Below are 55,536 nucleotides of genomic sequence, written 5' to 3' on the forward strand. Positions count from 1 at the left end.
TCGACCCGCTCGGGCCGGAGTGCCCCTGCGGGCAGCGCGGCTGCCTGGAGCGGTTCGCGTCGGGCAAGGCGCTGGAGGCGGCGTGGCCGTCCCGGCACGGCAGGCCGGCGCCGGTGGAGCTGTTCGAGGCGGCCCGCGGGGGCGACCAGGAGGCGATGGTGGTCAAGGACCGGTTCGCCGATGCCACGGCCTCGGCGGTGCGGCTGCTCGTGCTGACCACCGACGTCCGGCACGTGGTGCTCGGCGGCGGTGTGGCGCAGCTCGGGGCCGAGCTGCTGGACGCGGTGCAGGACGCGCTCCGGGAGCAGGCGAAGGCTTCGCCGTTCCTCGGGTCGCTCAAGCTGGCGGAGCGGGTGCAGCTCGCGCCGACCCACGTGCCGGTCGCGGCGGTCGGCGCGGCGGTCCTGGGAAGGAGAAGCTGATGGAGGTCGTGATCGCGCCCGCGGGCGAGCTCGCGCGGCTGGCGGCGGACGCCGTCGAAGGCCTGCTACGGGCCGACCCCGAGGCGGTGCTGGGGCTCGCCACAGGTTCGTCGCCGCTCGCGGTGTACGACGAGCTCGTGCGCCGGCACAAGGAGGGGCTGTCGTTCGCGCGGGCGCGGGCGTTCATGCTCGACGAGTACGTCGGCCTGGGTGAGGACCACCCGGAGCGGTACCGCAACGTGATCGAGAAGGAGTTCGCCTCCCGCGTCGACCTGGCGCCGGGCGCCGTGCAGGGGCCGGACGGCCTCGCCGCGGACCTTCCGGCCGCCTGCGCGGCGTACGAGGCGAGCATCGCCGACGCCGGTGGCGTCGACCTGCAGATCCTCGGCATCGGGACGGACGGGCACATCGCGTTCAACGAGCCGGGGTCCTCGCTCGCGTCCCGCACGCGGATCAAGACCCTCACGAAGCAGACGCGCGAGGACAACGCGCGGTTCTTCGGCGGGTCGGTCGAGGACGTGCCGCGGCACTGCCTCACGCAGGGCCTGGCCACGATCATGTCGGCGCGCCACCTGGTGCTGCTGGCCTCGGGGCGGGCCAAGGCCGAGGCGGTGCACCAGCTGGTCGAGGGCCCGATCTCCGCGATGTGGCCCGCCACGATCATGCAGCTGCATCCGCATGCCACGGTCCTGGTCGACGACGCCGCGGCCTCCCGGCTCCAGCTCGCCGACTACTACCGCCAGACCTACGCCGACAAGCCCGGCTGGCAGGGCCTCTGACCGTCGGAGCGACCGTCAGAGGTAGTTGCCCGCCACCGGGGCGGGACGCCACCGGCCCGACGTCGCCACGTCGGTGACCCGGTCGGTCGTCAGCCCGTCCGGCCCGTGCTCCAGGATCGAGCGGCGGGCGACCTCGCGCAGGTCCGCACCCGTCGCGCCGTCCAGGTAGGAGGCCACCTGGGCGACGTCGACGGCGGCGTCCGGCGGCAGGAACAGCCGCAGGATCTCCGTGCGCCCCGCCTGGTCGGGCGGCGGCACCTCGATGATGGTGTCGAAGCGGCCGGGCCGCTTGACGGCCGGGTCGAGGGACTCGGGGTCGTTCGTGGTGGCGACGGTCAGCACGTCGTCCGAGCTGCGGGTGCCGTCGAGGGCGTCGAGGAACTCGGCGAACGAGGTCTCGCCGCGTGAGCCCTTCGACGCCACCGAGTCGATCTCCTCGAGCACGACGAGGCAGGGGCCGAGGCCGCGGATCTCCTCGTACAGCTCGGTCATCCAGGTGCGCAGCACCTCCGCCGTGACGAGCACGACCGTGAGCGGTCCCGCGAGCTCCGTGGCGATCACCCGGGTGAGCTTGGTCTTGCCGACCCCGGGCTTGCCGGCGAGCAGCAGGCCGCGCGACGTCGTGTGCCCCAGCGCGCGCAGGGCGTCGCGGCGCGTGGTCACGCTGGAGCAGAACAGGTCGACCTCGTGCCACAGCTCGGCGGGCAGCACGACGTCGCCGCGCACCTGCACGGTGTGCTTGACCGGCGTCAGCTCCACGGAGCCGCTCGGCGCCCGCGCCGACAGGACCCCGCCGCGGTACGGGTGGTCGGTCTCCAGCGTGCGGGTCAGGTCCGCGAGGACCTGCTCGGCGAGCGCGAGGCCGCCCGGCGGGGTGAAGGCGGTGATCGTGGGCGTCCCGTACCGGTAGGCCACCTCGACGGCCACCGGCGTCTCGTACGCCGTCCCGGCGGGGAAGAGGACCGTGGCCACGGCGGGCACGCTCACGGAGGTGCCGTTGCCGAGATCGAGCGCGGCGCGCTGCGGCGCTCCGCCCGGGCCGAACACGGCGACGTCGTCCGGGTGCCGCTCGACCCAGCGCTGGAGCGCGTAGGCGTGCAGCCGCTGCAGGGTGCGCGACATGTCGCGCGAGACGTTGACGAGCGCGCTCTCGTCGACGTCCCACTTGCGGGCGAGCCACTCGCTCGACGAGCGGGGGTCCTTGGGGCGCTCCGGGATGGGACGGCCGAGCATGGCGGCCACAGCGGCCACCGCACGGCGGGCGGCCTCGTCGTTGTCGCCGAAGTCGGGCCAGACGGGCTCGGGCAGGTCGCCCGACAGATCGCGGGCCAGGTCGTCGGCCAGGTCGTCGGCCAGACCGGTGGAGAGAGTCGTGGACAGGTTGTCGGCGAGATCGGCAGGGGAGGCGGCGCCGTCGTCGGGCAGAGTGAGGCTCCTCTCGGGATGGGGATGTGACATGCGTCAGTTATATCTGGGGTCACCGACGTTGCCGCAAGCCATTCCGCGCCCTGATCCCCGCGTGGAGTCGCTGTCAGTCGTCCCGCGTAGACTTCTCGCCATGACCGAACCACTCTCGAACCCGCAGGACGAGCCCAGTACGCAGGGCGGTACGAGCGTCCTCGAGCGCGAGGAGACCCGGGAGGAGACCGAACCGGGGGACCACGAACGCTTTGCGCACTATGTGCGCAAGGAGAAGATCATGAAGTCCGCCATGAGCGGCAAGCCCGTGATCGCGCTCTGCGGCAAGGTCTGGGTCCCGGGCCGGGACCCGAAGAAGTTCCCGGTGTGTCCCCGGTGCAAGGAGATCTACGACGGTCTCCGCGAACCTGAAGACGGCGGCGAGGGCGACTCCGCGAAGTGACGAGCCAGCCGCAGCAGCTGCCCCACACACCGTCGTCTGCGGCCGCTTCGTCGCTCAGCCCTGCCTTTCCACGCCGCGCCCCCTGGGGCACGGCGTCGAGCCTGCGCGCCTGGCAGGCGGAGGCCCTGGAGCTCTACCGCGAGAAGAACCCGCGGGACTTCCTGGCCGTCGCCACCCCGGGGGCGGGCAAGACGACGTTCGCGCTCCGCATCGCCACCGAGCTCCTCGAGCAGGGCATCGTCCGGCGGGTCACGGTCGTAGCCCCCACCGAGCACCTGAAGACCCAGTGGGCCGACGCCGCCGCACGCGTCGGCATCCGTATCGACCCGCACTTCAAGAACTCGCAGGGTCGGCACGGCACCCACTACGACGGTGTCGCGCTCACCTACGCGCAGGTGGCCGCCAAGCCTGCACTGCACCGCGCCCGCACGGAGGCCGCGCCCACGCTCGTGATCCTGGACGAGGTGCACCACGGCGGTGACGCGCTGAGCTGGGGCGACGCCGTCCGCGAGGCCTTCGAGGTCGCGGACCGCCGCCTGGCGCTCACCGGCACCCCGTTCCGCAGCGACACGTCGGCGATCCCGTTCGTGGAGTACGAGGCCGACCGCGAGGGCATCCGCCGCTCGAAGGCCGACTACACCTACGGCTACGGCGAGGCGCTGCGCGACCACGTGGTCCGCCCGGTCCTGTTCATGTCCTACGCCGGCGACATGCGCTGGCGGACCAAGATGGGCGACGAGGTCAGCGCGCGCCTCGGCGAGGCCATGACCAAGGACATGACCGGGCAGGCGTGGCGTACCGCGCTGGACCCGGAGGGGCAGTGGATCCCGTCGGTGCTCTCGGCCGCGGACAAGCGCCTCGCCGAGGTGCGCCGCACCGTCCCGGACGCGGGCGGCCTGGTCATCGCGACCGACCAGGACAACGCGCGCGCCTACACCAAGCACCTGCACGAGATCACGGGCAAGCGGCCCACCGTCGTCCTGTCCGACGACGAGGGTGCGTCCGGGCGCATCGAGGAGTTCGCGCAGAGCGAGGACCGCTGGATGGTGGCCGTGCGCATGGTGTCGGAGGGGGTCGACGTGCCGCGCCTCGCCGTCGGCGTGTACGCCACGAGCGCCTCCACGCCGCTGTACTTCGCACAGGCGATCGGCCGGTTCGTGCGGGCCCGCAAGCGGGGCGAGACGGCGTCGATCTTCCTGCCCAGCGTCGCGCCCCTGCTGAACCTGGCGAACTCGATGGAGCAGGAGCGGGACCACGCGCTCGACCGGCCCCGCACCGCGGAGGAGCAGGGCATCGAGTACGACCCGGAGGCCGCGCTCATCGCGGAGGCCAACCGGGAGGAGAAGGCGTCGAGCGAGCTGACCCAGGGCTCGTTCCAGGCGCTGGACGCCCAGGCCTCGTTCGACCGGGTCCTGTTCGACGGCGGCGAGTTCGGCACGAGCGCCGACCTCGGCTCCGCGGAGGAACAGGACTTCCTCGGGCTGCCCGGCCTGCTGGAGCCCGACCAGGTGGCGACTCTCCTCAGGCAGCGCCAGGCGGACCACCTCAAGGCGCGCGGGGGAGCGCCCACGTCCCGCGAGATGGAGAACGAACGCTCGGAGCAGGAGCACCGCCGCGCGGCCGAGCTGCGCAAGGAGCTGTCCAAGCTCGTGTCGGCGTGGGCCAAGCGCAGCGGCCAGCCGCACGGCATGGTCCACACCGAGCTGCGCCGCACGTGCGGCGGGCCCGAGGTGCCCCTCGCGACCGCCGACCAGCTCGCGGCACGCGTGGCCCAGGTCCGGCGCTGGTTCGTCGGGCAGAAATAGCCGGGACCCGGACGTATCAGGAGAGCACGACGATCCGCATGCTGAGACAAGAGGCCGCCATGACCCTGTTCACGCCACCCAGGTGGCCGCACTGGCCTACCGTGAGTGCATGACCGACGAGCTTCGGGGCATCGGCGCCTCGCTCACAGACTCGTGGCCTGCGTTCGACAACGGTGTCGACGAGCCGCAGCCCCTCCCCGCAGCGCCCCTGCCGTCGGTGCGCCCGTCGGTCGCGCTCCTGACCGACCGCTATGAGCTGACCATGCTCCAGGCGGCGCTCGCGGACGGTACGGCGCACCGGCACTGCGTGTTCGAGGTGTTCACCCGGCGCCTGCCACCGGGCCGCCGCTACGGCGTCCTCGCGGGTACCGGCCGCGTCCTGGAAGCGCTGCCACACTTCGTGTTCGAGGACGCAGAGCTGGCCTATCTCGAGCAGAACGGCATCGTGGACCGCCGGACTCTCGACTACCTCGCAAACTATCGGTTCTCGGGCACCATCCAGGGCTACGTCGAGGGCGAGGTGTTCTTCCCCGGCTCGCCCGTGCTGCAGGTCGAGGGCACGTTCGCCGAGGCGGTCCTGCTGGAGACCCTGATCCTGTCGATCCTGAACTACGACTCGGCGGTGGCCTCGGCGGCGTCGCGCATGACGAGCGCGGCGGGTGGGCGGCCCGTGCTGGAGATGGGCTCTCGGAGGGCGAGCGAGCAGGCCGCCGTCGCGGCGGCCCGGGCCTCCGTGATCGGTGGCTTCGCCGGCACGTCCAACCTCGAGGCGGGAATGCGGTACGGGCTGGACACCATCGGCACCGCTGCGCACTCCTTCACGCTCCTGCACGACACCGAGCGCGACGCCTTCGCCTCGCAGGTCGCCTCGCTGGGCTCCGGCACGACCCTGCTGGTCGACACGTACGACGTGAAGCAGGGCGTGGCGACCGCCGTCGAGGTGGCGGGGACCGGGCTGGGCGCCGTGCGGCTCGACTCGGGCGATCTCGGCGGTCTGGCGCAGGAGGTGCGCAAGCAGCTCGACGAGCTCGGTGCCCGGGACACGAAGATCGTGGTCACGTCCGACCTCGACGAGTACGCGATCGCGTCCCTGGCCGCCGCGCCGGTGGACGTCTACGGCGTCGGGACGTCGGTGGTGACCGGGTCGGGCGCGCCGACCTGCGGCATGGTCTACAAGCTGGTGGCGCGAGCCGACTCGTCGGGCGTGCTGCAGCCGGTGGCGAAGGCGTCGGCCAACAAGGCGTCAAGGGGCGGGCGCAAGGCCGCCGCACGCCGCTACGGCCGCGACGGGCACGCCGTCGAGGAGATCATGGTGACGGGTCCGGACGCGGCCGTGGCGGAGTGGACGCCGCAGAGCGACGACCTGCGCCCGCTGCTCGCCCCGATGGTCGTCGACGGCGCCGTCGACTCGCGCTGGGTGGGCCCCTACGGGGTGGCGAACGCGGCGATCAACCATGGCATGGTGCGCGCCGAGCTACCGCGTGGCGCACGCCGGCTGTCCGACGGCGACCCGGCGATCCCGACGGTGGACCTCCGCCTGGACGACCTCCTCGATTGACGCAGGTCACAGCCCGGCGACAACTTCGCGAAAATTGCGTACAGGGGTGTCCAGGGGAGGGACGAAACCGCCTAGAGTGAGACCTGTGACTTCTTCCCCACCGCCGCTGCTCAAGCCCATGGGGTCAGCCGGGACGGCCGTCGAGGAGGACACCGAGGTGGACATCGCCTCGGGGGTCGCCGACCCGTGGGTGACGATCGTCTGGAACGACCCGGTGAACCTGATGTCATACGTGTCGTACGTCTTCGAGAGCTACTTCGGGTACCCGCGCGTCAAGGCGGAACGGCTCATGACCCAGGTGCACAAGAACGGTCGCGCGGTCGTGTCCAGCGGCGGACGCGAACGCATGGAGGTGGACGTGCAGGCGATGCACGGGTTCGGTCTGTGGGCGACGCTGCAGCAGTCGGGCGCGCGAGGAGCCGCATGACGCCGTTCCGCGCCATGCGGCGGGGCTATGAGGCCAGGTTCGAGCCGGTGGAACGGGTCGTCCTGGCCCGGGTGGCGCGCGACGTCGCGGAGATGCTGCGCGACGAGGCCGGCCTCGACCTCTTCCCTGACGGGGGCGAGCTCGGGTTCTCGACGCACGCCGCTCCCGGCAAGGGGCAGGCGTGGGCCAACGGCCTGCTCGCGCCGGACGAGCTGACCGACGCCGATCTGGCGCGGCTCACGGGCGTCACCGGTGTGGGACGCATTCCGACGGACCCCGCGGCGCGGCGGCTCCTGCCGGACGCGAGCAAGGACGACGCGGAGATGGCCGACGAGTTCCGCCGGCTCACGCAGAACGACGTCGCACAGGCGAAGGTGGACCGGCTCGAGGCGTTCGCCACGCTGCTCGACCTGCCGACGGGCGAGGACGCCCCCTCGCCGCTGGGCCGGCACGGCGCTCCGCCGCCGGTGCGGGTCCCACGCGAGGACGCCGAGCAGTTCGCCGGGGCGCTCACCGACGTGCGGCTCGTGATTGCCGAGCGGCTCGGTCTGAAGTCGGACGACCAGGTCATGCAGCTCACCGACGAGATCATGTGGGACCGGCAGGCCGGCCGCGAGATCCCCGTGGCGACCGACGGGCGCGCCGCCCGGCGCTTCTGGTCCGGGGTGTTCGTCGCGGCGGGGTACGCGCAGGAGACCCTGATGGACGTGATGCTCGGGGAGCTGCGGGGACGGCGTCCGCCAGGGCCTGCCGCTGGGGCCGAGTGACTTCGGTCGAAGCGCTGACCTGCCCGAACGTGTCGTGCGTCACGCGTGGCACGGCTCACGAGCAAGGGTGACAGTACGTTGTCATCGTTAGGCTTCACCCCGTGAACGACGCGCCCATCGGGATCTTCGACTCCGGCCTCGGCGGCCTCACGGTCGCGCGGGCCATCCTGGACCAGCTGCCCAACGAGCAGGTCCGGTATCTCGGCGACACCGTGAACAGCCCGTACGGACCCAAGCCGATCGCCGCGGTGCGCGCCATGGCGCTGGACGCCATGGACCGGCTCGTGGCCGATGGCGTGAAGATGCTGGTCATCGCGTGCAACACGGCGTCGTCGGCGATGATGCGCGACGCCCGCGAGCGGTACACGCTGCGCCACGGCATCCCCGTCGTCGAGGTCATCCTGCCGGCGGCCCGCGCCGCGGTGACCGCCACGCGCTCGGGCCGGATCGGCGTCATCGGCACGCGCACCACCGTGCAGTCGCGCGCGTACGACGACGCCTTCCACGTCACCCCCGGCCTGACGATCACGAGCCAGGCCTGCCCGGAGTTCGTGCGCTTCGTCGAGGAGGGCAGGACCTCGGGCGAGGAGGTGCAGAAGTTCGCGCACGAGTACCTCGACCCGGTGAAGGCGGCCGGCGTCGACACGCTCGTGCTGGGCTGCACGCACTACCCGCTGCTCGCCGGCGCGATCTCCTACGTCATGGGCGAGGAGGTCACGCTGGTGTCCAGCGCCGACGAGACCGCGAAGGACGTGTACCGCACCCTGGTGGCCCACGACCTGGAGCGCGCGCCCGACGCGGGCAAGCCGGTGCACCGGTTCCTGACCACCGGCGACCCGGCGCCCTTCGGGCAGCTCGCCAGCCGGTTCCTCGGCCCCGAGGTCTCGCTCGTGGAGGCCGTCTGATGCGCCTGATCCCGATCGGTGTCTCCGGCTCGTTCCCGGGGCCCGCGACGCCCGCGTCGTCGTACGTGGTGCGGGTGCCGGCCGCGGAAGCGGCGGCAGCGGGCCACGAGGCACGCGACTGGAACGTCCTGCTCGACCTCGGCAACGGCGCGTTCGGCGCCCTGCAGCGGTACATGGACCCCATGGAGCTCGACGCCGTGTCGATCTCGCACCTGCACCCCGACCACTGCGCCGACCTCTCGGGGCTGTACGTGTACCTGCGGTACCACCCCGAGCGCGGCTCGCTGCGGACGGGTCCCCGGGACGCGCCGCTGCCCGTCTTCGGCCCGTCGACGGCGGAGCGGCACGTCGCGCTGTCCTACGGGCTGAGCGAGGGGGAGTCCATGGACGACGACTTCGCCTTCCGGTCGTGGGCGGAGCATCCGGCGGTCCAGGTGGGGCCCCTCACGATCGAGCCGCACCGGGTGTTCCATCCCGTCGAGACGTACGGAGTGCGGGTGACGGGACCGTCGGTGTCCGGCGGTACGACGACCCTTGCGTACACCGGCGACACCGACGCGTGCCCGTCTGTGGTGGAGCTGGCGCGCGACGTGGACCTGCTGCTCAGCGAGGCCGCCTTTCTCGAGGGCCGCGACGACGGCGTCGAGCCCGGCATCCACCTCACCGGCCGCCGCGCGGGTCAGGTCGCGACCGACGCGGGTGCCCGCCGTCTGCTGCTCACGCACCTGCCCGTCTGGAACGACCCCGCGGACTCCCTGGCGGAGGCGCGCGGCTCGTTCGCGGGCCCGGTCGACGTCGCGGAGCCGGGCACGATCTACGAGCTCTGACGTGTCGGGTAGCTAGGGTGGGCGCATGACCTCCAGCACCAACACGATCGTCCGCGCCGACGGGCGCGCCACCGACCAGCTCCGCCCCGTGAAGATCACCCGGGGATGGCTCGACGAGGCCGAGGGGTCGGTCCTCGTGGAGTTCGGGCGCACTCGCGTGCTGTGCGTCGCGTCGTTCACCGAGGGCGTGCCGCGCTGGCGCAAGGGATCCGGCGAGGGCTGGGTCACCGCCGAGTACGCGATGCTGCCGCGCGCTACCAACGAGCGCAGCCCGCGCGAGTCCGTCAAGGGCAAGATCGGTGGCCGCACGCATGAGATCTCGCGGCTCATCGGTCGTTCGCTGCGCGCCGTCGTCGACATGAGCGCGCTCGGTGAGAACTCCATCGTGCTGGACTGCGACGTGCTCCAGGCCGACGGCGGCACGCGCACCGCCGCGATCACCGGCGCCTACGTGGCCCTCGTCGACGCGATCGCGTGGGGCCGCCGGCACGGGCACATCAAGGGCGGCAAGCAGGTGCTCGCCGACTCCGTGGCCGCCGTGTCCGTCGGCATCATCGACGGCACGCCGATGCTCGACCTGCCCTATGTCGAGGACGTGCGCGCCGATACCGACATGAACGTGGTGGTCACCGGAGCAGGCAAGTTCATCGAGGTGCAGGGCACCGCAGAGCACGCGCCGTTCGACCGCGCCGAGCTCGACTCGCTGCTCGACCTCGCCGTCGGAGGCACGGCCGAGCTCGCCAAGGTCCAGCAGGAAGCCCTCGCGCGGGAGATCGGGTGACCGCCCGGATCGTCCTCGCGACGCACAACGCCAAGAAGGTCGGCGAGCTGCGGGCGATCCTTGCCGCGGCCGGTCTGGAGCTGCCCGACGGCGGCCTGGTCACCTCGGGCGATCTGGGCGCCCCCGAGCCGGTCGAGGACGGCGTGACGTTCGCCGAGAACGCGCTCATCAAGGCGCGCGCGGTCTGCGCGGCGACCGGGCTGCCTGCCGTCGCCGACGACTCCGGGCTGGCCGTCGACGTGCTGGGCGGCGCCCCCGGGATCTTCTCGGCCCGCTGGGCCGGCAAGCACGGTGACGACGTCGCCAACCTCGAGCTGCTGCTCGGACAGCTCGGGGACGTGCGCCCCGAGCACCGCCAGGCCGGTTTCGTGTGCGCCGCCGCGCTGGTCACGCCCGACGGGCGCGAGGAGGTGCGGCTCGGCGAGATGCGGGGCGTGCTGGAGACCGCGCCGCGGGGGGCCAACGGGTTCGGCTACGACCCGATCCTGGTCCCGGACGAGACTGCGCCGGGCGAGACTGTCCCGGGCGCGGAAGGAGCCGGGGGCGGTGCGACGGCCGACGGCGGCCGCCGTCGGACCGCCGCGGAGCTCGGCCCCGAGGAGAAGAACGCGATCTCGCACCGGGGCAAGGCGTTCCGGGCGCTGGCGCCGCTGATCCTCGAGGTGCTGGGCTCAGACTGACCGGACCTCGCTGAGTTCGGTCCGATGGGATGAGATCGGTCAGTCAACCGACCGATCTCATCCCATGCGACCGATCTCACTCAGCTCCGCCTGGTGCCAGGGCGTGGCGGCGGCCTAGCGCTGCCACCACGCCGCGCCAGCCGAGCATCGTCAGGGCCAGGAACAGTGCTGTCACCAGGGCGAACGTCCACGCCAGGCCCTGGCCCGACACGCCGCGCAGCAGCAGCCCGCCGAGCACGGTCACGAGCCAGATGACCACACCCGTCGGCCAGACCCGGGCCGGATCGCGCCAGGCCCGGGTCAGGACCCAGCCGATCGCGGCGGCCAGCGCGAACGGCCAGACCACGCGGCCGAGGGCGGTCAGCAACGACTCGTCGTGCGACGCGATGCCGGTGACCGCGAAGACCAGGACACAGGCGGCGTCGGCCACGACAGCGGGCCAGACCAGAACTCGGGTAGTACTCACCACCGCATCCTAGGCACCGCGCGGCAGGGCCGGGAGCAGCTCCAGGTAGTCCGCGAACGCCGTCCGTACGTCGTCCGGTGCCAGCCCGTACCGCTCAAGGGAGTACTGGTGCGGTGCCCGCTGCCTCGGCGCCTCGCGGGCGGCCGTCAGGTTCGCCTCGTCCTCGGCCCCCCACCGCGCGCCGAGCCGCCCGAACAGCTCCGGCAGCACCGTGCCCGGGTCGCCGGTGAGGCGTTCGTACGGCAGGTCGAGCACGACGTCGGCGCCCAGCTCGGCGCGCTGGGCCAGGGCCCGGGAAACCCCGTCGGACATGATCTCCAGCCACGTGCGGCCGGTCTCGGCCAGGTCGACGGCGTCCGGGTGCCGGTGCAGGCGCTCCGCGGCCTCGGCCAGCGAGCACAGTGACGCGAGCGCGACCTCCGGCGCCCGGTGGGTCCACACGAAGCGGGCGTCGGGGAACACATCGCGGATCGCGGACATGTGGAAGAGGTTCGCCGGGTGCTTCAGCACCCACCGACGGGCCGGGCGCTCGTACGAGAGCACCTGGAGCGCGTCCCGCAGGAACCGGTAGTCCGGCCGGTGGTCGAAGGTCCGCAGGCGTTCGACGTAGCCGGGCACGGGCACGGCGGAGGCGTGCAGCTCCGAGTGGGCCCTGATGAAGGTGTCCTCCTCCTCTGCCTCCGCGTAGAGCGGGTGGATCGTGTCCCACGTGGGACTGAGCCGCGACACCATGGCGTACTTCTTCCGGGTGCGCCGGATCAGCGCGGCCTCGGTGCCGCTGTCGACGGCCAGGCCCAGGTGGGTCATCTCCCAGAGCTTGGGCCCACGGTGGGCAGGCGACCGGGACAGGAGGTTGTAGGTGAGGGTGGTGCCCGTACGGGGCATGCCGACCACGAACACCGGCGCCTCCACCGGCTGGTCGGCGATCTCGGGATGGCGGGCGTGCAGGTCGCCCACCACCGCGCGGTTCCGGACGCGGGACTCCACCAGCGCCTGCCCCGCCATCCAGCCGAGCGGGCTCAGGCCGGGAAAGCCGGCGAAGGCGCGGAGGACCAGCCGGAGGTGGTCGAGGTCGGCCGCGTACTCGGCGCTCAGCGGTGTGCGGCCCCGGGTGGCGCGCGCGACCAGGCGGTCGAACACGGCGTCCGGGTCCTTGCGCGTGCGGGTGCCGGGGGTGAGGAACAGGTTGGTCAGGCGAAGGGCAGGCGTGGTCTGGGACACGTCTTCTCCAAGGTCGGGCGCGCGCCGGCAGGCAGGACGACTGCCTCATATCGTCCCGTACAGGATGTTTCGGGTAAAGGAAAACCAGGCTCGCGCCGAGTCCGCGCGGTCAGACGCCCAGCCGACGGCGCAGCTCGCTGGCCTGACGGCGGGACACCTCGACCCGGCTGCGCTGTCGGTCGTTCATGACCACCACGAGGGCACCCTTGAAGTCAGGGACCAGCTCGCGCACGTGGTTCAGGTTCACCAGGTACGACCGGTGGGACCGGAAGAAGTGCCCGTGCAGCCGCCGCTCCAGCTCGTTCAGGGAGAACGTGACCAGCAGGCGCTCGTCGGCCAGCTTGAGGTACGAGTAGCCGCGCGCGGCGCTCGCGTACACGATCGCCGACTGGTCCACGAGCACCGTGCGGCCGTCACGCTGCACGGGGACGCGGGCGAGGGGCTCCGGCTCGCCGCCGCGCCGTCCCGCCGAACCACCGTTCGACGAACCACCGTTCGGCGAGCCGGCCGGCCCCGCACCGGACGGGCCGCTCGACCCGGCCAGAGCCTCCTGCGCGTCGTCGGTGCCGGCATGCTCGAGCGCGCGCGCCACGGCACGGCACAGGCGGTCGGCGTCGAACGGCTTGACCAGGTAGTCCGCCGCGGCGAGGTCGAACGCCTCGACGGCGTGGTCCGGGTAGGCGGTGGTGAAGATGACCTGGGGCGGATGCGGCAGGTCGCGCAGCGCGGAGGCGACCTCGAGACCGCTGCCGCCAGGCATGCGGATGTCCAGCAGCACGAGGTCGTAGGGAAGGGACCGCAGGAGCAGGAGTGCTTCCTCACCGTTCGCGGCCTCACCGACCACCTGGACCTGCCCGAGCTCCTCCAGCAGATAGCGCAGCTCGGTACGGGCCGGGGCCTCATCGTCGACGATCAGGGCGCGGGGGCGCATGGCGTCAGCGTAGCGGGACCCGCACCTCCACCACCGTTCCCGCGCCCGCCGTCGACTGGATGTCCAGGGTGAACCGCTCGCCGAACAGCGCCGTGAGCCGCTCGGAGATGTTCTGCAGGCCCACGCCGCCGCGGGCGCCCTCCTCGCCCCGGGCGCCCGTCCCGGCCCGCGTCGCGCCGGCCCCGGCCCCGAGCCCGTCGAGCACGTCAGCGGTCATGCCGACGCCGTCGTCGGTCACCCGGATCGACGTCGTGCGGGTCAGGGGGTCCACCCGGGCCCTGAGCGTGACCGTGCCGCCCTCGACCTTGTCCGCCAGGCCGTGCTTCACGGCGTTCTCGACCAGCGGCTGGATGGTCAGCACCGGCACGTGCGCCGTGAGGACCTGCGGGTCGATGTCGTACCGCACGCGCAAGCGGTCCCCGAACCTGGCCTGCTCCAGCGACAGGTACGTGCGCACGAAGAAGTACTCCTGCGCGAACTCCGCGAGCTGGCCCTCCTGCCGCACGGCGTACCGGAAGAAGTCCGACAGGCGCAGGAGCAGCTGGCGCGCCTCGTCCGGATCCGTCCGTGACTTCGACGCGATCGTGTTCAGGATGTTGAACAGGAAGTGCGGGTTGATCTGGGCCCGCAGGGCGTCGAGCCGGGCGTCCGACGCCAGCTTGCGCTCGCGGTCCGCCTCGGCCAGCTCCAGGTGCAGCGACAGGATGCTCGCCATGTCCTCGACCTGGTCCCGTGGCGTGGGCCGGTCGTGCGTGCGGAACACGCCGATGGTGCCCACCACGCGAGCGCCCACGACGAGCGGGACGACGACGCCGCTGCGCAGCGGGCAGTCCGGGTCGTCGCACCCCATGCTCGATGCCCGGCGGGACACCACGGTGCGTCCCTTGGCGATGGCGCTCCGCACGGAGGTGGCGCGCACCAGGCCGCCCGCCTGGTGGTGGTCGGAGCCCGGCCCGACGAACGCCAGGTTCCGCTCCCGGTCGGTGATCACCACGGCGTCGCCACCCAGCAGTGGGCGCAGCAGCTCGGCCGTGCGGCGCGCGGCGTCGGCGGTCAGGCCGGAGCGGAGCGGCATGCGGCGCCCGCCCGCCACGATCCGACGTCGCGACCGCTCGACGCCGCGGCCCTCGCCGCCACGCTCGTCCGGCCCGGGCCCCGGCCCCGGCCGCGGGTCGGACCCACCCCGGGGCTGGGACCAGCGCCGCAGGGTCCGGGCCGCGCGCGGCCCGCGCAGCGCGGAGGGGTAGCCGAGCACGAGCAGCACGGATGCCACGGTCCCTGCCGCCACGGTGGTGCCCACGCCGAGCGGCGGCGACACGAACACCTGGGTCACCAGGTACACCACCGCCCAGGTGACGCCGATCGTGCCGGCCAAGATCGCGCTACCGGTCCGCATCACGGTCTCCTTGTCGTCGGGTCCCGCGACCGCGCCGGCGTCGCGTCGGCTCGGCGCTCGCGATGGTGAGCCGTGCCAGGCGCTCGGCATGCCGGTCCGCCGCGGTGCCGTGCAGCACCAGCCACTGCCGTTCGACGTCGGCCGGCGGGGTCGTCGCACGCGAGACGAGCCACGTGACCAGCGCGGCCAACGGCGCCGCCACGAGCGTCGGCGTCACCAGCGTCTCGCCGAGACCCGGCCCGACCGGCAGGGCACCCACCACGAACATGCTCACGGACACCAGGCCGCCGACGGACATGCCGGCGATCGCCCCGGCGGCTGTCGTTCCCCGCCACCAGATGGCCAGCACGAACACCGGGGTCAGTGCCGACCCGGCGATGGCGAACGCCCAGGTCACCATCGCCGCGACGATGGACGGGACGGCGGGGCTGGGGTCGTCGGGCTGCATGGCGATGGCGAGCGCGCCGGCCGCGAGCGCGGCGACCACGGTGCTCGCGCGGCCGGCCCACACCGCCTGGCTCTGGGTGGCACGCGGGTTGATGTGCCGCTCGTAGACGTCGTGCCCCCAGGACGCGGCGGCCGCGAGCAGGAGCCCCGCGATCGTGGACATCACGGCGACCAGGGCACCGGCCGCGACGACGGCGAGACCGGAGTCGCCGCCGTAGATGCGGCCCAGCACGGGCAGGGCGTGCTCCGGTACGCGCAGGACGCCGTCGACGGTGAGCTCCTCGAGCCAGGGGTGGTGCTCGACGGCCGCGGCGATCTGCTGCCGGGCGGCCGTGCCGAGCATGACGGCGAGGGCGTAGAACAGGCCGGCCAGGCCGAGCACCCACACCGTCGTCATCCGCGCGGCGGTGCCGGTGGGGCTGGTGAAGTAGCGGTTCATCACGTGCGGCAGGCCCGCCGTGCCCATGACGAGCGTGAGGATGAGGGCGAACTGCGCCAGCGGTCCGTACGCGGCGCCGGGCTGGCCGAAGGTCGCCGGTGCGCCCGGGTCGAGCTGGTTGCTCTCGGGCTGCAGGTGCCATCCCGCGTCGCCGTGCACGGGATTGGCCAGCGGTTCCGCGGACAGGTCCGCGACGGCCTCGGAGTAGTGGAACCCCGACCCGGCGACCGCGACAGCCAGCCAGACGAGGGCGCCGAGCAGCAGGAGGAACTGGATGGCCTGGGTCCACGTGGTGCCGCGCATGCCGCCGAACGCGACGAGCCCCGCCACTACCGCCGTCGAGAGCACCACGCCCGTCGCGTACGCGGAGAGGCCGGGCAGCCCGTGTCCCACCAGGAGCTGCCACGTGATGCCGCTACCTACTGCCTGCGGCACCAGGTAGACGAGGATGACCGTCTGGACGACGCCGACGGCGACCAGCCGCACACGCTCCGAGGCCAGGCGCCGCCCCAGGAAGTCGGGGATGGAGAACTCGCCGAACCGGCGCAGCGGTGCGGCGACGAACAGCAGCACCGGCACGAACCCGGCGGCGAACCCGACGGCGTACCAGACGCCGTCGAGACCCGAGACGTAGACCGCCGCGGCGACGCCGAGGAACGACGCGGCGGAGAAGTAGTCCCCGCAGATGGCCAGGGCGTTCGTGGCGACGCCGACCCGCTGCCCGGCGAGATAGAAGTCCACCGTGGAGACGCCGCGTGGTCGCACGACCAGCGTGACCAGGGCCACGGCGGCGATGAGGATCGCCAGCGTGCCGGCGCTCGTGATGGTCACTGGAGCTCGCCGTCGCTCGGGTAGGGGTCCCCCGCGTAGTCGGTGCCCTGGTCGTTGCGGCCACCGAGCATGCGGGCCTCGACCGCCGACGAGAGCGTGGCCGCCGCGAGCCCGATCACCAGGAAGAACCCGTACAGCCCGAACGCCGCCATGGCGAAGCCGGGGCTCATCCCGCCGGCCAGGCGCCCGCCCGACCACCAGCCGAGCGTGAGCGACAGGGCGGGAACCCCCATCACGGCGGCGAGGAACAGCACGAAGTGGGCGATCGCGACGCGCCGCAGCGTGCGGAACGCCGCATCGACCTCGGCCGGGGTGTCGTGCTCGTCGACGCCGTCGTCGTCGTGCTCCATGGGACGATCCATGGAACGAGGCTATGCGTCGGACGCGTGGCGCATCCGCCAGGCGGTGCGCACGAGGATCACGACGCCACCGGCGATCATGACCAGCCCCATGCCGGGCCACACCTTGCCCCAGGAGTCGGTGCTTGCGCTGACCTCGACCATCTGCACGATCTGCCACACGACGGCGAGCACGGCTGGTGCCGCGACGACCAGGCAGTGGCCGATCGCCACCCGCCGGAACGGCAGCACAGCGCCCGCGAACGCGAGGGGCGCCGCTGCCATCGTCGCCCAGCCGAGGTAGCTCGCGTGACCAGGGATGTGCCCCAGCGGCGTGCTGATCCAGGGCAGTACCGACCCGATCATGACGCACAGCCCTCCGATCACCATCGCCAGGCTGCCGGGATGGAACGCGCGGCGGCGCACGGCGGTACCGGAAGTGCTCGACGTCGAGGACATAGGGCGATCGTAGGGCTGCCCGGGTCATCTCGGGACCCCTGGCAGGGAGCACCCTGCCGAACGGCCGGTCGGGGTCCGCGAACGGTCAAGAACGCTCCCCGAGCGGTCGGGTGAAGTTGTCCGGCACCGTTCGCCGCCCGGAGCGACCGCTCGCGGGGTCACGGCCACCGTCCGGCGGGTCGGGCCTTGCGCCGCCGGGGGTGCCTGCCCTTGGCTCAGGCTCAGGGGCAGTTGTGATCCGCACCACAGTGCGTCCCGGCACGGGCACGCCGCAGATGCCGCGGGGCCGCACCACGACACGCAAAGGAGCGTCGAGACATGGCCGACACGAACGAGATACCTCCCGGTGGTGCGCCGCCGTCGGGCGGTGGGGGCGCCGCGCTGCCGGAGAACGGCTGGCGCAAGGAGTACTGGAAGAAGAACCTCCGCCTGATGGTGGTACTGCTCGTCGTCTGGTTCGTGGTCTCGTTCGGCGCGGGGATCCTGTTCGTCGACCAGCTCAACGAGATCGTGATCGGCGGCTTCCCACTGGGGTTCTGGTTCGCCCAGCAGGGCTCGATCTACACGTTCATCCTGCTGATCCTCATCTACGCCCTGCGCATGGACAAGCTTGACGACCAGTACGGCGTCAGCGAGCGCAACGACGACGGGAGCCGGTCATGAGTGACATCCAGACCTGGGCGCTCATCTTCGTCGCGGCGTCGTTCGCCCTGTACATCGGCATCGCCTGGCGCAGCCGGGTGAAGGAGACCAAGGGCTTCTTCGTCGCCGAGCAGAACATCCCCGCCGTCGCGAACGGCGCTGCCGTCGCGGCGGACTGGATGTCCGCGGCGTCGTTCATCTCGATGGCCGGCCTCATCGCCTTCCTCGGGTCGGACGGGTCCGTCTACCTCATGGGCTGGACGGGTGGCTTCGTGCTGCTCGCCCTGCTGCTCGCGCCGTACCTGCGCAAGTGGGGCAAGTTCACCGTCCCGGAGTTCGTCGGTGACCGGTTCTCCGAGACGGTGCGGTCGGTGGCCGCCGTCGTCGCCATCATCGTGTCGTTCACCTACGTGGTGGGGCAGATGGCGGGTGGCGGCATCGTGTTCTCCCGGTTCCTCGGGGTGGAGCAGGCGGCCGGCGTGGCGATCGCGGCCGCGGTCATCTTCGCCTATGCGGTGTTCGGCGGAATGAAGGGCATCACCTGGACCCAGGTGGCCCAGTACACGGTGATGATCGTCGCGTACCTGATCCCGGCCTGGGCCGTCGCGCACACGATGACCGGCTTCCCGGTGCCGCAGATCTCGTTCGGCGAGATCCTCGCCGAGCTGAACCGGATCGGCGCGGAGTTCGGGCTGCCGGTCTACACCGAGGCGTTCACCGCCCGGCCGCAGCTCGACGTCTTCCTGGTGACCCTGTCGCTCATGATCGGCACCGCCGGCCTGCCGCACGTGATCATCCGGTTCTACACGACCAAGACGGTTCGCGGCGCGCGCTACTCGGCCCTGTGGGCCCTCGTCTTCATCGGTCTGCTCTACACGACGGCCCCGGCCGTTGGGGCGTTCACCAAGCTCAACCTGCTCTCGGGCGTGCAGGGCGCCGCCGTCGACGCCTTGCCGTCCTGGGTGCAGAACTGGATGGCGACCGGACTGGTCACGGTGGGCGACGGCGTCGACACGATCGGTACGGTCAGCAACGACCCGACCTCCGGTGCCGACCTGATCATCAACAACGACATCCTGGTGCTCGCCAGCCCGGAGATCGCGGGCCTGCCCGCACCGATCGTCGGGCTCGTCGCGGCGGGTGGCCTCGCGGCCGCCATGTCGACCGCTGCCGGGCTGCTGCTGGTCATCTCGTCGTCGGCGTCCCACGACCTGTACTTCCGGTACGTGGACCACCACGCGTCGGAGGCCCGTCGTCTTCTCGTCAGCCGGATCGCGATGGGGATCGCCGTGCTGGTCGCCATCTACTTCGGCATCAACCCGCCGGCGTTCGTGGCCCAGGTGGTCGCCTTCGCCTTCGGGCTCGCCGCGTCGACCTTCTTCCCGATCCTCCTGCTCGGGATCTTCTGGAAGAGGACGAACGCGGCGGGAGCCGTCTCCGGCATGCTCGCGGGTCTCGTCTTCACCTCGACCTACATGATCTACACGCTCGAGGTGTTCGGCACGCAGGCCAACGACCACATCCTGGGTGTGAGCCCCGAGGGCATCGGCGCCATCGGCGCGGTCGTGAACCTGGTGGTCACGGTCATCGTGTCGCTGGCGACCAAGCCTCCGTCGCACGAGATCCAGGAGATGGTCGAGAACATCAGGTACCCCGCCGCCACCCGTCGGACGGAGACCGCTGCCTGATCACCTCGCCGTGGGTACGCGGTACATCCGCCCCTGGATATCCCCCCGCCGCGTACCCACGGCGTCCTCCGGTGCCCGACGCCGTCCGGCGTCGGGCACCGTCCGTTCCTTGACCGCCCCGCACTGAACGGCCCGTAGGCTTGGCGGATGCACCTCGTCGCCCAGGAACTGGCCTTCGCGTACCCGGGGCGGGACGTGCTGGCCGGTGTGAGCGTCACCGTGAACGACGGCACGCGCCTCGGCGTCGTGGGGGAGAACGGGTCCGGCAAGTCCACGTTCCTGCATCTCCTGGCGGGCGACCTGCAGCCACGGTCGGGCGCGGTACGCCGGCAGGGCACCGTCGCCCTCGTCGAGCAGGAGCTGCACCCCACGCCGGGTCAGACCATCGGCGACCTGGTCGCGAGCACGCTCGACGGTCTGCGGGCGGCGGCCGCCGAGCTGGAGGCCGCTGCCGCCGCGTTCGACCACGGGTCGGGCGACCTCGCGGTGCTGGAGCGCACCCTCTCGCTCGCCGAGCACCTCGCCGCCTGGGACGCCGACCGGCGCGTCGAGGTGGCGCTCACGCGGCTCGGCGCTCCGCGCGACCCCGCCCGGCGGCTCGACCAGCTCAGCGTGGGGGAGCGGTTCCGGGTGCGCCTCGCGTGCCGCCTGGCGGAACGGTCCGACCTGCTCCTGCTCGACGAGCCCACCAACCACCTGGACGACTCCGCCATCGAGTTCCTCACGGGCGAGCTCGTGGCGTGGCGCGGCGGGGTCGTGCTCGTCACCCACGACCGTGAGCTGCTCGACGACGTCGCCACCGCGATCCTCGACCTCGACCCCTCCTGGGACGGCAAGCCGGTGCTGTACGGGCAGCCGGGCTACCTGGCCTACCGGTTCGCGAAGAACCAGGCGCTGCACCGCTGGAGGCAGCGCTACCGGGCTGAGCGGAAGCGGGCCGCCGCGCTCGCCGAACGGCTGGACGAGTCCTACGAGGGGCTGTCCGACGAGTGGCGCCCGGCGAAGGGCTCGCAGAAGCACCGCCGCGCCACGCACGCCCGCATCCACGTCAAGGCAGCCGACCGGCTCGTCCAGAAGCTCGAGGCCGAGGCCATCGAGGTTCCGGTGCCGCCCGTGGAGCTCGGGTTCCCGGACCTGCCGGCGATGTCACCTGGCTGGGACCCCAGCCACCCGGTCGTGGAGGTGCGCTCGCCGCGCGTCGGGGACGACGGCGGCGCCCGCGTGGACCTGCCGGGCACGCGGATCGCGATCCCGCCGTCGGGCCGGCTGCTCATCGTGGGGCCGAACGGCACCGGCAAGTCGACGCTGCTCGGCGCGCTGGCCGGCACCCTGCCGCTGGACCGGGGGAGCCGGTCGCTCGCGCCGGGTGCGCGCATCGGCGTCGTGGGACAGGAGAGCCAGCCCATCACCGGCAAGGCGCGCCTGCGGACGGGCTTCGAGACGTACGCCGACGAGGCGCTGCGGCTGCTCTCCTCCGGCGAGCTGGACCCGGACCACGTGGTGCCCGTCGCGGGTCTCGGCCTGCTCAGCGAGGATGACCTGGACCGGCCGCTCGCCGAGCTGTCCGCGGGGCAGCGGCGCCGGTTCGAGCTGGCGCGGGCGCTGCTGCACGCGCCGCACCTGCTGCTGCTGGACGAGCCGACGAACCACCTGTCGATCGACCTCGTCGACGAGCTGACCCGTGCCCTGCAGGTCACGCCCTGCGCCGTGGTGGTGGCCACCCACGACCGGCGCATGCGTTCGGACCTGGAGGACTGGCCGGTCCTGGACCTGAGCTAGGGCCCGGTCGGGCCCGAAGCTGTCGTCTACCCAGCGATTAAGCCCGAACTGTCGTCGATTTCGGGCCCGATCGCTGGGTAGAAGCGGACCTCTGCGAGGACGACCTCACGGAAGCCGGCCCACGTGGGCCATCGCCTGCTTGAGCAGCATGCCCTGACCGTTCATCATCTCGGCCTGGACGTCGTCGGCGCAGGCCTCCTCCGGCGTCAGCCAGGCGAGGTCCAGGGCGTTCTGCTGCGGACGGCAGTCGCCTGTGACGGGCACGACGTACGCGAGCGAGACCGCGTGCTGGCGCGGGTCGTGGAAAGCGGTGATGCCCGGTGTCGGGAAGTACTCGGCCACCGTAAACGGCTGCGGCGACGGCGGGACCTGCGGCAGCGCCACCGGACCGAGGTCCTTCTCGATGTGCCGCAGCAGCGCGTCGCGGACCCGCTCGTGATACATGACGCGCCCCGAGACCACGGCACGCGTCATCGTGCCCTGGGTGTTCGCCCGCAGGAGCAGCCCGACGGCGACCACGTCGCCCGAGTCGTCGACCCGGACCGGGACGGCGTCGACGTACACGAGCGGCAGCTGCGCCCGCACGACCGCGAGGTCCTCGTCGGTCAGCCACCCCGACACCTGGGACGGGTCGCGGTAGAAGTCGTCGTCGGATGGGTAGTCGGCAGTGTCCGTCACGGGGTCCGTTCTACCAGGTCGGGCCGAGCGGTGCCGATCCCCGCGCCGCGTGTGGAATAGCCGAGGGCGCCGCTGTGCTGCACCAAGGAGACGTTCAACGAGAGGAAACGAGACATGGCCACCGTCGACATCACCGACGCCACGTTCGAGAAGACCGTCAGCGACAGCGAGATCGTCCTCGTCGACTTCTGGGCCACCTGGTGCCCGCCGTGCAAGATGTTCGGTCCCGTCTTCGAGGCATCCTCGGACAAGAACACCGACATCGTGCACGCCAAGGTCGACACGGACGCCAACCCCGGCATCTCCTCGGCCGCGCAGGTCACGTCGATCCCCACGCTCATGGCGTTCCGGGACGGCGTGCTGGTCTTCCGTCAGGCGGGCGCGCTGCCCGCCAAGGGCCTCGCCGAGGTCGTCGAGGCCGTCCGCGGCCTGGACATGGAGGCCGTGAAGAAGGACCTCGCCGCGCAGCAGAACTGACGCGCTGCGAAGGTCCTCCTCCAGCATGCGATCAGGCATGGTCCAGAGCCCTGGAGCATGCCTGATCGCATGCTCGAAGCGGACCTACCAGCAGAGCACAGGTGCGCGAGGCGGGACTCGAACCCGCACGTCCGAAGACACCAGGACCTAAACCTGGCGCGGCTGCCAATTACGCCACTCGCGCGCGGCGGTCAGTCTACGGGTCAGCGGGCAGAACAGCGGAATGCCGCGAGCCCCGTGATGTGCCGGCCGAGCACCAGCGTGTGCACCTCGTCCGTGCCCTCGTAGGTGCGCACCGACTCCAGGTTGTTCGCGTGCCGCATGGGCGAGTGGTCCAGCGTGACCCCGTTGCCGCCCAGCACCGTCCGTGCCTCGCGGCAGACCTCGATGGCGATGCGCGCGTTGTTCAGCTTGCCCGCCGAGATCATGTGCCCCTCCAGGCGCCCGGCGTCCTTGAGGCGGCCGAGGTGCAGCGCCATGAGCTGCGCCTTGGTGATCTCCAGCGCCATGTCGACGAGCTTGGCCTGCGTGAGCTGGAAGCCCGCGATCGGCGTGCCGAACTGCTCGCGCTCCTTGGCGTAGGCCAGTGCTGACTCGAACGCGTCGCGCGCGGCGCCGACGGTGCCCCACACGATGCCGTACCGGGCCTCGTCCAGGCAGGCGAACGGGCCCGCCAGGCCGGGGTGCTCCGGCAGGAGCGCGTTCGTCGGCACGCGGACGCCGTCCAGGGTGATGTCGCACTGCACGGACGCGCGCATCGACAGCTTCGGCTCGATGGGCACCGCAGTGAACCCCCGCGCCGACGTCGGCACGATGAATCCGCGCACCCGGTCCCGCGCGCCGCCGTCGTCGGACGGCTCGGCGACCTTGGCCCAGATGATCGCGACGTCCGCGAACGAGGCCATGCCGATCCACCGCTTGGCGCCGTCCAGCACCCACTCGCCGCCGGCGTCGCCGCCCTCGCTGCCCGGCTCGAACCGGGCGCGCGTGGTCATGCTCGCCGGGTCGGACCCGGCGCCCGGCTCGGTGAGCCCGAAGCAGCCGACCAGCTCGCCCGTCGCCATGCGGGGGAGCCACAGCTGCTTCTGGGCCTCGGAGCCGTGCTTGTGGATCGCCGACATCGCCAGCGAACCCTGCACCGACACGAAGGTGCGGATACCGGAGTCGCCCGCCTCCAGCTCCTGCGCCGCCAGCCCGTACTCGACGGCGGACCGCCCGGCGCAGCCGTACCCCTCCAGGTGCATGCCGAGCAGGCCCAGCTCGCCCAGCTCCGGGACCAGCTCCTGCGGGAAGCGGGCGTCGGCGAACCAGCCGGCGATGTTCGGCCGGACACGGCGGTCCACGAACTCGCGCACCCGGTCGCGCGTGGCCAGCTCTGCGTCGCTCAGCTCGGCGTCGAGGTCGAGCAGGTCGGCGGGGGAACCCATGCTCAGCTCTGCCTCTCTTGATTGAGTCTGCGGTTTCGCTCCGGGCGAGTGCCTCGTTCCTCGGCCCTCACCCTTCGCTGCACCTCCGGCTCAGTCAAGCCCGAGGACCTTGCGGATCCGGGCCACGTGGCCGGTCGCCTTGACGTTGTAGAAGGACTCGGCCACGGTCAGGTCCGGGTTCACGACGAACGTCGAGCGGATGACGCCGACGTACGTCTTGCCGTAGTTCTGCTTCTCGCCCCAGGCGCCGTACGCCTCCAGCGTCGCGTGGTCCTCGTCGGACGCGAGCGGGAAGGTCAGCGCCTCAGCGGAGGCGAACTTCGTCAGCTTCGCCACCTTGTCGGGGGAGATGCCGACGACGGCGTAGCCGGCGCCCTGCAGCGAGGCCAGGGAGTCGCGGAAGTCGCAGGCCTCCTTGGTGCAGCCCGGCGTCGCCGCGGCCGGGTAGAAGTACACGATGACGCCCTTGTCTGTGCCGCTCGCGAGGTCGGCGAGGCGGACGGTGGTGCCGTCGGCGGTGGGCAGGCTGAAGTCGGGAGCCTTGTCCCCGGATTCGAGACGAGTGGTCATGCCCGTAACGGTAGCCGCCTCGTGGGCCGACGGCGGTCCGCCGGGCCGGACCTGTGGACAACCCCGTCCGCCGGTCGCGTAGCGTTGTCCTGTGAGCATCCCCGCTGTGACGAACGCCGCTACGAAGCCCGGCACCCTGCCGATCCGCATGCTGCACGACCGGCTCCTGGTCGAGCCCGAGACGGACTCGGCGGAGCGGCAGTCGACGGCCGGCCTGGTGATCCCGGCGACCGCCGTCGGGCCCAAGCGGCTCGCGTGGGCGACCGTCGTGGCCAAGGGCGAGCACGTGCGGCAGGTCGACGTGGGCGACCGGGTCCTGTACGACCCGGAGGAGCGTGCCGAGGTGGACCTCGCGGGCCGGGACTACGTGCTCCTGCGGGAGCGCGACGTGCACGGCGTGGCCGAGCGCGACGAGGCGGACGGCTCGACCGGCCTGTACCTGTAGGCAGGTCGGGCTGTCGTGCAGTTCACAGGGCCGGGCTGCTCGTTCGGTTACCGGTGACGTTGCTGGTCCTGGTAGTGTTTCACTCCGTTGCGCGCCATTAGCTCAATTGGCAGAGCAGCTGACTCTTAATCAGCGGGTTCTAGGTTCAAGTCCTAGATGGCGCACCAACGCGGCGGTCCGGCACCCCCCTCTCGGGGCGGTGGTGAGGGCGGCCGTGAGGCGGAGAAATCGGTGCGCCAGAGGGTCCCGGCCCTGGTAATCTTTCCGTCGCAGGCGCCATTAGCTCAATTGGCAGAGCAGCTGACTCTTAATCAGCGGGTTCATGGTTCGAGTCCATGATGGCGCACCCACACAGCGAAGGCCCCCACCACGGTGGGGGCCTTCGTCGTTCCCGGACCCGTCCAGAACTTCACCCGCTCCTCTCGGCTCCCTGACCAGGCAAATCATCCAGGTTCCTTCCAGTTTGTCCGCAGGTTGCCTGGTGCTCCTCTTCCGTTCATCAGTCCAGGTCAGGTTGGCCTCCGGACGTGCTCAGGGCCGTCCACCTTGACGGAACAGAGAGAGGACGGCCATGCGGCCAGTCACCAGGAAACAGCGAGGTCGCCAGCAGGCGGGTCTCGTCGCAGCGGTCACGGCAGGGACGCTCGTCATGACGGGGTGGGTCGCGACGTCGTCGTCCGCTGCACCCGCGGAGACCGGTCGCCCCGCGGGGAGCACGGCCGCGACGGCCCCGCGTGAGCCGGCGGCTCCGGCGCCGGAGGGTCCGGCCCTCACGCCCGCCGACGGAGAGTTCCTCGAGGGGACCGTTCCGGTCGCGGCCGAGCCTGTCGCCCCCGGCGACGACGTCGAGAGCCTCACCGTCGACGGCACCGACGTGCCTGGCGCCACCGAGACGCTCGGCACCTCGGTCCTCAGCTACGCCGTCGGCAGCAACTCCACCGAGGCGCGCTACCAGAACTACGTGTCCGTCAACGGGTCGGAGCCGATCCACCTGCCCGACGCCGCGAACGAGCGGGTCGAGCTGGAGATCCCCAACGAGTACCTCGTGACCGGCGAGAACACCGTCGAGGTGGTCGCAGGGACGTTCGCCACAAGCTGCGGCACCAACCACGACGACTTCGTGCTGTCCGACTTCACGCTGGAGCCGCTCGGCGAGCTGGCCGACGGCGAGGAGAACGAGTACACCTACGCGTTCGGTGACGGCAGCTGCGGTACCAACGGCAACTTGCTGCGCAAGGCCGAGCTGTCCTTCTTTCTCCAGGGCGACCCGCAGGGCACGACCGGCCTCAGCGCCGACCTCGACACCACCACGCTGGCCAACGGCGAGCACACGATCGAGGCGCGCACGGCGTCGGGCGACGTGACGGCGCACCAGGTCCGCGTGAACAACGCGCCGACCGGCGCGCCACGCCTCACCCCGGTCGACGGCACCCTCGCCAACGGCACCGTCATCGTCACGGGCGCCCGCCCGGCGGACGGCGACGGCGGCACGACCGCGCTCACCGTCGACGGCGAGGCTGTCGAGACCACCGGCACCCTGGGTTCCGGCGATGCGGCGTTCTCGTTCGACGTCGGCTCGAACTCCGTCGACGGGAGGGCCGCGAACCTCCTGGTCGTGAACGGGATCGAGACACCGCTGGGTGGCTCGTACTCCAGCCGCCGCGTGGACGTCACGATCCCCAACGAGTGGCTGCGCCCCGGTGAGAACACCGTCCAGGTCATCACGGGGACCTTCGCGGACGACTGCAACCGCGACGACTTCACCATCTCCGACCTCGCGCTCACGCCCGCCGAGGGCACGGCGTCCGGCGTCGGCCTCGAGCCCACCTACCGGCTGGGCGACGGCACCTGCGGGTCCAACACCTCGCTGCTGCGAGAGATCACGGCGACCTTCGAGGTCGACGCCGCCGCGCGCGGCCTGCGCGCCGACCTCGACACGGCCACGCTGGACGACGGCGAGCACGAGCTCGCCGCCACCTCCACCACCGGCGAGACCGCGACCCGCGCCCTGTTCACGGACAACACCGGCCCGGCGCTCGTGACGGTCACCCCGGCCGACGGCGACCGGCTCACCTCGAGCGTGCCGCTCGCGGTCTCGGTCGATGACGCGTCCGGCGTGGTCCAGGGCCCGGACATCACGCTCGACGGCGAGAAGATCGCCCTGGGCGACCTGGTCGGCCCGGGCCTCCCCGCGGGTGACCACACCCTCGCGGTCTCGGCGACCGACGGCCTCGGCAACGAGGTGACCCACGAGATCGCGTTCGCCAGCGCGGGGATCCCGGACGTGCCGGTCGACGTCGCACCGGCGTCGGGCGCCTCGGACGTGGGCCGCACGGTGACGCTGAGCGCCGAGGTCGCGGAACCGGACGGCGGAAAGGTCACCACCACTTTCTCCAGCGCCGAGATCCTCACGCCGACCAGGGCCTGGCAGGGCGAGAGCGACGGTGTGCCGACCGGCTTGCGGGTGCCCGGCCAGGAGAAGCTGAGCACCAGGGCGCTGGAGCCGGGCGACGGCAGGTCCGCGGACTCGCCGACGTCGAGCGACGTGACCTACCAGCGGTTCGACGTGCCGGTCCGCGGCAAGGTCGAGGCGCCGGTGCTGCGCTGGGAGGGCACTGCCGACCCGGCGCGCCTGGTCAGCCTCCGGGCCTGGAACCCGGACACGTCCGCCTGGGACGTCGTCGCCTCCGCGCGCGGCGCCGTCGACGGCGCCACGGTGCTCGAGGGCGCGGTGACCCGGGACTACGTGGACCGGGGCAAGGTCCGCGCCATGGTCACGGGCGAGGACCCCTTCGCGGACGACATCGACGCAGGCGACGCCGACCGGTTCGCGAACCCCGACGACTACGACTTCTCGATGGTCCACTACACGGACACGCAGTACCTGTCGGAGGGCGCCGTCGAGCAGGAGACCGCCGAGGAGCGTGCCGTGTGGGGCAAGGCCTACACGGGCGTCATGGACTGGATCGTCGACAACGCCGAGCAGCGCAAGATCGCGTACGTGGCGCACACCGGCGACATCATCGAGAACAACATCCGGGCCATCCCGCCGGAGCTCGAGGAGCAGGTGGCGGGCGAGTTCGAGTTCGCGTCCGAGGCCCAGGGCCGGATCGACGCGGCGGGCATCCCGAACGGCGTCGTCGCGGGCAACCACGACAACCAGTCGGGGACCAACCCGGAGCTGTTCAACCAGCACTTCGGGCCGGACCGGTACGAGGAGCTCGCCGAGGGCTGGGAGGACGCGACCTACGGCGGCTCCATGGAGCCGGGCTCGAACGAGAACCACTACGACCTGTTCTCGGCCGGCGGCCTGGACTTCGTGGTCGTGGGCCTGTCCTACGGCGTGACGAGGGACGAGGCCGAGTGGGCCGCCTCGATCTTCGACCGGTACTCGGACCGCAACGGGATCCTGCTCACGCACGACTACCTGGAGCCGTCATCGTCGCCCGACGGGCGCGGCGCGAACTTCGGCGGGTCCGACGGGCCGCTGTTGTACAACCTGCTCGTCAAGGACAACCCGAACGTGTTCATGGTGCTGGCCGGGCACCGGCACGGCGTGGGCACCAACGTACGCCCGCCCGTGGTCGGCGACATCGGGGGCGGCGTGGTCGAGCTGCTCGCGGACTACCAGTTCTACACGGTGTCCGCCGACCAGCTGGGACTCACCGAGATCGGTGGCTACAAGCCGACCGACCGGCTCCGGTTCGGCGCCTCGTTCTTCCGCATGCTGCAGTTCGACGTCGACCGCGGCGAGGTGTCCATCGACACCTACTCGCCGCTGCTGGGCGAGTTCGGCGCGACGGAGTACGACGAGGACCAGCGGTACAACGGCCTCGAGGACAACATGGTGCTGCCCGTCGACCTGACCTCCCGCACCACGTCGTTCACCACCGAGTCCGTGGTGCTGTACGACCCGGTGCACCGGATCGGTACGGACACGGTGGCCTCCGGTGAGGTCGCCTCGGTCCGGTGGGACCGGCTCAAGCCGGGCCGCACCTACGCCTGGTTCGTCACGGCCAGCACCTCCGGGGGCGGCACGACGACGGCGTCGCCGGCGTACTTCACGACGGCGCGGCGTTGAGGTTCGGACGCACCGTGGCCCTGGCGGGGCTGCTCGCAGTGGTGAGCAGCCCCGCCGTCGGGCAGACCGCGTGGGCGCACGACGCCACCAGCGATGTCTACGCGGAGGTGACCCCTGCGGCGTCGGACGGCGCAGGGCCGACGGCGGACGTCACGGCCGTGCTCGATCTCGAGTACGACCTGCTGATGAAGTCCGCCTGGCTGCGGGCCGAGGCGTACGAGGCGACGGACCGGGACGACCAGCTCGCGCAGCTCGACCAGCACGAGCGGGCCGTCGACGGGTACGTCACCGACCGGTTCGCCGTCGCCTACGACGGCGAGCCGTGCGTGCCGACGCTCGATGCCGCCGACGTGGTGGAGCGTGGGGAGCGGCCGTATGCCTCCCTGACGTACTCGTTCGCGTGCGACGGCGGGCCGGAGGGCGTGCACGAGGTGTCCAGCGGCCTGTTCCCGGACGCCGAGTCGTTCGTGCACTCCACCGAGACGATCGTGGCGTACACGCTCGACGAGGAGGAGGGCTCCGCGGTGCTCACCGCGGCGTCGCCCACGCTCACCACAGGGGAGAACCGACTGCTCAAGCAGGTGGGCGAGTTCTTCGTGCTGGGCGGCGAGCACCTCTTGTTCGGGCTGGACCACGTGCTGTTCCTGCTGGCGCTGCTGATCGGCGCCCGCAGGCTGCGCGACATCGTCTGGACCGCCACGGCGTTCACCGTCGCGCACTCGGTGACGTTCCTGCTCGCGGCGCTGGGTGTGGTGTCGGTGCCCGCGGCGGTGGTTGAGCCGATCATCGCGGCGTCCATCGCGGTGGTGGCCGCCGTGGACCTGTACCTGATCTGGCGCGGGCGCGCCGGCGCGCCGTCCGGCACGGTGCGCGACGGCCTGCGCTGGCGGGCCGACGCCGGTGCACGCGGTGCGCTGACGGCCTGGGAGCGGTGGCGGCTGCCCGTCGTGTTCGCCTTCGGGCTGGTGCACGGCGTGGGGTTCGCGGGTGCGCTCGGGATCGAGGCCGCCTGGTCGTGGACCCTGCTGTGGTCGCTGCTGTCGTTCAACGTGGGCATCGAGGCCGTGCAGCTCGGGATCATCGCCGTGGTGTTCCCGCTGCTGGTGCTGCTTCGTGTGCGTGCCTCGCGGACGGCCCGGTGGGTGCTCGGAGCGGCGACGGCGGCGATCGCGGTGGTCGCCCTCTACTGGTTGGTGGAACGGCTAGCGGGAACCGGGTGACCGCCGACCGTAGGCCTGCTCGCTCCAACCCGTCGAACGTAGGAGTGGTCGCCTCATGAGCAGCTACGAGGCGACTACTCCTACGTTCGGCGGGTGCTGGTCCTGCTCATCCGCCGTGCTGCTGATCATGCGGCGCCCACGATGGTCGCTATCCAGGAGTTGACCTCGGATACCGCGATATCGATCGTCAGGTCTGGGCGTCCCATCGCTGTCGCGGCTGCGATGAAGTCGGGTCGCCAGTGCGGATACGCCTCCACTGTGCACGGCCATGGACGTGCGGCTCGTCCGAGAACATGTGCATCGCTGGCCCGCGCACTGAAGATATCTGCGCATGCCGCGTTCAGTTCGCGCAGCGTAACGACGCCCTTGACCTGCGCGAGGTCTCGCAGAGCGAGCAGATCCACTACATCGCGTGCACGATCGTTCCTGGCGGTCGGCGGATCGTGCGGATCCGTACACGCATGCAGCTTCTGCGCGATCTGATAGCGCAGGGCGATCCCCAGTAGCCGATCGGGTGATGGCAGGCCGAAGTGGTCGAGCCGCGGTGCCGGGAGTACATCGTTGCTCACGGTTGCCGAGCCCTCATCGGGTGCGATCTCGACCTGGATCCTGCGCCAGATCTTTCCCCGGATGCTCAGCCTGACGTCGAAGCGGCGTGGCTTTGCGACGCGGGCGGGGGTCTCGATCGTCTCGATGGGACCGCGGTGCAGGGCGAGGGGCCCCCATGGCTCGGCCAGGACGGCGTCGAGGCGTCGGACGAATTCATCGATGTCGCCGCTGATGATCCCGTCGACGTCCCTGGTCGGCCTAGCCGACCTACCAAGGCGATGCTGCAGGTAGGTCCCTCCTTTGAGGAGGAAGGTCGGGTGGGCGGATGATCCGACGGCGCGCTGCAGCGAGGCCACCACTACGGTGGACGCGACCAACCAGCCGAGGCGCCCGCTGTCCAGGTCAACCTTGTCGTGTGCCGCGGCAATCCAGGCGTCAAGGACTCGTGCGTTCGTGGGTTCCTTGTCGCGGTCCGAGAGGTAGCCGATCAGGGCGATCGGGTCACCGGCGGTCACGCCCGTTCGTCCAGGCGAGTGGCGAGCGCCTGCTCATCCACTGCGTGCAGGCGCCCAGCCGCAGCGCTGCGCTCCAGCGCCTGCCGGATCAGGTAGGTCGGGACACCGCTGTCGATGGACTGTCGAATCGCGGTCGCGAGAGTGACCGTCGGGATCTCGTCCCACCAGCCGATCTCGTCGTCGGCGAGGTCCTCGTGGTGGACCGCGTAGAAATCTCCGCCGGAACGGCGGATGCGCCGGTTCCGGGGAACGGTGACGTCTATGCGACCGGGGTTGATGTCGCTGACCTCGTACGCGGCGAGCGCCGTCTCGTGGCTCAGACAGGCTCGAGGATCACCGGTCCACAGGACTGCCTGCATGTACGGGGCATTCGGGCTTGTTGGAAACCTGGGGAACCTGTAGATCGCGGTCGCGACCCGTTCGATCTTCCTTCTTCGGGCGAGCATGGCGACGGCGCCCTCGCTGATACCAAGTCGCCGGGCGTCGGACAGAGTGACGAAACCATGCTGGTCGAGCGCCACGTCCCACAGCAGGTCCAGTGCGTGCATGATCCCCCTCCGGGTCAAAACACTAACGGAAGCATTAGTGTTTTGACTCAGTCTGGTTCGAGAACGGAGATGGACCGTGCTGGTCTGAATTGCCATGGCCACCATCTTCAAGCAGTTGCCGACTTTTGGCTCGCGTTGATGAGTAACGTTGCGTATAGGCAACGGCCGGGTGGCCGACGATGCTCTGGGCGAGTCGCTAAGGGTGTGCCGACCAGAACTTCTCCAGCTCGGCGTCCAACGCCGGAGCCACCTGCATGGGGAGCGAGTGCGTGGTGTCGGGCCAGATCTTGACCTGGGCGTCGGGGATCAGCTTGGCCTTCTCGGCTGCGGCCTCGCCGCCCGCCAGCGACGAGTCGCTCGCGATCGCCACGTAGACCGGCATGGGCAGGTTCTTCAGCTGGGCGTCGGTCAGCTGGCTGGGGTTCGGTAGCCCGGACGAGTCGTAGCTCTCGGCGCCGAGGTTGATCATCCTGGCGAGAGGGTCGTTCGGGTCGACCTCCTCGTTCTCGACGCCGCCGATCTTGTTCAGACCTGCCTCCCGCCAGGAGTCCGGCAGGAAGGGCAGCGAGACCGGGATGCTCGCGAGCACCACCGACAGCGGCAGCGTGCCCAGGGTGAGGATCGGCTCCAGCAGGGTCAGGCTGGCCAGGCGCTCCGGATGGCGCACCGCGACGGCGGCGGCCAGCCCGCCGCCCTGGGAGTGGCCCACCAGGTGGGCGCGCTCGATGCTCAGGCCGGCCATGGCTTCGTCGACCCACTGGGCGGAGTCTCCGACGCCGCGCATCGGGACCGTCTGCTCGGACAGACCGGTGTCGCCGATGACGTCGAAGGCGTACACCGTGCGGTGCTCGATGTAGTGCGGCAGGTTGTCGGCCCACATCGGGACGGCGGACGACCGCCCCGGCAGCAGGACGACGGGGGCGGCGTCGGCCCGGCCCTCCGCGATCCAGGCGTAGCCGCGCACCGTGCCGAAGCTCGTCTCGACGTCGTGGGTCTCGGTGGGTTCCGGCATGCCGCCGAGCGCCTCGGCGTACGCGTCCTCGTAGGCCAGGCGGGCCTCCGACGTCCGGAAGTGGCCGACGCCCGGGCCGCCTGTCGCGAGGAGCAGCAGCAGTCCGCTGGTGGAGACGGTCGCGACGGCGGCGAGCAGGACGATCGGCCAGCGGCGCCGCGTGCGCCGGGTCTGGTTCTCGCGCATCGGGGATCCCTTCAGGGGCAGGTAAGGTTTTGCAATACGATCGCATCGTAACAGGTTGCGATGCGATCGTATTGCTACGCTGTACGCATGCCGAGAGTCGTCGATCACGCAGAGCGCCGCCGACAGATCGTCTTCGCGCTCTGGCTGGTGATCGCCGAGCAGGGGATCGAGGGCGTCAGCCTGCGCCACGTGGCCGCGGAGGCCGGCGTCTCGATGGGCCGGATCCAGCACTACTTCGGCACCAAGGAGGCCCTCGTCCTGGCGGGCTGCACCGCGCTCGTCGACAGCGCGTACGGTGGCTACCTCGAGACAGCCGACGCCGCGCCGCGCGATCGGCTGCTGCACGTCGTGAGCCAGCAGATCCCCCAGGACGACGGCGGCCGCATCGGCGTCAGCGTCTGGTACGCCTACGTGGCGAAGTCGATCAACCACACCGCCGTCCGGCAGGTGCTGGCCGAGGCACGGCGGGGTGCCGAGGAGGAGTGCGTGCGGCTGATCCGCGCCGGCCGTGGTGCGGGCGCTGACGCCGAGGATCCGGCGGCCCTGGACCAGGCCCGGCGTCTGCTCGCGCTGGCCGACGGGCTGACCCTGCGGGTGCTGGTCGGGGACCTCGAGCCGGACGAGGCCGTGGCCATGCTCGAAGCCGAGGTCGACCGGATCTGACTGTCGACCGGATCTGACGGCGGCTCAGCCGGAGCGGTCGCTGCCGCTCTCGCCCAGCACGCCGCCGAACAGCTCCTCGGCGTTCCGCGCGACCTCGACGTCTCGGTCCATCCGGTTCGCCGCGCTGAACGGCTCGCCAGGTCGGGTCCAGGTGTCGCTCACCCCACGCCGGATCCACCCGAGGACGAGCCGCGCGCCGTCGACGCCGCGCCTGTGCGCGGTCGCCGTGAGTCGCGCGAGGTCGGCGTCGGACAGGTCGACGACGATCCGTCGGCCGTCGAGCTCGACCCGCGAGCAGGAGTGGTCGGTCATGGCTTCACCGCTCAGGCGTCGTCGGGGAGGACGCGGAACGCCCGGTCCTCCGTGAGCGGGCGGATGGTGCGGAAGTCCCGACGGTCGAGGGTCAGGATCGCGGTCGTGCAGTAGTCCCGGGCGGTGACCGCGATGACGGCGTCGGTGAGGTCAAGGTGGAGGTCGTCGTACTGGACCTGCACCGCGCGCGCAGCGCGCAGGCTGTCGGCGGCGAGCTGGGTGATGATGAATCGACCCGACGTGGTCTGTCGGACGATCACGTCCAGGAGCGTGCCGGCGACCTGGCGGCCGAATCGTCCCGTGACGAGATGGTCGAGCTCCGCGAGGACGACCGGCGGAACGATGACGGCGCTCGCGCGGTCGATGACGCTGCGGGCGCCGGCATGCTCGGGCGCGTCGGTGTCGATCGAGGCGATGATGCCTGAGGTGTCCGCCACGACGATCATTCGGCGCTGGGCTCCGAGCCCATCGACCCGAGGATCTCGTCGGTCCGGGAGGCGAAGGTCGGATCGCCGCTCGAGGCGCGCGGGAGACCGACTGGCTCGTCCCACACGCGGTGGCGGAGAAGCGCCTGCTGCACGCCCTCGCGGATGATCTCGGCCTCGCTGACGCCGCGGCGCGCGGCGGCGATCTTGAGGTCGCGCAGGTCGTTCTCGTCGAGATAGACCGTGGTCCGCTTGAGAGCCATCTGCATATGGTACGACTGCCATACGTCGACGGGCAGGTCGATAGGCGGTGCGATGGCGCGCATGTTCAGCTCCTCCGTTCGCCGGGGGTCCGGCGTCTGCCCACAGCCTGCCGCGCGCTCCCCGCGGTGTGCGCGGCGAGCCGCGAATCCTTGCGGATACGCAATGCCCGGCCCGCACCTCGTACGCTCTTCGGTGTGAGCCAGCCAGTTCCTCCCCGACCCGACGCCGCCGACCGTCCCGAGCTCTCGGGCTTCCGGACCAAGCCGGTCTCCTTCGTGCGCCGGTCCGGCAGGCTCACGGACAAGCAGAAGCGGATGTGGACCGAGCTCCACTCCACGTACCTCGTGGACGTGCCGAGGGCGATCGCGCGTACCTCCGTCGACCCGGAGTTCGTCCTCGACAGGGAAGCCGTGTTCGGTCGCCGGGCACCGCTGGTCGTGGAGATCGGATCGGGCCTCGGTGACGCCGTCGTCGACGCTGCCACCACCGACCCGGAGCGTGACTACCTCGCCGTCGAGGTCTACCAGCCCGGGCTCGCGCACACGATCGCGCGCGCCGAGCGAGCGGGTGCGACCCTCGGTCAGGCCGGTCTGCCCAACCTGCGACTCGTGCAGGCCAACGCGGCCGAGCTGCTGGCGACCACGATCCTGGCCGGGACGGTGGACGAGCTCTGGGTCTTCTTCCCCGACCCCTGGCACAAGGCGCGCCACCACAAGCGTCGCCTGGTCACCGGGGAGTTCGCGGCGCTCGCTGCCCGTGTGCTGCGGCCGGGCGGGACGCTGCGCCTCGCCACGGACTGGGCCGAGTACGCCGAGCAGATGATCGAGGCCCTGGACGCGGACGAGGACCTCAGCAACGCGCACGGCTCCGGGAACCAGGCGCCCCGTTTCGAGCGGCGGGTGCTGACCGGGTTCGAGCGCAAGGCGCACGGTGCCGGCCGGGCGATCGCGGACCTGACGTACGTCCGCCGCTGACGCCGTCGCCGCTGACGCCGTCGCCGCTGACGCCGTCGACCCGGCCCTGGGGCTGCCCATGCCGCGCCAGGAGCGGGTGAAATGTAACGACTTGGTCAAGTCGGAAATCGCCGAGAGAACCGATTGCCTCGAGTATGTGAAATACGGAACATTGGGCGCGGTGCGAAGGGCGCACCGGGTCGCGGGCAGAGCGCGTGTCCCCATGAGCCAGTGGAGGCGTCATGAGTGACGTACCGGCCCCAGGGCCTGTTGAAACCGATTACCAACGCGTCGAACGCTCGGAAGAGTTCCAGAGCCTCCGTAAGGCGTTCCGGAACTTCGTCTTCCCGATGACCGCACTGTTCCTCGTGTGGTACCTGCTCTACGCGGTCCTGAGCACCTACGCGCACGAGTTCATGAGCATCCGCGTCGGGGGGACCTTCACGGTCGGCCTGATCTTCGGGCTACTGCAGTTCGCGTCCACGTTCGTGATCACCACTGTCTACGCGCGGTGGGCGAACAACAAGTTCGACGCCCGGGCGAAGGCCATGCGCGAAGAGATCGAGGAGGGCCAGCTGTGAACGGGACCGTCATGGCAGCGGCGGCCACCAACGTCGGCAACATCTGGATCAACATCGGCATCTTCGCGGCGTTCGTCGTGGTCACCCTGATCGTCGTCTTCCGGGTGTCCCGCCAGAACAAGAGCGCCGCCGACTTCTACGCCGGCGGCCGCAACTTCACGGGCACGCAGAACGGAACGGCGATCGCCGGCGACTACCTGTCGGCGGCGAGCTTCCTCGGGATCGCGGGCGCTATCGCGGTCAACGGTTACGACGGCTTCCTGTACTCCATCGGCTTCCTCGTGGCCTGGCTCGTGGCTCTGCTCCTGGTCGCCGAGCTGCTGCGCAACACCGGCAAGTTCACGATGGCGGACGTGCTGTCGTTCCGGCTCAAGCAGCGTCCGATCCGGCTGGCCGCCGCGATCTCCACGCTCGCCGTCGTGTTCTTCTACCTGCTGGCACAGATGGCCGGCGCCGGAGGGCTCGTGGCCCTCCTGCTCGGCGTCACCGACTCGGTCGGCCAGGGCGTCGTCATCGCGGTGGTCGGCGCCCTCATGATCCTGTACGTGCTGGTGGGCGGCATGAAGGGCACCACATGGGTGCAGATCATCAAGGCCACGCTGCTCATCGCGGGTGCTGCCGTCATGACGGTCTGGGTGCTCGCCAACTTCGGCTTCAGCCTCTCCGCGGTCATGCAGGAGGCCGTCAAGGTGGCCGGCGAGGGCGGTGAGGCCCTCCTCGAGCCGGGCGCGAAGTACGGCGTCTCCGCGATCACGCAGCTCGACTTCCTGTCGCTTGCGCTCGCCCTGGTGCTCGGTACCGCGGGCCTCCCGCACGTGCTGATGCGGTTCTACACGGTGCCGTCGGCCAAGGAGGCCCGGAAGTCCGTGGTCGTAGCGATCTGGCTGATCGGCATCTTCTACCTGTTCACCCTGGTGCTCGGGTACGGCGCCGCGGCCCTCGTCGGACCCGAGGTGATCCTCGCGGCACCAGGCGGGGCCAACTCCGCCGCACCGCTGCTCGCCTTCGAGCTGGGCGGCGAGATCCTGCTCGGCATCATCGCGGCGGTGGCCTTCGCGACCATCCTCGCGGTGGTGGCCGGCCTGACCATCACCGCGGCGGCCAGCTTCTCCCACGACATCTACGCCTCCATCATCAAGAAGGGGCAGGTGGCGCCGGACGGCGAGGTCCGGGTGGCCCGCTGGACGGTCGTCGTGATCGGCATCGTCGCGATCATCGGCGGAATCTTCGCCAACGGGCAGAACATCGCGTTCCTCGTGGCGCTCGCGTTCTGCGTCGCGGCGTCGGCGAACCTGCCGACGATCATCTACTCGCTGTTCTGGAAGCGGTTCAACACGTCCGGCGCGCTGTGGAGCATCTACGGCGGTCTGAGCTCGACGATCCTGCTGATCATCTTCTCGCCGGTCGTGTCCGGCAAGGTGGACCCGGCCACCGGAGCCAGCCTGTCGATGATCAAGGATCCCTCGATCGACTTCCACTGGTTCCCGCTCGACAACCCGGGCATCGTGACCATCCCGCTCGCGTTCGTGCTCGGCATCGTCGGCACGTACCTGAGCAAGGAGCGGTCGCACCCGGAGAAGTACGCCGAGATGGAGGTCCGCTCCCTCACGGGCGCGGGTGCGGAAAAGGCAACGGCCCACTGACCCTCGTTGAGTGCTGGCTTTTTGTGGATCTGCGGCGCCGAAACCCACAAATAGCCAGCACTCAGCGGGGGGTGGGGTCTAGGCGGATGATCACCGACTTGGAGGCCGGGGTGTTGCTGCCCTCTGCCGTGTGGTCCAGCGGGACCAGCACGTTGGTCTCCGGGAAATAGGCTGCCGCACAGCCGCGCGCGGTCGGGAACGCGATGACGCGGAACCCGGGAGCCCGGCGCTCCTCCGTGCTCCCGTCCCGCCCGGGCCACTCGCTGACCAGGTCCACCGTGTCGCCGTCGGCGAACCCGAGAGCCGTCAGGTCCTCGGGACGCACGAACACGACCCGCCGTCCGCCCTTCACGCCGCGGTACCGGTCGTCGAGGCCGTAGACGGTGGTGTTGAACTGGTCATGGGAGCGGACGGTCTGGAGCAGCAGCCGGCCCTCGGGGACCTGGACCACCTCCAGCTCGTTCACCGTGAAGTTCGCCTTGCCGGTGGTCGTCGGGAAGAGGCGGGCGTCGCGCGGCGGGTGCGGCAGCACGAACCCGCCGGGCTCGGCGACCCGTCGCTCGAAGTCCTCGAAGCCGGGGATCACGCGGGAGATCGAGTCGCGGATGCGGGAGTAGTCGTCGGCGAACTCCTCCCACGGTGTGTCGTCCTGGGGACCGAGCACCCGGCGGGCCAGGTCGCAGAGGATCGCCGTCTCGCTGCGCAGGTGGTCCGACGCCGGTGCGAGCCGCCCCCGCGACGTGTGCACCACACTCATGGAGTCCTCGACCGTGACGACCTGCTCGCGCCCGCCCGTGCGGTCCCGCTCGGTGCGTCCGAGGCACGGGAGCACGAGGGACCGCTTGCCGGGCAGCACGTGGGACCGGTTGAGCTTGGTCGAGACGTGCACCGTGAGCGGCACCTCCCGCAGGGCCGCCTCGGTGACGGCGCTGTCCGGCGTGGCGGCGGCGAAGTTGCCGCCGACGGCCATGAAGACCCGCAGGTGTCCGTCGCGCAGGGCCCGGACGGTGTCCACGACGTCGAGCCCGGGCGCGCGCGGCGGATCGAAGCCGAGCTCCGTGGCCAGCGCGTCGAGGAACGGCTCGGTGGGGCGCTCCCAGATGCCCATGGTGCGGTCGCCCTGCACGTTGCTGTGCCCGCGCACCGGGCAGGCGCCGGCGCCCGGGCGGCCGACGTTCCCGCGCAGCAGCAGGAAGCTCACCACCTCGCGGATGGTCGCCACCGCCTGCTTGTGCTGGGTCAGGCCCATCGCCCAGCAGACGATGACCTTCTCGGCGGCCAGGACGTCGCCCACGAAGTCCTCGATCTCGGACCACTCCAGCCCGGTGGCCCGCTCGACGTCGGTCCGGTCCACCGCGCGCCACGCTGCCGCGGCCGCGGGGAACCCCGAGGTGTGCTCGGCGATGAACTCGTGGTCCAGGACGCCCGGGTGCCCGGCGGTGCGGGCGTCGTCGTCCGCCTCCAGGAGCAGGCGGTTGACCGCTTGGAACAGCGCCAGGTCGCCGGCGAGGCGGACCTGCAGGAACCGGTCGGCCAGCTTGGTGCCCTGCCCGATCACGCCACGCACCCGCTGCGGGTTCTTGAAGGACTGCAGCCCCGCCTCGGGCAGCGGGTTGATCGCCACGATCCGCGCGCCGCGGTCCTTGGCCTCCTCGAGCGCGGTGAGCATCCGCGGGTGGTTGGTCCCGGGATTCTGCCCGACGACGACGATCAGGTCCGCGTGGTCGGTGATGTCCTCGAGGGACACGCTGCCCTTGCCGATGCCGAGCGTCTCCGTCAGCGCGGTGCCCGACGACTCGTGGCACATGTTCGAGCAGTCCGGCAGGTTGTTCGTGCCGAGCTTGCGGGCGAGGAGCTGGTAGAGGAACGCGGCCTCGTTGCTGGTGCGGCCGGAGGTGTAGAACGCGGCCTGGTCCGGTGAGTCGAGGCCCCGCAGCTCGGACGCGACCAGGTCGAGAGCCTCGTCCCAGGGCACGGGCCGGTAGTGGTCGGAGCCCTCGTCCCGAAGCATGGGCTCCGTGAGCCGGCCCGACTTGCCCAGCCGGTGGTCGGTCCACGTGGCCAGCTCGGAGATCGGGTGCTCGGCGAAGAACGCGGCGTCAGCGCGCTTGCGGGTGGACTCCTCGGCGACGGCCTTGGCGCCGTTCTCGCAGAACTCCGCCAGGTGTGGCTTGCCGGGCTCCGGCCAGGCGCACCCGGGGCAGTCGAAGCCGCGGTGCTGGTTGACCAGGGGAAGCGTGCGCAGGCCGCGCGCTACGCCGGCCTCGTCGAAGACGTGCGCGAGGCCGTGCACGACTCCCGGTACGCCGGCGGCGCTGCTCTTCGGGGGGCCGACGCGCAGGGCCTGCTCGGGGGCGTCGGTGCGGGCTTCGTCGCTCACGTCGGTCACGGTTTGACCTTACGCCGGACTTCATCCGGTGTAGCGGGTCGGGACATATCGGTCAGTGTGGGGGTGAGGTGGGCGGGGCTGCTCGGGGTGGGCGGGCTTGGGTCGGTGCGGGTGGGTGTGGGTGTGGGTGTGGGTGCTGGATGCGGGGTGCTGGGCGGCTGGGACCAGGCACTGGGCCACCGTGGAGCTGGCCGGTGTGCCGAGTGCAGAGTTGGTTGCGGGCACCTGCGCCGACTGCAGACTTCGTTGCGGTGTGAGAGGTCGCAACCGCAACGATCTCTGCACTCGTGATCTCGCGGTGCACCTAACTCTGCAATGGGCGGGTGCCAGGTGGCTCAGGGCCCGGGTCGAGGCGGGGCCGGGGTCGGTCGGGGACCCAGGCCCAGGCCCAGGCCCGGAGCCGGAGCCGGAGCCATGCCCACGCCCACGCCCACGCCTACCCAGGCCCAAGGCATGGACATATCGGCCGGTGCGGGTGCGAGACTGGCGGCATGGGAGTCGTCACCGACCGACGGCGCGTTGTCCGCGTCCGTGCGGGCGCACGCGCGGCACGTCCGGACACGCTCGCCGTCGAGGAACCGCTGATGGTCCGGCTGGTCGGACCCGGCCCCGGCCCCGGCCTCGGCCCAGGCCCAGGCCCAGGCACGGGCACGGGCACGGGTCCGGGCGCCGGCCCCGTGCCGGGCGCCGGCCCCGTGCCGGGTGGCGGGACGACGCCGGCAGGCGGCCCGGCGCCGGGCAGCAGCGCCCTGACCCTGACGATGCGGACCCCGGGCGACGACTTCGACCTCGTGGCCGGCTGGCTGGTCTCCGAGGGAGCCGTGGCCGCGGCAGAGGACATCGCGGGGATGCGGCTGTGCCCCGACGAGGACAACACCGTCGAGGTGGCGCTGGCCCGCGGCATCGAACCCCCACGGCAGCGCGCCTTCGCGACGACCAGCGCGTGCGGCGTCTGCGGGTCGGACACCGTCGTCGAGGTGCGGGCCGGGCTGCGCTGGCCGGTCGCCCGTGACCCGGTCACCGTGAGCGCGGACGTCATCGCCGCCCTGCCCGACCTGCTGCGCGAGCGCCAGCGCGCCTTCGACCGGACGGGCGGCCTGCACGCCGCCGGCCTGTTCACCGCCGACGGCGAGCCGCGGTACGTCCGGGAGGACGTCGGCCGGCACAACGCCGTCGACAAGGTCGTCGGGGCGGCGCTGCGCGACGGCGTCCTGCCCGCTGCCGGGACGGTGCTCCAGGTCAGCGGGCGGGCGTCGTTCGAGCTGGTGCAGAAGGCGGCGCGGGCCGGGATCCCGGTGCTGTCCGCCATCTCGGCGCCGTCCACGCTGGCCGTGGACCTCGCCGACGAGTGCGGTCTGACGCTGCTCGGCTTCGTGCGCGGCGACTCGATGAACGTCTACACGTGGGCGGACCGGGTGGTCTGAGCGGTCGAGCCGTCGGTGTGCCCGGCCTGGCGCGCGAGGAATGCCGCCGCGGAGTCGATGGCTCGTGCCGCCGCCGGATCGGTGCCGTGCTGGTGCTGGAACACGTGCGCGCTCCCGGGGTAGGTCTCGAGGGTGACCTCGACGTCCGCCGCTGCGGCGCGGGCGGCGAGGGTGGTGGAGTCGTCGAGCAGCACCTCGTGCGTGCCGACCTGGAGCAGGAGCGGCGGCAGTCCGCGCAGGTCGGCGAGCACGGGGCTCGCGAGGGGAGCGCTGGCCGAGGCGCCGTCGGACAGGTACGTCTCGGCGTACTCCCGGATGTCGGAGGCGTCGAAGATCGGGTCCACGCTTTCCTTGCCGGTGAGGCTGGGGCCGGACAGCGTCAGGTCGAACCAGCCGGAGAACGTGGCCACGGCGGCGGGCAGCGGGAGCCCGGCGTCGCGGGCGGCCAGCACCGTCGCGAGGGCGAGGCCGCCGCCGGCGGAGTCGCCCGCGAGGACGACGCGCGCCGGGTCGGTGTCGTCGAGCAGCGCGCGGTAGGCGGCCAGGGCGTCGTCCACGGCCGCGGGGAACGGGTGCTCGGGGGCGAGCCGGTAGTCGAGCGACAGTGCGCGCAGGCCCGCTCGGGCGGCGAGCGTGGCGGTGAGCGGGACGCCGGTGCGGGCGGCGCCGATCACGTAGCCGCCGCCGTGCAGGTAGAGCAGCACGCCCGCGTCGTCGTCGGCCTGTGGCACGGCGACGTCGAGGGCGGGGACGCCGCCGAGCGCGGTCTCGGTCACGCGGGTGGCGTCCGGTAGCGGCATCCGGCCGAACGACGCGTAGAAGGTGCGGAGCTCGGCGAGCGAGTTCTGGTCCATGGTTCTCCTCCATGCCCGAAGATAGATTCCATGGAAGCCAAACAAGATTCCGTGGAATCTATTCCGGCGGGCGACGGGTTCGAGCACGCCGACCTGGTCGACGACCTCGTCCGCGTCGAGGTGCGGCTCTACACCCTGCTGGACGCGCGGCTGCGCGCCGCGCACGGACACGGGCTCGGCCGGCTCGACGTGCTCCGTACCGTCGCCGAGGTGCCGGACTGCCGGGTCTCCGACGTGGTCCGGCGTCTCGGCATCACCGTGGGCGCCGCAAGCAAGGCCGTCGACCGGCAGGTGCGCGACGGGCTGGTGCGACGCACGGCCAACCCCGAGGACGGTCGCTCCTCGTTCCTTGCCCTCACCCCGGTGGGGCGCCAGGTCCTGGACGAGGTGCTGCCCACCCTCGACCACGAGGCGGCCGCGCTGCTGCGGGGCACGGGAGCGCCCGACGACGACCTCGCGCACCTCGCGCGGGTCCTCGTGGCGGTGCGGCGCGCGCTGGAGACAGGGCGTGCGACGTGAGGCCCACGGTCCGAGCATCTGCACCCCGAGCGGAGTTCCGCGGCGCTCGGCCGCCCTACGGTTGCGCCCGCCTGCCACCCGTACGGAAGCGACAGGTACGGAAGTGACATGTACGGGAGCGCACCTTGCGCCCTCTCTTGCTTACGGCAGAGAAGTCACGCACCGTCCACGCACCGTTGCGCGCCCACTGGGGAGACCATGCTCCGGTTCCACTTCACGTCCGACGATCTCGCACGGGTCCGGATCGCACCCGGACCCGACCCGATGTGGGAGACGCTGCTCAGCGCCCACCTGGTCAACGAGCTCCGCGAGGTCCGGACGTTCGGGGTGTGGCGCTCGCGGGTCGTCGCCGACCTGCCCCGGCTTGCTGTGCCGTACTTGCACCTGACGCCTCCCCGCGGGTACTCGCCGGACTTCCTCACGCCGGCCGACGGGACGACCGACTTCGCCGATGGGCTGGACGGCGTCCTCTTCACGCACCGGGACCGGCTGCGGATCGACATCGACCGCCTCGGCGAGCAGAAGGACGTCTCGACGTGGGCGTCGGACCTCCGGGACGGCCTGGTGAAGGCGGTGGACGGGCTGGGTGCGACGATGTCCGCCTACCACGCCCACGCCATCGAGCCGTACTGGACACGGATCCGTGCCGCGGTGGACGCCGACCTCATGGTCCGCGCCCGTGTGCTGGCGATGAGTGGTGTGGAGGGTGTGCTGTCGTCCCTGCACTCCACTGTGACCTGGGACGGACCGGTCCTGACGATCGACAACCCGACCGTGGATCGTGACGTCCACCTGGCGGGGCGCGGGCTGCGGCTGGTGCCCTCGTACTTCTGCTGGCGCAAGCCCATGACCTTCGCCGATCCGGAGCTCGAGCCGGTGCTCCTTTTCCCGATCGAGCACTGCGTGAGCCTGGTCGGCGCCCCGGGGGCCGATCAGCGGGCGCCGTTGGCCAGCCTGCTGGGCCGGACTCGTGCGGCTGCGCTGCAGGCGCTGGTGCAGCCGGCGACGACGTCGGGGCTGGCCCGGCGGCTCGGAGCCTCCCTGGCCTCGGCGTCCGAGCACGCGACCGTGCTGCGCAGGGCCGGGCTGATCCGCTCCACACGGTGTGGGAACCAGACGTCGCACGAGCTCACCGCGCTGGGCCACGGGCTGCTGAGCGGTTCGCCGGCCTGACTGAGTTGGTACGAGAGCGCGTCGCGCCCCGCGCGCCCGCGACTGGCGGCGGGGGCGCGGGGCGCGACGTCGGCCGGTGGGTCAGCCGCAGAGCCGGATCGTCCAGACCGGGTCCCAGTTCACGTACTTCTGCTGGCCTGCCGCGACCGAATTGACCTGCTGCCCGCTCGACCCAAGCAGCCGGACGGTCACGCCGCCGGTCTGGTTGTTGTGCGAGTCGCGGCTGTCGCCCCAGTACGAAAGCCGGTAGTCGCCGCACCGGTAGAACTGGTACACCCGGTACTGGCCGTCGTCCTCCCGCTGGTAGGTGCAGAACCGACCGCTCGGACACGCGTCCACCAGGCTCCATGCCTGGCTGAGGCTCCGGTTGTAGGCCGTCTTCTCCGGCGCCGGCGACACCCCCGGGTTGGCCAGGACGCCCGCGTCGGCGTCCGCCGCGGACGCCGCCCGCAGCTCCCGTCCGTTCTCGGAGCTGCTCATGACGCGGGTGGCGTCCTGGGCGCCGTCGGATGCCTGCGCCGCCGGGATACCACCGAGGGCGACGAGGAACGCCATCAACACACCCGACAGTGCGGCGAGTGCGCGCTTCTGGAGTGACATCGGATCCTTCCATCCTGCCCCGTGCTCACGTCGCCCGACCCCGTGCCGGGCTGTTGCGCGGAACACCACCGAATCTAGGAACAGAGGAGCCCCGCCGCGGCGACGTTCGGCAGCGGATGAAAGTTTCGCCGCAGGCCGAAATGCCGTCCTGCGGCGTATCAGGGTGGGCGCTGAAGCCTTACCCCGCGAAGAGCGGGATGACGCTCCTGATCGTCTGGAACAGCCCGTAGGCCAGCGGGACGGTCACGACGAGCCAGGTGACGACCAGTCGTGGGACCTGGTTCGACGTCGGTTCCGGGGTCGGCTCCCGCATGGTCACACCTTTCCCTCGACGAGCGTGCCCGGACGCTGGTGGCATACGCCTGGCCGATGCACAGGTGGATGGCGAGCGCCGCCGACCGTATTCGCGTCGGCGCTCGTCCCCTGACCAGGCGGCGTCAGTGCTGAGGGCTGCGCACGGCCGCCAGGAAGAGCGGCAGGGCGGTCTCGGTGTGGGCGATGCGCAGCAGGTACGGGCGGTCGACGATCATCCGGGCAGCAGGCTCGGTCGGCATCGCGCCGCTCGTCTCCACGCCGACCTCGGTGACGGCGGCCGCGACGGTGCCGTCCGCGTCCAGGCTCAGGTAGGCCTGCTGCCACACCTCGCTCACCTGCAGCGGTTCGGCGGTCGTGATGCCGGACAGGTCGGGCCCGGCGTACAGGCCGCCTAGCCCGGCCTCCGCGAGCGCCGGTGCCAGGTCCAGGGCGGGCGGCTCCAGCTCCAGCGTCGGCATGGCGAGCTCGACGGTCCGCGGCGGTGCGTCGTCGAGGGCGCTCGTGAGCGCCGCCAGCGTCTCGGGCGACACGTCCGCCGGGTCGGTGCCGGCCGGCGGCAGGAGCACGTCCGCGTGGAACGCGTCGACGTAGGGCAGACGGACGGCGGCCCAGCCGCCTCTCTCCGCATGGGCCCACGACTGTGAGCCGTGCAGCATCTCGGTGGGCGCCGTGCCGTCGGGCCCGGTGAAGTCCTCGTCGCGGGTGGCGCTCTCCTCGAACGGGGTCTCCCAGGCCGCCGCGAGCAGCACCGCGTTCTGCAGCACCAGGCGCAGCGCCGCGTCGGGCTCGATCGCGGACTCCTCGATCAGACCGCCGGTGTGGTGGTTCACCCAGGCGTCCAGGACCGCCTTGCCCTCGTCCGTGCCCAGATCGGTGCGCTGCACACCGGCGTCGAACGCGGTGGCGAGCGCGTCGAGATAGTCCTGCTCGACGGCGAGGTCGTCGTCGAGCACCGCCTGGTTCGCCAGGTGCAGCACCGGGTGGTCGGGGAGCTCGTCGTCCTGCACGACGGCCGGATCGCCGTCGTGCCGTGCGAGCGCACCCTGCAGCGCGTTGTACGCGGACGTGCGGTCCTCGCCCGAGGCGCCGAGCGCCGCGTCCAGGGCCGCGGCGGTCTCCCCGCGGGCCCCCTCTGCGAGCAGCGCCAGGGCGAAGGTCAGCGACGCGGGGGAGACCAGCGCGTTCGCGTCGGGCTCCGCGGAGGCACGCAGCGCGAGCAGGCCGAGCTCCTCGGTGGCGCGGACGGCGTCGGCGCTCGCGGGTGCGTCGGCGGGCGTGACGACCAGGCGCGCGGCGTCGGAGCGTTCCATGCCCTCGTCGGGGCCCGGTCCGCAGGCGGCCAGGGCGAGGACGACGGTCGTGACCACCGCGGTGGTCGCCGTCGTGCGGCGGTGGGGGGAGCGAGGGGCGGGGCGGCGACGATGCACGGCTTCTCCTGGGGACTGGCGCGGGTTCTGACCGGTCTGTGTGGCGACCTGGCTCGAACTTGCAGCGGCCCGCGTGTCCCGGGCCCGGGACACGCGGGATGACCCGGCGACTGACACGCGTCGCAGGATGCGACAAGTGTCAGTGGCGCCAGGCACAATCTGTCCCGACCTTCTAGACGTGAGGTAAGGAACCAAGTGGCAAGCATCAACCGGCGGATCGCCGAGGAGCTGGGTGTTCGGGAAGGGCAGGTGACGGCGGCGGTCGACCTGCTCGACGGCGGCGCGACGGTGCCGTTCATCGCCCGCTACCGCAAGGAGGTCACGGGCACGCTCGACGACGCGCAGCTGCGCACCCTCGAGGAGCGGCTGCGGTACCTGCGCGAGCTGGAGGAGCGGCGCGCGGCGATCCTGTCGTCGGTCGAGGAGCAGGGCAAGCTCACGGACGAGCTGCGCGCTCAGATCCTGTCGGCGGAGACCAAGTCGCGCCTGGAGGACATCTACCTCCCGTACAAGCCGAAGCGACGCACGAAGGCGCAGATCGCGCGCGAGGCCGGCCTGGAGCCCCTCGCCCTGGCACTGCTCGACGATCCGTCGCTCGACCCGACGGCTGCCGCCGGCCCGTACGTCGACGCCGACAAGGGCGTGGCCGACGCCGATGCGGCGCTCGCCGGCGCCCGCGCGATCCTCGTGGAGCGCATGGGCGAGGACGCCGACCTGATCGGCACGCTGCGCGAACGGCTCTGGAAGCGCGGGCGCATGCTGTCCGCCGTCCGCGACGGTGCGCAGGACAAGGGCGCCAAGTTCTCCGACTACTTCGAGTTCGGCGAGGCGCTCTCCAGCCTGCCCTCGCACCGGGTCCTCGCGCTCTTCCGGGGCGAGAAGGAGGACGTGCTGGACCTGACGATCGAGCCGGAGGAGGGCATCGAGGCCGGCGTACCGACGTCGTACGAGGGCACGATCGCGCACCAGTTCGGCATCGCCAACCAGGGGCGTCCTGCCGACCGCTGGCTCACCGACACGGTCCGCTGGGCGTGGCGCACGAAGATCCTGGTGCACCTCGGCATCGACGTGCGGCTGCGGCTGCGCTCGGAGGCCGAGGACGAGGCGGTGCGCGTGTTCGCGGCCAACCTGCGCGACCTGCTCCTCGCCGCGCCCGCCGGCACACGGGCGACGATGGGCCTCGACCCGGGGCTGCGCACGGGCGTCAAGGTCGCTGTCGTGGACGCGACGGGCAAGGTCGTCGAGCACGCGACGATCTACCCGCACGTGCCGGCGAACCGCTGGGACGAGTCGCTCGCCACGCTCGCGAGGCTGGCGAAGAAGCATGACGTCGACCTTGTGGCGATCGGCAACGGGACGGGTTCCCGCGAGACCGAGCGGCTCGCCGCCGACCTCATGAAGCAGGCGCCGGAGCTCGGCCTGACCAAGGCCATCGTGTCCGAGGCCGGGGCGTCGGTGTACTCGGCGTCCGCCTACGCGAGCGCGGAGCTGCCCGAGCTCGACGTGTCCATCCGGGGCGCCGTCTCCATCGCGCGCCGGCTGCAGGACCCGCTCGCCGAGCTCGTGAAGATCGACCCCAAGTCGATCGGGGTGGGCCAGTACCAGCACGACATCACCGAGACCAAGCTGTCGCGGTCGCTGGACGCCGTGGTCGAGGACTGTGTGAACGGTGTGGGGGTCGACCTCAACACCGCCTCCGTGCCGCTCCTGTCGCGTGTCTCCGGCATCACCTCGACGCTCGCTGAGAACATCGTGTCGTTCCGCGACGCCAACGGGCCGTACGCGTCACGCGCGGGGCTCAAGAAGGTCCCGCGGCTGGGGCCCAAGGCGTTCGAGCAGTGCGCGGGCTTCCTCAAGGTCTCGGGCGGCGCCGAGCCGCTGGACTCGTCGTCGGTGCACCCCGAGGCGTACCCCCTGGCACGGCGCATCGTGACCGCGTCGGGCGCCGACGTCCAGGCACTGATCGGCAACGGCAGCGCGCTGCGTACGCTGCGGCCCACCGACTTCGTCGACGAGACGTTCGGGCTGCCCACGGTCACCGACATCTTCACCGAGCTGGAGAAGCCCGGCCGCGACCCGCGTCCGGCGTTCACCACCGCGTCCTTCGCGGAGGGTGTCGAGACGCTCGGTGACCTGGTGCCCGGCATGGTGCTCGAAGGGCAGGTCACGAACGTGGCCGCGTTCGGCGCCTTCGTCGACATCGGGGTGCACCAGGACGGGCTCGTGCACGTCTCGGCGATGTCCAAGAACTTCGTCAGCGACCCGCGAGAGGTCGTGAAGTCCGGGGACATCGTCAAGGTCAAGGTGATGGACGTGGACCTGCAGCGCAAGCGGGTCGCCCTGACGCTGCGCCTGGACGACGAGATCGGTGCTGGTACCGGTGGTCGTACGTCCGGCGGGTCCCGGGCCGGCGGTCAGGGCTCCCGGCCGGACGGCCAGGGCGGCGGTGGCCAGCGTGGCGGGCGCCAGGGTGGCGGCGAGGACCGTGGCCGGAACGGGCGCGGTCAGGGTCAGGGCGGCCGTGGGCGACCCGCGCCCGCGGACACCGCGATGGCGGACGCGCTGCGCAAGGCGGGTCTGGCCTGACCCACCACCCCAGGAGTCGTCGGACGCACAGGTCACCCGGTGTCCTGTGCGGCTGACGGCTTCGTGAGGTTCTGGCTGATCGGCAGAGCCCTCTGGCGATCGGCCCGCCAGGGGGCCACGATGACGGCATGAGCCTTTCTGAAGAGACGTTCGACGTCGTAGTGATCGGCGGAGGGCCGGTGGGGGAGAACGCGGCCGACCGCGCCTCGCGCACGGGCCTGTCCGTTGCCCTGGTCGAGTCCGAGCTGCTGGGTGGTGAGTGTTCGTACTGGGCCTGCATGCCCTCCAAGGTGCTGCTGCGGGCCGGCGCGGTCCGCGCTCTCGCGCGCGAGACGCCCGGGCTGCGGGACCCCGGCGCTCCCGACGTCGCCGCCGTGTTCGCCCGGCGCGACGAGATCACCAGCAACTGGGACGACTCCGGGCAGGTCTCCTGGGTCGAGGGTGCCGGCCTGACGCTGGTGCGCGGGCACGGTCGGCTGGCCGGCGAGCGGCTCGTCGAGGTCTCGGTGCCGGAGAGCGAGGTCAGCTCCGAGAGCGGTCTCGGGGAGGCCGAGGCGGGGCAGACCCCGGTGACGCGGCTGCTGCGGGCTCGGCACGCGGTGATCGTCGCGACCGGCAGCGTGCCGGTCCTGCCGGACACCCCTGGCCTGGCGGAGGCGTCACCCTGGTCGAGCCGCGAGGCGACATCGGCGGAGGCGGTCCCCGAGTCGCTCGTGGTCATCGGTGGCGGCGTGGTCGGCGTCGAGATGGCGAACGCCTACGCGGACCTCGGTGCGCACGTGACGCTGCTGTCGCGCGGCGGGCTGCTGTCGGGCGCGGAGCCGTTCGCCGGTGAGATGGTCGCCGAATCGCTGAGCGAGCTGGGCGTGGACGTCCGCACGGGAGTCGAGGCCGGCTCGGTGGAGCGGCCCGGCGTCGGGATCGAGGGCGGCGAGCCGGGCCCGGTGACCGTCACCCTGCCCGATGGCGGGAAGATCACCGCCGCCGAGATTCTCGTGGCGACCGGCCGGGTGCCGCGCACGGCGGACCTCGGCGTGGAGAGCGTGGGCCTCGACGAGTCGGCGCTCGGCCGCGGAGGAGCCCTGGTCGTCGACGAGTCGATGCAGGTCAGCGGCGTCTCCGGTGGCTGGCTGTACGCGTGCGGCGACGTCACGGGCCGCGCGCCGACCACCCACCAGGGCAAGTACCAGGCGCGCGTCGTCGGGGACGTGGTGGCCGCGCGCTACGGCACGGAGGTGGGGGACCGGAGCCCGACGAGCGGCGACCCGGAGCCCGCCGTCGGGCAGGAGGGGAAGGCCTGGTCACGGTACGCCGCGACCGCCGACCACAGCGCCCGCGTCCAGGTCGTGTTCACGCGGCCGCAGGTGAGCTGGGTGGGGCCGACGGAGCGCGAGGCACGCGCGGCAGGGATCCCGGTAGAGGCCGTGTCGTACGACCTGTCCTGGGTCGGCGGGGCGAGCGTGGAGTCACCCGGGTACAAGGGGCGCGCGCAGGTGCTGGTGGACACGCAGCGGCGGGTCCTCGTAGGCGCCACCTTCGTGGGCCCCGACGCGGGGGAGATGCTGCACGCCGCGACCATCGCCGTCGTCGGCGAGGTCCCCCTGGACCGCCTCTGGCACGCCGTCCCGGCCTACCCGACGGTCAGCGAGGTGTGGCTGCGCTTCCTGGAGTCCTACGGCCTCTGACCTTCGAGGCCTAAGTTTCTTCGCTTTGGAGCCGTCCAAAGCGAAGAAACTTAGGCCTCGAAAGGGTTGGGCCAGGAGTCGGGAGGGGGCTACTCCGACGGGGTGAGGGAGCCGTCCGAGCTGAAGACCAGGCCGAGCGTGACTTCGCCCTGCTGGAGGGCGCTCTTGGTCAGCGGGCCACCGGCGTCGAGGGAGCGGAACTCCGCGAACTCCAGACCGTAGGTCTCCTCGAGACCCGGCTGGCAGAACGGACGCTCCGTGCACTCCGGCGGGCCGCCGAGCACGAGACCGCCACAGGCCTCGGCGAGCTCGCTGAGCGTGGCGACGCCGTGCTCGTCCGCGAAGGCCTTGGTCACGGCGAACGCGTTCTGGTCCTGCGCGGGGGACGGCTCGCCGAACACGAGGCCGATCTCCTCGCCGAGCCCGGTGAGCGCCTCGACGGTGGCGTCGAGGTCGCTGCTGGCCACCGCCGCGGCCTCGGCCCCGTTGACATCCTTGTTGATGAACTCGGTCAGGGTGCCCACGTACTCGGGGATCACCTGGACCTGCTCGCCGTCCTCCAGGGCCGGGAGGTAGGCCTCGCGGTTACCGATCGTGGTGACCTCTGCGTCGTACCCGGCGGCGTTCAGCACCGTCGCGTATATGGTGCCGAGCGTGGCGCTCTCCGCGAAGTCGGCGGCGCCGACGACGATCTCGCCGCTGCCGGTCTGCTCGGGGTCGTCGAGGCCTGCGTCGGCCACGAACTCCTCCGCGACCTCCTTCGAGGTGCGGCGGTCGACGTCCACCGCCTTGTTCAGACCGATGAGGGTGTCGGTGTCGAGTGCTGCCGATACCGAGTCGAGGAGCGGGATCAGGGTGTCGTCACCCTCCACGGCGGCCGCGTTCACCGCCGGGATGATGTTGTCGACGGTCTGCAGCTGCTTGTCGTCCTCGAGCACCACGAGCTCGTCGCCGGGCACCGCCTCGCACGCGGCAAGGCTCGAGCCGCTCGTCGAGGTGCTGCCGCTGCTCCCGCCGGCTGAGCCTGGCTCGCCGCAGGCGGTCAGGAGGGTGAGGCTGACGACGGCTGCCGCGGCGCCGAGCGCACGGGGCAGGGACACGTGCGTACGGGGGAACTTCATCGAATGTCTCCGAACGTGGGTGACGTACAGCTGTTCTACGGCTTTGATCGCTCCCATTCGAACCCGCGGAGCCGGAGATGGCAAGGGATAAACCCGCTCGTGAGAAGGTCGTTACATTCAGCGGTGCGCCCCGGCCGGCGCCCCTGCCCCAGCGGTGGCGCCGGCGTTGCGCGAGCGGGCGCCGGCCGAGCCCGAGAGGAGCACGGCGCGGCGTCGGGTGAAGAGCCGCCCCAGCCCCGCGGTGATCGCGTTGCCGCGGCCTGAGACGATACTGGGCCGGCGGTTGCCGCGGTCCAGCGAGCGCAGACCGGTCTCGACGACCTGCTCGGGCGTCTGGTAGCTGCCGGTGTAGGCGCCGCCCGCGAGGTCGTCGAAGAACTCGGTGCGGGTCAGCCCCGGGGCGAGGGACAGCACGCGCAGCCCGCTCGACCGCGACTCGTACCACAGCGCCTCGGTGAAGCTCAGGACGAAGGCCTTGGCCGCCGAGTAGACGGCCATGTCGGGCCCCGGCAGGTAGGCGGCCATGCTCGCGACGTTGACCAGGATCCCGCGCCCGGACTGCCGGAGGGGCTCGATGAACGCGCGGGAGATGTCCACGAGGTTGGCCACGTCGACGGCGATCTCGTCCTGCAGGCGGTCCGGGTTCTCCTCGTGGAAGGGGCCGTCGGTGCCGAAGCCGGCGTTGTTGACGAGGCCGGTCACCGCGAGGCCGCGCGCCGCGACCTCACCGGCCAGTGCCTGCCCGGCGCCGCGCACGCTGAGGTCCAGCGGGATCGGGGTGGCGCGCACACCGTGGTCGCGTTCGAGCTCGCTCGCCAGGTCCTGCAGGCGATCGAGGCGCCGGGCGACGAGGACGACGTCGGAGCCGCGCGCGGCGAGCGCCCGGGCGAAAGCGGCTCCGATACCGGAGCTGGCGCCCGTGACGATGGTGGTCTGCGAGGTGAAGTCGATGTCAGCCATACTGCACTGTAGGCAGAGTATTGCACTCGGTGCAAGCGTTGGCACCGAGGGTAAGATCGCCCCATGGACTCGACTCCCGCCACCCCGAGCCTGCGCGAGCGAACGCGCAGGGCCGTCCATGCCGAGATCACGGACACGGCCCTGCGCCTGTTCGCCGAGCAGGGCTTCGAGGCGACCACCGTCGACCAGATAGCTGCCGCTGCGGGGATCTCGAGGCGGTCGTTCTTCCACTACTTCGGGAGCAAGGAGGACGTCGTCCTGGGTGATCTCGAGGCGCTCGGGCTGCGCGTGCGAGACGCGCTCGAGGCGCGCCCCGCGGCGGAGACGGCCTGGGAGGCGCTGCGCGCGGCGCTCAAGACCCTCCAGGGCCCCGACACCGACGCCGTGACGGAGCTGCAGATCGCGGGCATGTACGCGGACGCGCCGTCGCTCCGCGCGAAGCACCTCGAGAAGCACCTGCGCTGGCAGGAGCTGTTCGCCCCGGAGATCGAGCGCCGCCTGGGCATCGTCCCGGGCGCCACGGCCGACCCGCGGGCCCGTGCGGTGATCGCCGCCGCGCTCGCCTGCCTCGACATCGCTGTCGAGGCGTGGCGGGAGTCGGGCGGCACGGCTGATCCCGTGGACCTGTTCGACGCGGCGGTCGCCGCCGTCCGGGCCTGACGCCGGAGCCTCCGGCGAGGCCCCTACCGCACGCCGGCGCGCAGCGGCGCAGGTGTGGCCAGACGCTGTCCGACCGCGAGCACCGCATCGATCAGGAGGCAGAGCGCAGCGACCAGCACACCGCCCGCGAGCACCTCGCCGTACCGCTGCGTGCCCATGCCGAACGCGATGATCTGGCCCAGCCCGCCGCCCCCGGCGAGCGCCGCGAGCGGGATGGTGGCGACCACCTGGACGATGGTGGTCCGCAGGCCGGCGGAGACGAGCGTGGTGGCGAGCGGCAGCTCGACCTGCAGCAGGATGCGGCCGCCGCTCATGCCCATGCCGCGGGCCGCGTCGCGGGCGTCGGGGTCGGCGCCCCGTACGCCCTCGTAGGTGTTGACCAGGAGCACGGGCACGGCGAAGAACGCGGCGGCGATGACGGTGGCGGTGTTGCCGAACAGCCCGCCGGCGGCGAGCAGGAAGATGATGCCGAGCGTCGGCAGCGCGCGCGAGGCGTTGGTGAGCCAGACGACGATGCCCGCGCCCCGGCCGCTGTGTCCCAGCCAGGCGCCCAGCGGGATCGCCAGTGCGGCCGCGGCCGCTGTGGCCGCGGCGGTCATGAGCAGGTGCTCGCCGGTCAGCTCCAGCACGCCGCCCGGCTCGGTCCAGGTCAGCGGGTCGTTGAGCCACACGACGGCTTGTTCGACGACGCCGGTGGGGGCGCTCATGAGGTCCTCCCGCGCAGCCAGGGGGTCAGGGCTCTGCCGACCGCCCAGAGGGCGAGGTCCAGCACGAGGGCGAGCAGGATGGTCGCGAGCGTCGCGGTCATGATCTCGGCCCGGTAGAAGTTGTTGCGGAAGCCCTGGAACATGAGCTGCCCCAGCCCGCCGTATCCGACGATGACCCCGACGGTGACCAGCGCGACGGTGGACACGGTGGCCAGCCGCAGGCCGGCCACGATGCTCGGCAGCGCGCTCGGCATGGCCACCTGGACGAGCAGCCGGGCCGGTCCGTAACCCAGCCCGCGGGCGGCGTCGAGGACGGCCGGGTCCACGGTGGCGAGGCCGGCCACGGTGTTGCGCAGGATGATGAGCAGGGCGTAGACCACCAGGCCCACCAGGACCGGCGTGCGGCCGATCCCGAGCAGCGGCGCGAGGATCGCGAACAGGGCCAGCGACGGCACCGTGTACATGACGGCGACCGTGCCGAGCACCGGCCCGGACAGCCACCTGGACCGGGAGATCAGGACGCCCAGGGGGACGGCGATGGCCGCGGAGATCGCGACGGCCTCGATGGTGAGCCCTGCGTGCTCGACCGTGCGCTGCCACAGCAGGGGCGCGTTGTCGACCACGTACGACCAGGAGAACCAGGGATTGCCGGGCATGCCTGAGAACCTACCGTGCGCGACCCGGTAGGTTCTCAGGCATGGCTGCCCGAACCGTGATCGAGCTGGATTCCGTCCGTAAGGCGTACGGGGACGGCACCGTCGCCGTCGAGGAACTGAGCTTCGCCGTCCGCGAGCACGAGGTCCTCGCGCTGGTCGGCCCGTCGGGCTGCGGCAAGTCCACCACGCTGCGCATGGTGAACCGCCTGGTGGAGCCGACGTCGGGCCGCATCCTGCTGAACGGCGAGGACGTGACCACCGCCGATCCGGTGGCTCTGCGCCGCCGGATCGGGTACGTGATCCAGAACGTCGGGCTGTTCCCGCACCGCACCGTCGAGGCGAACATCTCGACGGTGCCTGCCCTGCTGGGCTGGGACCGCAGGCGCACGCGGGCGCGCGTGGCCGAGCTCCTCCACCTGGTGGGCCTGCCCGCGGCGACCTACGCGAAGCGGTACCCGCACG

55 protein-coding genes and 3 tRNA genes (2 of these 58 cut by a window edge) are annotated in these 55,536 nt (G+C 71.6%); 31 read left to right on the forward strand and 27 right to left on the reverse strand.

All coding sequences use genetic code 11. From position 1 onward, the window contains the following. Nucleotides 1–422 carry the end of an ROK family protein gene (locus tag AB0F40_RS08280; protein WP_357465642.1) on the forward strand. The gene continues 631 nt to the left of window position 1, outside the view, so only the last 422 of its 1,053 coding nucleotides appear in the window; the start codon falls outside the window, past its left edge; the stop codon is at nt 420–422. Further along, the gene (gene nagB, locus AB0F40_RS08285; RefSeq protein ID WP_357465643.1) at nt 422–1,201 is read left to right on the forward strand and encodes a glucosamine-6-phosphate deaminase; all 780 of its coding nucleotides are present in this window, start codon (nt 422–424) and stop codon (nt 1,199–1,201) included. Before AB0F40_RS08280 ends, nagB begins: the two co-directional genes overlap by 1 nt. Nucleotides 1,202–1,216: 15 nt before the next feature. Here nagB and AB0F40_RS08290 read toward each other — a convergent pair whose 3' ends face one another. Then, nucleotides 1,217–2,659, reverse strand: coding sequence for an ATP-binding protein (locus AB0F40_RS08290; RefSeq protein ID WP_357465644.1), 1,443 nt, complete (start codon nt 2,657–2,659; stop codon nt 1,217–1,219). A gap of 100 nt (nt 2,660–2,759) precedes the next feature. On the opposite strand from AB0F40_RS08290, the gene AB0F40_RS08295 reads away from it, so the two are divergent. From AB0F40_RS08295 to AB0F40_RS08335, 9 genes are all read left to right on the forward strand, one after another. After that, on the forward strand, nt 2,760–3,062 hold the full coding sequence (locus AB0F40_RS08295; protein WP_357465645.1) for a DUF3039 domain-containing protein: 303 nt from the start codon (nt 2,760–2,762) through the stop codon (nt 3,060–3,062). Further along, the gene (locus tag AB0F40_RS08300; RefSeq protein WP_357465646.1) at nt 3,059–4,867 is read left to right on the forward strand and encodes a DEAD/DEAH box helicase; all 1,809 of its coding nucleotides are present in this window, start codon (nt 3,059–3,061) and stop codon (nt 4,865–4,867) included. The genes AB0F40_RS08295 and AB0F40_RS08300 overlap by 4 nt, the downstream gene beginning before the upstream one ends. Before the next feature lie 109 nt (nt 4,868–4,976). Beyond that, a complete protein-coding gene (locus AB0F40_RS08305; protein WP_357465647.1) occupies nt 4,977–6,425 on the forward strand; it encodes a nicotinate phosphoribosyltransferase in 1,449 nt (482 codons plus the stop codon). Between the two features lie 118 nt (nt 6,426–6,543). Beyond that, entirely contained in the window at nt 6,544–6,852 is a 309-nt protein-coding gene (gene clpS / locus AB0F40_RS08310) for an ATP-dependent Clp protease adapter ClpS (RefSeq protein ID WP_357465700.1), read from the forward strand. Beyond that, nucleotides 6,849–7,619, forward strand: coding sequence for a DUF2017 family protein (locus AB0F40_RS08315; protein ID WP_357465648.1), 771 nt, complete (start codon nt 6,849–6,851; stop codon nt 7,617–7,619). Before clpS ends, AB0F40_RS08315 begins: the two co-directional genes overlap by 4 nt. 101 nt (nt 7,620–7,720) lie before the next feature. Further along, the gene (gene murI / locus AB0F40_RS08320) at nt 7,721–8,524 is read left to right on the forward strand and encodes a glutamate racemase (RefSeq protein ID WP_357465649.1); all 804 of its coding nucleotides are present in this window, start codon (nt 7,721–7,723) and stop codon (nt 8,522–8,524) included. Then, nucleotides 8,524–9,351 (forward strand): MBL fold metallo-hydrolase, encoded by an 828-nt coding sequence (locus AB0F40_RS08325; protein ID WP_357465650.1) that lies wholly within the window; start codon nt 8,524–8,526, stop codon nt 9,349–9,351. Before murI ends, AB0F40_RS08325 begins: the two co-directional genes overlap by 1 nt. 25 nt (nt 9,352–9,376) lie before the next feature. After that, nucleotides 9,377–10,132, forward strand: a complete 756-nt coding sequence (rph, locus tag AB0F40_RS08330) for a ribonuclease PH (protein WP_357465651.1) — start codon at nt 9,377–9,379, stop codon at nt 10,130–10,132. Next, nucleotides 10,129–10,812: a non-canonical purine NTP pyrophosphatase gene (locus AB0F40_RS08335; protein ID WP_357465652.1), complete on the forward strand. Its 684-nt coding sequence runs from the start codon at nt 10,129–10,131 to the stop codon at nt 10,810–10,812. The genes rph and AB0F40_RS08335 overlap by 4 nt, the downstream gene beginning before the upstream one ends. 76 nt (nt 10,813–10,888) lie before the next feature. Here the strand turns inward: AB0F40_RS08335 and AB0F40_RS08340 are convergent, their stop codons facing one another. From AB0F40_RS08340 to AB0F40_RS08370, 7 genes are all read right to left on the reverse strand, one after another. Continuing rightward, a complete protein-coding gene (locus tag AB0F40_RS08340; protein ID WP_357465653.1) occupies nt 10,889–11,278 on the reverse strand; it encodes a DUF3054 domain-containing protein in 390 nt (129 codons plus the stop codon). Between the two features lie 9 nt (nt 11,279–11,287). Next, nucleotides 11,288–12,499 carry a sulfotransferase gene (locus tag AB0F40_RS08345; RefSeq protein ID WP_357465654.1) on the reverse strand — a complete coding sequence of 404 codons (1,212 nt, stop codon included), beginning with the start codon at nt 12,497–12,499 and terminating at the stop codon, nt 11,288–11,290. Between the two features lie 109 nt (nt 12,500–12,608). Beyond that, nucleotides 12,609–13,430 carry a LytTR family DNA-binding domain-containing protein gene (locus AB0F40_RS08350; RefSeq protein WP_357465655.1) on the reverse strand — a complete coding sequence of 274 codons (822 nt, stop codon included), beginning with the start codon at nt 13,428–13,430 and terminating at the stop codon, nt 12,609–12,611. A 4-nt stretch (nt 13,431–13,434) separates the two neighbouring features. After that, the gene (locus AB0F40_RS08355) at nt 13,435–14,826 is read right to left on the reverse strand and encodes a histidine kinase (RefSeq protein WP_357465656.1); all 1,392 of its coding nucleotides are present in this window, start codon (nt 14,824–14,826) and stop codon (nt 13,435–13,437) included. Next, a complete protein-coding gene (locus AB0F40_RS08360) occupies nt 14,813–16,543 on the reverse strand; it encodes a cation acetate symporter (RefSeq protein ID WP_357465657.1) in 1,731 nt (576 codons plus the stop codon). The genes AB0F40_RS08355 and AB0F40_RS08360 overlap by 14 nt, the downstream gene beginning before the upstream one ends. Beyond that, the gene (locus AB0F40_RS08365) at nt 16,540–16,905 is read right to left on the reverse strand and encodes a hypothetical protein (protein WP_357465658.1); all 366 of its coding nucleotides are present in this window, start codon (nt 16,903–16,905) and stop codon (nt 16,540–16,542) included. The genes AB0F40_RS08360 and AB0F40_RS08365 overlap by 4 nt, the downstream gene beginning before the upstream one ends. A 9-nt stretch (nt 16,906–16,914) precedes the next feature. Continuing rightward, nucleotides 16,915–17,340 (reverse strand): hypothetical protein, encoded by a 426-nt coding sequence (locus AB0F40_RS08370; RefSeq protein ID WP_357465659.1) that lies wholly within the window; start codon nt 17,338–17,340, stop codon nt 16,915–16,917. 318 nt (nt 17,341–17,658) lie between these two features. Between AB0F40_RS08370 and AB0F40_RS08375 the strand changes: the two genes are divergently transcribed. The 3 genes from AB0F40_RS08375 to AB0F40_RS08385 all read left to right on the forward strand — a co-directional run bounded on the left by AB0F40_RS08375 (nt 17,659) and on the right by AB0F40_RS08385 (nt 21,449). After that, nucleotides 17,659–18,003 (forward strand): DUF4212 domain-containing protein, encoded by a 345-nt coding sequence (locus AB0F40_RS08375; protein ID WP_357465660.1) that lies wholly within the window; start codon nt 17,659–17,661, stop codon nt 18,001–18,003. Continuing rightward, entirely contained in the window at nt 18,000–19,670 is a 1,671-nt protein-coding gene (locus AB0F40_RS08380) for a sodium:solute symporter family protein (RefSeq protein WP_357465661.1), read from the forward strand. The genes AB0F40_RS08375 and AB0F40_RS08380 overlap by 4 nt, the downstream gene beginning before the upstream one ends. Nucleotides 19,671–19,817: 147 nt before the next feature. Beyond that, nucleotides 19,818–21,449, forward strand: coding sequence for an ATP-binding cassette domain-containing protein (locus AB0F40_RS08385; protein ID WP_357465662.1), 1,632 nt, complete (start codon nt 19,818–19,820; stop codon nt 21,447–21,449). Nucleotides 21,450–21,554: 105 nt separating this feature from the next. On the opposite strand, the gene AB0F40_RS08390 is transcribed toward AB0F40_RS08385, so the two are convergent. Next, nucleotides 21,555–22,127 carry an NUDIX hydrolase family protein gene (locus tag AB0F40_RS08390; protein ID WP_357465663.1) on the reverse strand — a complete coding sequence of 191 codons (573 nt, stop codon included), beginning with the start codon at nt 22,125–22,127 and terminating at the stop codon, nt 21,555–21,557. 114 nt (nt 22,128–22,241) lie between these two features. Between AB0F40_RS08390 and trxA the strand changes: the two genes are divergently transcribed. Beyond that, nucleotides 22,242–22,604 (forward strand): thioredoxin, encoded by a 363-nt coding sequence (trxA, locus tag AB0F40_RS08395; RefSeq protein WP_357465664.1) that lies wholly within the window; start codon nt 22,242–22,244, stop codon nt 22,602–22,604. Between the two features lie 102 nt (nt 22,605–22,706). Here the strand turns inward: trxA and AB0F40_RS08400 are convergent. The 3 genes from AB0F40_RS08400 to bcp form a co-directional block, all read right to left on the reverse strand. Then, nucleotides 22,707–22,788 (reverse strand) — tRNA-Leu (locus tag AB0F40_RS08400). 19 nt (nt 22,789–22,807) lie between these two features. Continuing rightward, nucleotides 22,808–24,031, reverse strand: coding sequence for an acyl-CoA dehydrogenase family protein (locus AB0F40_RS08405; RefSeq protein ID WP_357465665.1), 1,224 nt, complete (start codon nt 24,029–24,031; stop codon nt 22,808–22,810). 90 nt (nt 24,032–24,121) lie between these two features. Next, nucleotides 24,122–24,601: a thioredoxin-dependent thiol peroxidase gene (bcp, locus tag AB0F40_RS08410; RefSeq protein WP_357465666.1), complete on the reverse strand. Its 480-nt coding sequence runs from the start codon at nt 24,599–24,601 to the stop codon at nt 24,122–24,124. A gap of 148 nt (nt 24,602–24,749) precedes the next feature. Here bcp and AB0F40_RS08415 point away from each other — a divergent pair, with 148 nt between their 5' ends. The 5 genes from AB0F40_RS08415 (at nt 24,750) to AB0F40_RS08435 (ending at nt 30,347) form a co-directional block, all read left to right on the forward strand. Then, entirely contained in the window at nt 24,750–25,046 is a 297-nt protein-coding gene (locus tag AB0F40_RS08415; protein WP_253870496.1) for a co-chaperone GroES, read from the forward strand. A 91-nt stretch (nt 25,047–25,137) separates the two neighbouring features. Then, a tRNA-Lys gene (locus AB0F40_RS08420) sits at nt 25,138–25,213 on the forward strand. Nucleotides 25,214–25,319: 106 nt separating this feature from the next. Beyond that, nucleotides 25,320–25,392, forward strand: a tRNA-Lys gene (locus AB0F40_RS08425). Between the two features lie 303 nt (nt 25,393–25,695). Next, nucleotides 25,696–29,127: a metallophosphoesterase gene (locus AB0F40_RS08430; protein ID WP_357465667.1), complete on the forward strand. Its 3,432-nt coding sequence runs from the start codon at nt 25,696–25,698 to the stop codon at nt 29,125–29,127. After that, complete coding sequence (locus AB0F40_RS08435) at nt 29,124–30,347, forward strand: HupE/UreJ family protein (protein WP_357465668.1); 1,224 nt, start codon at nt 29,124–29,126, stop codon at nt 30,345–30,347. The genes AB0F40_RS08430 and AB0F40_RS08435 overlap by 4 nt, the downstream gene beginning before the upstream one ends. Nucleotides 30,348–30,472: 125 nt before the next feature. Here the strand turns inward: AB0F40_RS08435 and AB0F40_RS08440 are convergent, their stop codons facing one another. From AB0F40_RS08440 to AB0F40_RS08450, 3 genes are all read right to left on the reverse strand, one after another. Further along, complete coding sequence (locus tag AB0F40_RS08440) at nt 30,473–31,411, reverse strand: nucleotidyl transferase AbiEii/AbiGii toxin family protein (protein WP_357465669.1); 939 nt, start codon at nt 31,409–31,411, stop codon at nt 30,473–30,475. Continuing rightward, nucleotides 31,408–31,959 (reverse strand): type IV toxin-antitoxin system AbiEi family antitoxin domain-containing protein, encoded by a 552-nt coding sequence (locus AB0F40_RS08445; protein WP_357465670.1) that lies wholly within the window; start codon nt 31,957–31,959, stop codon nt 31,408–31,410. The genes AB0F40_RS08440 and AB0F40_RS08445 overlap by 4 nt, the downstream gene beginning before the upstream one ends. Nucleotides 31,960–32,155: 196 nt before the next feature. Further along, nucleotides 32,156–33,157: an alpha/beta fold hydrolase gene (locus AB0F40_RS08450; protein WP_357465671.1), complete on the reverse strand. Its 1,002-nt coding sequence runs from the start codon at nt 33,155–33,157 to the stop codon at nt 32,156–32,158. A gap of 87 nt (nt 33,158–33,244) precedes the next feature. Here AB0F40_RS08450 and AB0F40_RS08455 point away from each other — a divergent pair, with 87 nt between their 5' ends. Then, the gene (locus AB0F40_RS08455) at nt 33,245–33,820 is read left to right on the forward strand and encodes a TetR/AcrR family transcriptional regulator (protein WP_357465672.1); all 576 of its coding nucleotides are present in this window, start codon (nt 33,245–33,247) and stop codon (nt 33,818–33,820) included. A 24-nt stretch (nt 33,821–33,844) separates the two neighbouring features. Here the strand turns inward: AB0F40_RS08455 and AB0F40_RS08460 are convergent, their stop codons facing one another. From AB0F40_RS08460 to AB0F40_RS08470, 3 genes are read right to left on the reverse strand one after another with little or no spacing between them, the layout of a single operon-like run. Next, nucleotides 33,845–34,132 (reverse strand): hypothetical protein, encoded by a 288-nt coding sequence (locus AB0F40_RS08460; protein WP_357465673.1) that lies wholly within the window; start codon nt 34,130–34,132, stop codon nt 33,845–33,847. Between the two features lie 11 nt (nt 34,133–34,143). Continuing rightward, complete coding sequence (locus AB0F40_RS08465) at nt 34,144–34,569, reverse strand: PIN domain-containing protein (protein ID WP_357465674.1); 426 nt, start codon at nt 34,567–34,569, stop codon at nt 34,144–34,146. A 5-nt stretch (nt 34,570–34,574) separates the two neighbouring features. Beyond that, a complete protein-coding gene (locus tag AB0F40_RS08470; protein WP_357465675.1) occupies nt 34,575–34,883 on the reverse strand; it encodes a CopG family transcriptional regulator in 309 nt (102 codons plus the stop codon). Between the two features lie 132 nt (nt 34,884–35,015). On the opposite strand from AB0F40_RS08470, the gene trmB reads away from it, so the two are divergent. From trmB to AB0F40_RS08485, 3 genes are all read left to right on the forward strand, one after another. Further along, nucleotides 35,016–35,795: a tRNA (guanosine(46)-N7)-methyltransferase TrmB gene (gene trmB / locus AB0F40_RS08475; RefSeq protein ID WP_357465676.1), complete on the forward strand. Its 780-nt coding sequence runs from the start codon at nt 35,016–35,018 to the stop codon at nt 35,793–35,795. Between the two features lie 221 nt (nt 35,796–36,016). Then, nucleotides 36,017–36,355 (forward strand): DUF485 domain-containing protein, encoded by a 339-nt coding sequence (locus AB0F40_RS08480; protein ID WP_357465677.1) that lies wholly within the window; start codon nt 36,017–36,019, stop codon nt 36,353–36,355. 11 nt (nt 36,356–36,366) lie between these two features. Then, nucleotides 36,367–37,998, forward strand: a complete 1,632-nt coding sequence (locus tag AB0F40_RS08485) for a cation acetate symporter (RefSeq protein ID WP_357465701.1) — start codon at nt 36,367–36,369, stop codon at nt 37,996–37,998. Between the two features lie 61 nt (nt 37,999–38,059). On the opposite strand, the gene AB0F40_RS08490 is transcribed toward AB0F40_RS08485, so the two are convergent. Further along, nucleotides 38,060–40,378: an FdhF/YdeP family oxidoreductase gene (locus tag AB0F40_RS08490; protein WP_357465702.1), complete on the reverse strand. Its 2,319-nt coding sequence runs from the start codon at nt 40,376–40,378 to the stop codon at nt 38,060–38,062. Between the two features lie 500 nt (nt 40,379–40,878). On the opposite strand from AB0F40_RS08490, the gene fdhD reads away from it, so the two are divergent. Next, nucleotides 40,879–41,811 (forward strand): formate dehydrogenase accessory sulfurtransferase FdhD, encoded by a 933-nt coding sequence (gene fdhD / locus AB0F40_RS08495; RefSeq protein ID WP_357465678.1) that lies wholly within the window; start codon nt 40,879–40,881, stop codon nt 41,809–41,811. On the opposite strand, the gene AB0F40_RS08500 is transcribed toward fdhD, so the two are convergent. Next, nucleotides 41,784–42,665: an alpha/beta hydrolase gene (locus tag AB0F40_RS08500; RefSeq protein ID WP_357465679.1), complete on the reverse strand. Its 882-nt coding sequence runs from the start codon at nt 42,663–42,665 to the stop codon at nt 41,784–41,786. The two genes, fdhD and AB0F40_RS08500, sit on opposite strands and share 28 nt — an antisense overlap. 51 nt (nt 42,666–42,716) lie before the next feature. On the opposite strand from AB0F40_RS08500, the gene AB0F40_RS08505 reads away from it, so the two are divergent. Both AB0F40_RS08505 and AB0F40_RS08510 read left to right on the forward strand, forming a co-directional pair. After that, complete coding sequence (locus tag AB0F40_RS08505) at nt 42,717–43,184, forward strand: MarR family winged helix-turn-helix transcriptional regulator (protein WP_357465680.1); 468 nt, start codon at nt 42,717–42,719, stop codon at nt 43,182–43,184. 198 nt (nt 43,185–43,382) lie between these two features. Then, the gene (locus AB0F40_RS08510; protein ID WP_357465681.1) at nt 43,383–44,357 is read left to right on the forward strand and encodes a hypothetical protein; all 975 of its coding nucleotides are present in this window, start codon (nt 43,383–43,385) and stop codon (nt 44,355–44,357) included. Nucleotides 44,358–44,438: 81 nt separating this feature from the next. On the opposite strand, the gene AB0F40_RS08515 is transcribed toward AB0F40_RS08510, so the two are convergent. The 3 genes from AB0F40_RS08515 to AB0F40_RS08525 form a co-directional block, all read right to left on the reverse strand. Continuing rightward, the gene (locus AB0F40_RS08515; RefSeq protein WP_357465682.1) at nt 44,439–44,957 is read right to left on the reverse strand and encodes a hypothetical protein; all 519 of its coding nucleotides are present in this window, start codon (nt 44,955–44,957) and stop codon (nt 44,439–44,441) included. Between the two features lie 178 nt (nt 44,958–45,135). Further along, nucleotides 45,136–45,270, reverse strand: a complete 135-nt coding sequence (locus AB0F40_RS08520; protein ID WP_357465683.1) for a hypothetical protein — start codon at nt 45,268–45,270, stop codon at nt 45,136–45,138. Nucleotides 45,271–45,394: 124 nt separating this feature from the next. Then, nucleotides 45,395–46,699, reverse strand: coding sequence for a serpin family protein (locus AB0F40_RS08525; protein WP_357465684.1), 1,305 nt, complete (start codon nt 46,697–46,699; stop codon nt 45,395–45,397). A 195-nt stretch (nt 46,700–46,894) separates the two neighbouring features. On the opposite strand from AB0F40_RS08525, the gene AB0F40_RS08530 reads away from it, so the two are divergent. Both AB0F40_RS08530 and AB0F40_RS08535 read left to right on the forward strand, forming a co-directional pair. Next, nucleotides 46,895–49,285, forward strand: coding sequence for a Tex family protein (locus AB0F40_RS08530; RefSeq protein WP_357465685.1), 2,391 nt, complete (start codon nt 46,895–46,897; stop codon nt 49,283–49,285). 128 nt (nt 49,286–49,413) lie between these two features. Then, a complete protein-coding gene (locus AB0F40_RS08535) occupies nt 49,414–50,970 on the forward strand; it encodes an NAD(P)/FAD-dependent oxidoreductase (protein WP_357465686.1) in 1,557 nt (518 codons plus the stop codon). Nucleotides 50,971–51,059: 89 nt separating this feature from the next. Here the strand turns inward: AB0F40_RS08535 and AB0F40_RS08540 are convergent, their stop codons facing one another. Both AB0F40_RS08540 and AB0F40_RS08545 read right to left on the reverse strand, forming a co-directional pair. Next, the gene (locus tag AB0F40_RS08540) at nt 51,060–52,091 is read right to left on the reverse strand and encodes a glycine betaine ABC transporter substrate-binding protein (protein WP_357465687.1); all 1,032 of its coding nucleotides are present in this window, start codon (nt 52,089–52,091) and stop codon (nt 51,060–51,062) included. Between the two features lie 117 nt (nt 52,092–52,208). Then, on the reverse strand, nt 52,209–53,051 hold the full coding sequence (locus AB0F40_RS08545) for an SDR family NAD(P)-dependent oxidoreductase (protein ID WP_357465688.1): 843 nt from the start codon (nt 53,049–53,051) through the stop codon (nt 52,209–52,211). 63 nt (nt 53,052–53,114) lie between these two features. Between AB0F40_RS08545 and AB0F40_RS08550 the strand changes: the two genes are divergently transcribed. Continuing rightward, on the forward strand, nt 53,115–53,711 hold the full coding sequence (locus tag AB0F40_RS08550; RefSeq protein WP_357465689.1) for a helix-turn-helix domain-containing protein: 597 nt from the start codon (nt 53,115–53,117) through the stop codon (nt 53,709–53,711). A 23-nt stretch (nt 53,712–53,734) separates the two neighbouring features. Here the strand turns inward: AB0F40_RS08550 and AB0F40_RS08555 are convergent, their stop codons facing one another. Together AB0F40_RS08555 and AB0F40_RS08560 are read right to left on the reverse strand one after the other, a co-directional pair. After that, a complete protein-coding gene (locus AB0F40_RS08555; RefSeq protein ID WP_357465690.1) occupies nt 53,735–54,418 on the reverse strand; it encodes an ABC transporter permease subunit in 684 nt (227 codons plus the stop codon). Beyond that, a complete protein-coding gene (locus tag AB0F40_RS08560) occupies nt 54,415–55,074 on the reverse strand; it encodes an ABC transporter permease (RefSeq protein ID WP_357465691.1) in 660 nt (219 codons plus the stop codon). The genes AB0F40_RS08555 and AB0F40_RS08560 overlap by 4 nt, the downstream gene beginning before the upstream one ends. Nucleotides 55,075–55,115: 41 nt before the next feature. Between AB0F40_RS08560 and AB0F40_RS08565 the strand changes: the two genes are divergently transcribed. Next, nucleotides 55,116–55,536 carry part of the coding region annotated (locus tag AB0F40_RS08565) for an ATP-binding cassette domain-containing protein (RefSeq protein WP_357465692.1) on the forward strand (this coding region is incomplete at its 3' end). The annotated region continues 151 nt past the right edge of the window, so 421 of the 572 annotated nt are shown.

The organism is Promicromonospora sp. NPDC023987 (assembly GCF_040639055.1).
Lineage (GTDB): Bacteria > Actinomycetota > Actinomycetes > Actinomycetales > Cellulomonadaceae > Promicromonospora.

Bases quoted from the DNA above. Each gene is read 5' to 3' on its own strand.
- nagB (WP_357465643.1), top strand. From the start codon at position 422: ATGGAGGTCGTGATCGCGCCCGCGGGCGAGCTCGCGCGGCTGGCGGCG.
- AB0F40_RS08290 (WP_357465644.1), bottom strand. From the start codon at position 2,659: ATGTCACATCCCCATCCCGAGAGGAGCCTCACTCTGCCCGACGACGGC.
- AB0F40_RS08295 (WP_357465645.1), top strand. From the start codon at position 2,760: ATGACCGAACCACTCTCGAACCCGCAGGACGAGCCCAGTACGCAGGGC.
- AB0F40_RS08305 (WP_357465647.1), top strand. From the start codon at position 4,977: ATGACCGACGAGCTTCGGGGCATCGGCGCCTCGCTCACAGACTCGTGG.
- clpS (WP_357465700.1), top strand. From the start codon at position 6,544: ATGGGGTCAGCCGGGACGGCCGTCGAGGAGGACACCGAGGTGGACATC.
- AB0F40_RS08315 (WP_357465648.1), top strand. From the start codon at position 6,849: ATGACGCCGTTCCGCGCCATGCGGCGGGGCTATGAGGCCAGGTTCGAG.
- AB0F40_RS08325 (WP_357465650.1), top strand. From the start codon at position 8,524: ATGCGCCTGATCCCGATCGGTGTCTCCGGCTCGTTCCCGGGGCCCGCG.
- rph (WP_357465651.1), top strand. From the start codon at position 9,377: ATGACCTCCAGCACCAACACGATCGTCCGCGCCGACGGGCGCGCCACC.
- AB0F40_RS08350 (WP_357465655.1), bottom strand. From the start codon at position 13,430: ATGCGCCCCCGCGCCCTGATCGTCGACGATGAGGCCCCGGCCCGTACC.
- AB0F40_RS08355 (WP_357465656.1), bottom strand. From the start codon at position 14,826: ATGCGGACCGGTAGCGCGATCTTGGCCGGCACGATCGGCGTCACCTGG.
- AB0F40_RS08365 (WP_357465658.1), bottom strand. From the start codon at position 16,905: ATGGATCGTCCCATGGAGCACGACGACGACGGCGTCGACGAGCACGAC.
- AB0F40_RS08370 (WP_357465659.1), bottom strand. From the start codon at position 17,340: ATGTCCTCGACGTCGAGCACTTCCGGTACCGCCGTGCGCCGCCGCGCG.
- AB0F40_RS08375 (WP_357465660.1), top strand. From the start codon at position 17,659: ATGGCCGACACGAACGAGATACCTCCCGGTGGTGCGCCGCCGTCGGGC.
- AB0F40_RS08380 (WP_357465661.1), top strand. From the start codon at position 18,000: ATGAGTGACATCCAGACCTGGGCGCTCATCTTCGTCGCGGCGTCGTTC.
- AB0F40_RS08385 (WP_357465662.1), top strand. From the start codon at position 19,818: ATGCACCTCGTCGCCCAGGAACTGGCCTTCGCGTACCCGGGGCGGGAC.
- trxA (WP_357465664.1), top strand. From the start codon at position 22,242: ATGGCCACCGTCGACATCACCGACGCCACGTTCGAGAAGACCGTCAGC.
- AB0F40_RS08405 (WP_357465665.1), bottom strand. From the start codon at position 24,031: ATGGGTTCCCCCGCCGACCTGCTCGACCTCGACGCCGAGCTGAGCGAC.
- bcp (WP_357465666.1), bottom strand. From the start codon at position 24,601: ATGACCACTCGTCTCGAATCCGGGGACAAGGCTCCCGACTTCAGCCTG.
- AB0F40_RS08415 (WP_253870496.1), top strand. From the start codon at position 24,750: ATGCTGCACGACCGGCTCCTGGTCGAGCCCGAGACGGACTCGGCGGAG.
- AB0F40_RS08430 (WP_357465667.1), top strand. From the start codon at position 25,696: ATGACGGGGTGGGTCGCGACGTCGTCGTCCGCTGCACCCGCGGAGACC.
- AB0F40_RS08445 (WP_357465670.1), bottom strand. From the start codon at position 31,959: ATGCACGCACTGGACCTGCTGTGGGACGTGGCGCTCGACCAGCATGGT.
- AB0F40_RS08450 (WP_357465671.1), bottom strand. From the start codon at position 33,157: ATGCGCGAGAACCAGACCCGGCGCACGCGGCGCCGCTGGCCGATCGTC.
- AB0F40_RS08455 (WP_357465672.1), top strand. From the start codon at position 33,245: ATGCCGAGAGTCGTCGATCACGCAGAGCGCCGCCGACAGATCGTCTTC.
- AB0F40_RS08460 (WP_357465673.1), bottom strand. From the start codon at position 34,132: ATGACCGACCACTCCTGCTCGCGGGTCGAGCTCGACGGCCGACGGATC.
- AB0F40_RS08470 (WP_357465675.1), bottom strand. From the start codon at position 34,883: ATGCGCGCCATCGCACCGCCTATCGACCTGCCCGTCGACGTATGGCAG.
- AB0F40_RS08480 (WP_357465677.1), top strand. From the start codon at position 36,017: ATGAGTGACGTACCGGCCCCAGGGCCTGTTGAAACCGATTACCAACGC.
- AB0F40_RS08485 (WP_357465701.1), top strand. From the start codon at position 36,367: ATGGCAGCGGCGGCCACCAACGTCGGCAACATCTGGATCAACATCGGC.
- fdhD (WP_357465678.1), top strand. From the start codon at position 40,879: ATGGGAGTCGTCACCGACCGACGGCGCGTTGTCCGCGTCCGTGCGGGC.
- AB0F40_RS08500 (WP_357465679.1), bottom strand. From the start codon at position 42,665: ATGGACCAGAACTCGCTCGCCGAGCTCCGCACCTTCTACGCGTCGTTC.
- AB0F40_RS08510 (WP_357465681.1), top strand. From the start codon at position 43,383: ATGCTCCGGTTCCACTTCACGTCCGACGATCTCGCACGGGTCCGGATC.
- AB0F40_RS08515 (WP_357465682.1), bottom strand. From the start codon at position 44,957: ATGTCACTCCAGAAGCGCGCACTCGCCGCACTGTCGGGTGTGTTGATG.
- AB0F40_RS08520 (WP_357465683.1), bottom strand. From the start codon at position 45,270: ATGCGGGAGCCGACCCCGGAACCGACGTCGAACCAGGTCCCACGACTG.
- AB0F40_RS08535 (WP_357465686.1), top strand. From the start codon at position 49,414: ATGAGCCTTTCTGAAGAGACGTTCGACGTCGTAGTGATCGGCGGAGGG.
- AB0F40_RS08540 (WP_357465687.1), bottom strand. From the start codon at position 52,091: ATGAAGTTCCCCCGTACGCACGTGTCCCTGCCCCGTGCGCTCGGCGCC.
- AB0F40_RS08545 (WP_357465688.1), bottom strand. From the start codon at position 53,051: ATGGCTGACATCGACTTCACCTCGCAGACCACCATCGTCACGGGCGCC.
- AB0F40_RS08550 (WP_357465689.1), top strand. From the start codon at position 53,115: ATGGACTCGACTCCCGCCACCCCGAGCCTGCGCGAGCGAACGCGCAGG.
- AB0F40_RS08555 (WP_357465690.1), bottom strand. From the start codon at position 54,418: ATGAGCGCCCCCACCGGCGTCGTCGAACAAGCCGTCGTGTGGCTCAAC.
- AB0F40_RS08560 (WP_357465691.1), bottom strand. From the start codon at position 55,074: ATGCCCGGCAATCCCTGGTTCTCCTGGTCGTACGTGGTCGACAACGCG.